The sequence below is a fragment of the Microbacterium sp. MYb66 genome (assembly GCF_002979435.1).
Lineage (GTDB): Bacteria > Actinomycetota > Actinomycetes > Actinomycetales > Microbacteriaceae > Microbacterium.
This window is the reverse complement of the sequence record NZ_PCOV01000009.1, coordinates 1-55,509: the sequence shown is the minus strand read 5'-3', so window position 1 is coordinate 55,509 and position 55,509 is coordinate 1. Positions and strand designations below refer to the sequence as shown.

Genomic DNA, 55,509 nt, shown 5'->3' with positions numbered 1-55,509 from the left:
GCGAAGTCGACGCATTGCGGCTCGAGGGCATCGACGGCGTCACCGCGGGCGAGCCGGACATCGATGCGACCCTCCTCTACGGGCTGCCCGATGCCACGGGGATGCTCGTGACGCGACCCGTCATGCGTCTGACGGGCCGTGTCCTCTCCACGAAGCGGCTCCGGACGGGCGACGCCGTCTCCTACGGATACACCTATCGCGCCGCCGTCGACACCACGGTAGCGCTGGTCACCGGCGGGTATGCCCAGGGGGTCGTCAGGTCGCTCGGTAACCGTGCCCGTGTCGAGATCGACGGTGTCGACCGACCCATCGTCGGGCGGGTCGCGATGGACGTCTGCGTGGTCGACCTCGAAGGGGGAGACGTCCGCACCGGGGCGGAGGTCACCTACTTCGGCGGTGGAGGTTCCGTGACCGCGGGGCTCGCGCGCTGGGCGGAGATCACAGGGATGCGCCCGGCGGAGCTGGTCACGGTCGCCGGCGCCCACGCCGTGCGGGGGTGGGAGGCATGATGCGTCCGGAGCTGCGTCTGAGCAGCAGCGCGTTCCGCGCGAACGTCGAGGCCGTGCGCTCGCGCGTGGCACCGTCTGCCCTGATGCTGGTGCTCAAGGACGACGCCTACGGGCACGGGCTCTCCTGGGCCGTGGAGACAGCCGTCGAAGCGGGGATCGGGTGGTTCGGAAGCTATGACATCCGCAGCGGGATCGCGACACGACGGGTCGCGGGCGGCGATGTCCGGATCTTCGCCTGGGCGACGTCGTCCGACGAGGAGATCGATGACGCGCTGCTGCAGGACATCGATCTCGGCGTCGGCACGATCGACTATCTGCGCCGGATCGTCTCACGCGCAGAAGCGCTGGGCGCGCGTGCACGGGTGCATCTCAAGATCGACACGGGCCTGCACCGCAACGGTGTGCTCCCCGAGGACTGGGAGTCCGCGGTCGCCGAAGCGCGGCGGGCCGAGCGCTCAGGGTTGCTGGTACTCGACGGCGTATGGAGCCACATCGCCGAGGCGAGCGACGCGGATGACGACATCGCGCAGGCTGCCTTCCTGGATGCTGTCCGCATCGTGGGGGAGTCGGGTCCGATGCCCGATGCCCTGCATCTGACCGCATCCGCGGCGTCGTGGTGGCGGCCGGAGCTGCGGGGGAACGTGTCGCGTATCGGAGCGTTCTGCTACGGCATCCGCTCCGCGGATGGGCCGGAAATCGAGGGCGTCCGTCCGGTGGCGACCCTCGTCGCCGAGGTCACCGAGATCGCCGATGGCGATGCGACGATCGACATGGGGAGTTTCGACGGGCTGCCTTCCACATTGTCCGGCGCGCACGTCGGCACGCCGGATGGAGCACGGGTGCTCCGCTCCATCGGTCCCACGACGTCGGTCGTTCACGGATGGCCGGGCGCGCGGATCGGCGACGAGGTCGCCCTGTTCGGTCCGGGAGACCGCGGCGAGACGTCGGCGACGACCCTCGCGGAGCGGATCGACACCGTAGGCGAGGAAATCCTCACGCGGCTCACACCGCGGGTGCGGAGGGTCGTCGTCGACTGATCGGAGTCAGCTGACCGGGTTCAGGACTCGATCAGACCGTCTCGACGAGACGAGCGGTCTCGTCGTGCCAGCTGGTGGCGATGCTGCGGAGCTTCTCTTCGTACTTGCGGCCGTGGTGGGCGCAGAACAGGAGCTCGGAGCCGTTGACCTCGGCGGCGATGTACGCCTGAGCACCACAGGAATCACAGCGATCGGCGGCGGTCAGACGGAACTCGATGGTGGAGGTGTCACGTTCGGTCGTTGCGTTCATCTCGGTGCCTCCTCGGGTGTCGGCTTCGCTGGGGGATTTGGTCAATACAACCACGCCCTGCCTGTGCGCATGCCCGGTTTGCGGCGTGTTTCGCTCAGCGCGTACGGGAGCGTCCTCGGCTGGCGGCTCGTGGGGAGTGTCGGCCGGGTCGAACAGGCATTCGAGATTAGACTCGGAGATTGTGAATGCCGAGTACTCCGCCCATCATCTCCAGGTGCTAGAAGGCCTCGAGGCCGTCCGCAAGCGCCCCGGGATGTACATCGGCTCGAACGGATCTCCCGGGCTCATGCACTGCCTCTGGGAGATCATCGACAACTCCGTCGACGAGGCCGTCGCCGGGAACGGCACGAAGATCGACATCATCCTGCATGCCGACGGCAGCGTCGAGGTGCATGACCGCGGTCGCGGCATCCCCGTCGACGTCGAGCCGCGCACCGGTCTCACCGGTGTCGAAGTCGTCTACACCAAATTGCACGCCGGCGGAAAATTCGGCGGTGGCTCCTACGCGGCCTCCGGCGGTCTGCACGGCGTCGGCGCCTCGGTCGTCAACGCGCTTTCCGAGCGTCTCGATGTCGAGGTGGATCGCGGGGGCAAGACGTACGCGATGTCGTTCCACCGCGGCGAGCCCGGCATCTTCAAGGACTCCGGGGAGAAGCGACCGGACGCCCCCTTCACTCCGTTCGAGGACAACAGCGAACTCCGCGTCATCGGCAAGGCTCCGCGCGGGGTCACCGGAACCCGTGTGCGCTATTGGGCCGACCGGCAGATCTTCACCAAGGACGCTGCGTTCCAGCTCGGCGAGCTCGAGACCAGAGCCCGTCAGACGGCGTTCCTCGTCCCCGGGCTGGAGATCCTCGTCAAGGACGAGCGCGCCGCAGGGCAGGTCGTCCCCGTCCCGGATGCCGATGGCGAGACGACCACGGTCGGTCCCACCGTGACGTCCTACCTCTACGAAGGTGGCATCTCGGAGTTCGTCGACTACCTCGCCACTGACCCTCCGGTCACCGACAACTGGCGAATCCAGGGCGAAGGTACCTTCAAGGAGACCGTCCCGGTCCTGCAGGCAGACGGGCACATGATCGCCACCGAGGTCGAGCGTGTGTGCGCGGTGGACATCGCGCTGCGCTGGGGCACCGGTTACGACACCAGGGTCCGCTCCTTCGTCAACATCATCTCCACGCCCAAGGGCGGTACCCATCAGCAGGGATTCGAGCAGGAGCTCCTCAAGGTGCTCCGCACGCAGGTCGAGCAGAACGCCCGCCGTCTCAAGGTCGGCAACGACAAGCTCGAGAAGGACGATGTGCTCGCCGGGCTCACCGCCGTGCTGACGGTCAATCTGCCCGAGCCGCAGTTCGAAGGCCAGACGAAAGAGGTGCTCGGAACTCCGGCCGTTCGGCAGATCGTCGCCCAGGTGATCCGGAAAGACCTGGCGCAGCGCTTCAGCTCGACCAAGCGCGACGACAAGAACCAGGCCTCGCAGCTGCTCGACAAGGTCGTCTCCGAGATGAAGGCCCGCGTCTCGGCGCGCGCTCATAAGGAGACCCAACGCCGGAAGAATGCGCTGGAGTCGTCCACGCTGCCGACGAAGCTCGTCGACTGCCGCACGAACGAGGTGGAGCGCAGCGAGCTCTTCATCGTCGAGGGAGACTCGGCTCTGGGCACTGCCAAGAACGCGCGCAACAGTGAGTTCCAGGCCCTGCTGCCGATCCGCGGCAAGATCCTCAACGTGCAGAAGGCCTCGGTCGGCGACATGCTTTCGAACGCCGAGTGCGCATCGATCATCCAGGTGATCGGCGCCGGCTCCGGTCGGACCTTCGACATCGATGCGGCGCGCTACGGCAAGGTGATCCTGATGAGCGACGCCGACGTCGACGGCGCGCACATCCGCACCCTGCTGCTCACGCTCTTCTTCCGCTACATGCGTCCCCTGATCGAGCACGGACGCGTGTTCGCGGCCGTGCCGCCGTTGCACCGCGTGATCGTCATGAACCCCGGGTCGAAGCCGAACGAGACCATCTACACGTACAGCGAGCAGGAGATGCACGCGCTCCTCGCGAAGCTCCGCAAGGCGGGCAAGCGCTGGCACGAGCCGATCCAGCGCTACAAGGGCCTCGGAGAGATGGATGCCGAGCAGCTCGCCAACACGACCATGGACCGCTCCGGTCGTCTGCTGCGTCGTGTGCGCATGGAGGATGCGGAGGCCGCGGGTCGCGTGTTCGAGCTGCTCATGGGCAACGAGGTGGCACCTCGCCGCGAGTTCATCATCGACTCCTCCGACCGGCTTTCGCGAGAGTCGATCGACGCCTGAGCCGGACCGGAGGCTCGCGGTGATCCGCGGCCTCCGGCGAACTCAGACGAGAGTGCGGCCGATGCTGCCGATCACGCCGTCGATCGGCTGACCGGAGGCATCCCGCCGTGCTCCCGCCTCAGGGAGCTTGCGAACCGCCCCGGTCGGGTCGACGGCCTGCGGGGGGTTCTGCCCGACCCAGGCGACCGTGAGACGATCCTCGCCTTTCAGGAACGCGTGGGCGCGCACGCCGCCTGTGGCGCGGCCCTTGGCGGGGTACTCCGTGAACGAGGACACCTTGGCGCGACCCGGATCGGTTCCCGGCAGGATGCTCTCGCCCCCGGAGACCGTCGCGACGACCGTCTCGGCCGTGGGATCGACCGCGCCGAAGAAGAGCACGGAGGCGCCGGCGCCGAGCTTCACACCCGCCATGCCGCCCGCGGGTGCGCCCTGGGGGCGTACGGCAGACGCGGCGAAGTGCAGCAGTTGCGCGTCGGTCGTGACGAACACGAGCTCGGCGTCGTCCGGTGCCTCGGCGGCACCGACGACCGTGTCGCCGGGCTTCATGCCGATGACCTCGAGGTCGGGTCGGACCGGGAGCGACGACGGGACGATGCGCTTGACCGTGCCCTGCGCCGTGCCCAGTGCGATCGGGATCTCGCTGTCGAAGCGGACGAATCCGACCACGCGCTCGCTCTTGGCGGTGATGCCGAGGTAGTCGCGCAACGGTGTGCCCGCGGCGAGCTGGACCGATGTGGCCGGTACGGACGGGAGATCGACGGGGGAGAAGCGCACGACCCGGCCGAGGCTGGTGAGCGCTCCCAGGTCGGCGCGGACCGTGGTCTCGACCGTCGTCAGGATCGCATCGTGCTTGCTACGGCGTGCGGGGAGGGCGAGTTCCTGGCCTTCGCCGAGATCGACGCGGACCGTCCGACCCGTGGTCGAGAGCACGAGCACCGTCGGGGCGTCGGCGATCTGCAGGTCGACCGCGCCCTTCGTGGCGCGCGGCTTGGGCGGCGCGGCGTTCATCAGCAGAGTGCGTCGCGGGGTTCCGTACGCGTCGGCGGCGGCGTCGAGTTCCTTGGCCACCACGGTACGGAGCAGCACGGGGCTGCCCAGGAGTTCTCGGAGTGCGGCGATCTCCGCCAGCAGGGCGTCGCGCTCGGTCTCCAGCTCGATGCGGGAGAACTTGGTGAGGCGACGCAGCCGCAGTTCGAGGATGTACTCGGCCTGCAGCTCGCTCAGATCGAAAACCGAGCGCAGACGCGTGCGTGCCTGCTCGGAGTCGTCGGACGACCGGATGACCTGGATGACCTCGTCGATGTCGAGGATCGCGATGAGCAGACCCTCGACGAGGTGCAGTCGCGCTTCACGCCGTGCGAGACGGTACCTGCTTCGACGAGTGATCACCTCGAGACGGTGCCCCACGTAGACGCTCAGCATCTCCTTGAGGCCGAGTGTGCGCGGCTGACCGTCGACGAGGGCGACGTTGTTGATGCTGAAGGAGTCTTCCAGCGGTGTCAGGCGGTACAACTGCTCGAGCACCGCGTTGGGGTCGAAGCCGGTCTTGACACCGATCGCGACGCGCAGCCCGTGGTTGCGGTCCGTGAGGTCGGTGACGTCGCTGATCCCCTGCAGCTTCTTCGCCTGGACCGCGTCGCGGATCTTCTCGATCAGGCGCTCGGGGCCGACCATATACGGCAGCTCCGAGACGATGATCCCGGTGCGGCGCGGACCGAGCGGTTCGATCGAGGTCTTTCCGCGGACTTTGAGCGCTCCGCGCCCGTTCGTGTACGCATCCTTGACCCCGTCCAGACCCATCAGGATTCCCCCGGAGGGGAAGTCGGGGCCGGGGACGAACTCCATCAGATCCTCGGTCGTGGCGTCCGGATTCTCGAGCAGATGCGTCGCGGCGGCGACCACCTCGATCAGGTTGTGGGGCGCCATGTTGGTCGCCATGCCCACCGCGATGCCGCTCGCGCCGTTGACCAGGAGGTTCGGGAACGCCGCAGGCAGCACCGCCGGCTGCTGGAACTGCCCGTCGTAGTTCGGGATGAAGTCGACGACGTCCTCGTCGAGGTTCTCGGTCAGCGCGAGGGCGGCTGCCGCGAGACGCGCCTCGGTGTATCGGGCGGCAGCAGGGCCGTCGTCGAGCGAGCCGAAGTTGCCGTGTCCGTCGACCAGGGGCACGCGCAGTGCCCACTCCTGGGCGAGGCGTACGAGTGCGTCGTAGATCGCCGAGTCGCCGTGGGGATGGAGCTTTCCCATCACCTCGCCGACGACGCGGGCGCTCTTCACGTGGCCGCGGTCGGGGCGCAGGCCCATCTCGGCCATCTGGTAGAGGATGCGGCGCTGTACGGGCTTGAGCCCGTCTCGCGCGTCGGGGAGGGCGCGCGAGTAGATCACCGAATACGCGTACTCGAGGAACGAGCCCTGCATCTCGGTGGAGAGATCGATGTCCTGGATGCGCTCCTCGACGGGCTCGGGCGGCGGAGTTTTCGGCATGGACTTCCTGAAGGCGTACGGGAGCCTGTGTCAGACTGGCTCGGATGTCCCTCATGCTACCGTCCGTGCCGCCGAGCGCCCGGAGCGTCGTCGGGGTGGCGGACGACCTGTTCGCCGCGCTGCGCGGCGAATCCGAGGTGCTTCCGCGCGCGGAGTCGGTCGTCCTCGTCGTCGTCGACGGGCTCGGCGCGATCAGTCTCCGCGGGCACAGCGGGCATGCTCGTGCTCTGACCGCGGGGATGACCAGGAAGGATGTCGCCCAGTCCGTCTTCCCCTCCACGACGGCGGCGGCTCTCACGAGCATCGTCACCGGGGTGTGGCCTGGTGAGCACGGGCTCGTCGGGTATCGCGTCGTGGATGCGAGCCGGGATGTCCTGGTCAACCAGCTGAGCGGCTGGGAGAGCGATGGGCTGGACCCGCTGACCTGGCAGCCCGCACCGACGGTCTTCGAGCGGGCAGCGCAGGACGCGCGAGCGAGCTTCGCCGTCGGCCTCGCCGCCTACGCGCACAGCGGCTTCACGAAGGCGACGCTCCGCGGCGCGGATTTCGTCGCAGCGGCGACGCCGGCTGAGCGCGTCCAGGTCGCCTACGAACTCGCGCGAACCCATCAGGGTTCCCTGGTCTATTGCTACCTGCCGGAGGTCGACAAGGCGGGGCACAAGCACGGGGTCGCGTCGGGGGAGTGGGTAGCAGCGCTGGAGGAGATCGATGCGGCGCTCTCGGTGCGCGTGCCCCCGGGCGTCGGAGTTCTCGTGACGTCCGACCACGGGATGGTCGATGTGCCCGCGAATCGGCAGGTCGTCCTCGAGGAGGAGCATCTCGTCGGCACTCGCCATGTCGGTGGTGAGCCACGGATGCTCCACGCCTACCTCGACCCCGAAGCCGACGCTGCCGCGGTGATCGCCCGCTGGCGCGCCGATCTCGAGGCCGTGGCCGATGTCGTCACGCGGGAGGAGGCGATCCGAGGCGGACTGTTCGGTCCTACCGTGACGGATGCCGCAGCGTCACGGATCGGCGACGTCCTGGCCATCTCACGAGGTGCCTGGGCCATCTATGACGGCACGGCTGCAGACCAGCGTGGGCGCGGGATGATCGGCCAGCACGGAGCCGTCACCCCGGAGGAACGACAGGTGCCGCTCATCCGGTTCGGCGCTTTCGCCCGCTGACGGTGCCGCGAACCACACCCCGAACCCGGGATCACTCGTCGGTGCGCGCTCCGAAGACGATCTCATCCCACGAGGGCATGGCATTCCGCCGACGTCGCCGGCCGCTGCCGTCGCCGGATTCCGGCGTCGTCGATTCGGGTGCAGGCTTGGGGGGCTCCGGCTCATCCGCCTGCTCGAAAGCGTCGAAGAGCGAGATCGGGCTCGGCTCGGAGTGCGAGCTGTCGTCGGTCTCATCGAGCAGTGGAGCCGTTTCGCGCTGACCCCGGCGGCGACGGAGTGCCTCGAGGAGATCGGCCGTCTCGGGGCTCGTGGTCTGAGTGTCCGGCGCTCGCTTGATCGCCGCATCCTGCGCGGCGACGTCGGAGCGCTCGGGCAGAGAAGGGTCTTCGAACTCGGCCTCGGGCGTCGGCAGCAGCCGCGGGCCGAACGCACCGGAGTCGAAACGGCTCTCGTCCTTGTAGGGCGAGGTGATCCGGTCGGCCTCGACGGCACGGAGGCGCGGAATGAGACCTTCGGGCAGGGAACCCTGGCGCGAGAGCTGGGTCGCGTCCGCGTTCAGGGGCGAGAGAGCGCTGCGGCGGGGGTCGAAGCTCCACCGGGCGTCGTGCTCGACGTCGTTGGAGGTGAACTCCAGCTTGATGGTCCAGCCGGAGTCCTCTTTCCAGCTCGCCCAGCGCTCGGACGTCGCCTCGAGGTCGGCGAGCTTGGCCCGGACGGCGGCGCCGAACGTCGGCTGCGCGTCGGGTTCGACCTCGCTTCCGATGAGTACCGGCACGGCGAGCGCCTGACCGATGACGTGTTCGCGCTCGGCGAGCACCGGACCTTCGAACCGCGCGACGTCGTCGACGCTGATCCCGAGCAGTTCGGCGACCTCGACCGCGGTGAGCCCGGCGCGGATCTGCGCCTGGATGTCACGCGGGCTCGCGGCGAGTTTCTGCGCGGTCGGCTCGGCTTGGCGAGTGGCGCGGCGGATCTCCCGCTGCAGCATGTCGTCGATGGGCAGCGCGAACCGCTCGCCCGACTCGGTCGCGAGTACGAGGACTCCTGCTTCTGTGCCGACGATGGTGACGTTTTCCATGCGAATGCCCCTCTGATGGGTGTTCGTTCATGGTGTCACGCAGGGGGCTCCCGAGCCGGGAATACCCTGGGCGTGCCGTGAGTTTGCTCTGTCGCACGGACGAGCATTTGCGTTATCTCCTCGGGTCGTGCAAACTATGGCCGCCGAATACCCGACGGCGCACCACCCACTCGCACCATGAAAGTGGAGATCTACCGCATGGCAACCGATTACGACGCCCCCCGAAAGAGCGAAGACGACTCCGAGTCGATCGAAGCCCTCAAGGAGCGTGTGCCGGACAAATCTTCCGGCTCTAGCGGGGACGAAGACTCCGACAACCCGTCGAACTTCGACCTTCCGGGTGCCGACCTTTCCGATCTCGAGCTCGATGTCGTCGTGCTGCCCGCGCAGCAGGACGAGTTCACATGCATGAGCTGCTTCCTCGTGAAGCACCGCTCGCAGCTCGACCACGAGGGCGCATCCGGGCCCATCTGCAAGGAGTGCGCTGCCTGAGCAGACACTTCGAGCGACGTCTCACGCGCCCCCGACCTCCGCGGTCAGGGGCGCGCTGTCGTCTACGGGGTGCGGTTGTCAGCCCTGGGCGGCGCGGATGGCCGCGGCCAGACGGTCAGGCGTGCGCGTGGAGATCGTCCACGCGTCGACGGGGTCGTCCTGGTCGAGATTCGGGACCACGACGATCCCGTCGATCCCGCCGCGGATGAGGTGCCACCCCCGGGCCGGAAGACCGGGGCCCCGCGCCTGCCTGGCCTCTTCGCCGCTCAGTGCCACGGGCTCGCCGAGGAACTTCGCGTCGATGTGCGCGCGGCCCGCGCGCAGGGTCGTGCCCTCGACGGAGACGATCGGCGTCGCCGCGATGAAGGCGAACACCAGCAGCGCCGACACGGCCGCACCGAGTATCAGTGCGACGGTCGAACCGACCGGCACGAAGACGAGTGACACCATCGGCCCCGCGACCGCGACGGTCACGAGCAGCCAGAGGCTGGGGGCGAGTCGTTCGCGGTAGTGGGGGCGTGCGTCTGTGGCGGGGTTCTGCATTAGCCTCATGGGGTGACCGATTCCGTTGATGTCCCCATTATCGCCGCAGTGGTCCCCGGGTACGCACATCCGGGAGATGCGGGAGCCGATCTGGTCGCGGCCGAGGCCGTGCATCTGGAGCCGGGGGAACGGGCGCTCGTGGCCACCGGAGTGCGCATCGCGCTCCCCGACGGCTTTGCGGCATTCGTCGTGCCGCGCAGCGGACTCGCGGCCAAGCACGGGATCTCGATCGTCAACTCTCCTGGAACCGTCGACGCCGGCTACCGCGGGGAGATCAAGGTGAGCCTGATCAACACCGATATCAGGAGCGCGTACGATGTGGCGGTCGGCGATCGTATCGCGCAGCTGATCATCATGCCGGTCACGCGCGCCACGTTCATCCCGGTCGACGAGCTGCCGGACAGTGTTCGCGGTGCCGGTGGATTCGGTTCCACCGGATATCAGGCAGCGACCCACCAGAACGAAGCAGGACAGGCCCATGACTGACAACAACGAGACCCCTTCGAAGTCGGCACCTCTGAATCGTGCCACCGACGGTCCCTTCGACGACTCCGAGGCGAACCCGGTCCGCCCGTACATCGACCTGGGCGGCATCAAGATCCTCCCGCGCGAAGGCCTGAACCTTCGGCTCGAGGTCGAGGAGCAGTCGAAGCGCATCGTCGCGGTCGGGCTCGACTACGCCGACTCCTCCCTCCAGGTGCAGCCGTTCGCGGCCCCGCGCACCGGTGGGCTGTGGGACGAGACCCGCGTGCAGCTCCGCGATCAGGTGAAGGCGCAGGGCGGTCGAGTCGAAGAGCGGGAGGGCCCGTTGGGCAAGGAACTCCTTGCCGAGGTCCCCGCCACGGCCGCAGAAGGATCCGGCCTGCGTCTCGCGCGCTTCATCGGCATCGACGGTCCGCGCTGGTTCCTCCGCGGCGTGATCGGTGGAGCAGGCGCCTCCGACCCGGATGCGGCGGAGAAGGTGGAAGATCTCTTCCGCTCGATCGTGGTCGTCCGCGGCGGCGCTCCGATGCCCCCGCGCGATCTCATCCCGCTGAAGATGCCGGCGACCCCGGGCTCCGCGTGACCACTCCGGAACCGGACGCCGATCGCGAGAAGAGCACGTCCGAGCTCCTCGGAGCGGCGCTCGGAGGAGCCGCACGTCGTGCCGGGCTCGATCCCGCAGAGAGCGCCAGCACGCACAAGGTCGTCTGGTCCGCGATGGGCGGGTGGCGAGGCATCCTCGAGTCGGTTGTCCCCAGCCTCGCGTTCGTCATCCTCTTCACCATCCGCCCCGAGCCGCTGATCCTGTCCCTCGGGATCTCAGTGGGCCTTGCCGCGCTCTTCACGATCGTGCGCCTCGTGCAGAAGTCCCCGCCGTCCGCCGCGCTCGGTGGACTCATCGCCGCGGTCGCCGCGGCCGCACTCGCTCTGTGGACGGGGCGCGGAGCGGACAACTTTGTCCCCGGACTCATCACGAACGCCGTCTACGGCTCGGTCATCCTGGTGTCCGCGCTGATCGGCTGGTCGCTGATCGGTCTCGCCGCAGGCTTCCTGATGGGGGAGGGCACGACCTGGCGGAACGATCGGCGCAAGCGGCGTGCCTACTTCTGGCTCGGGATCGCCTGGGCCGCGCTGTTCTTCGCACGTCTGGCGGTGCAGCTTCCGCTCTACCTCGCCGGCGACGTCACCGCGCTGGGCACGCTCAAGCTCATCATGGGGCTGCCGCTGTTCGCACCGCTCATCGCCGTCACCTGGCTGGTGGTCCGCGCGCTCCACCCGCGCGAGCCCGCGCGCGAAGGCGCCCCCGAGGCGTGATAGATTTATCTTGACATCAAGATAAATCGCAGGCTTTCGCCGGTGAGCTGTGCGGGGCAGACTGGTTAGGTCCGCCTTGCTAGCCGCAGGGGCTCGCTGGCGAGCAAGATGGAGGCGCCTGTCGCTCCCATCCGAATAGAAGGAGACGGATTCGTGTCCACGGTGAACAGCTTCGGTGCCAAGAGCACCCTGACAGTCGGCAGCACCGACTACGAGATCTTCCGCATCGACACGGTGCCCGGTTTCGAGAAGCTCCCCTTCAGTCTCAAGGTCCTCCTGGAGAACCTGCTTCGCACCGAGGACGGTGCGAACGTGACGAAGGCGCAGATCGAGGCTCTCGGTTCGTGGGATGCCGCGGCAGAGCCGAGCACCGAGATCCAGTTCACGCCGGCCCGTGTGGTCATGCAGGACTTCACCGGCGTTCCCTGCATCGTCGACCTCGCCACGATGCGCGAGGCCGTGACCGCCCTCGGCGGAGACGCGAACAAGATCAACCCGCTCTCGCCCGCCGAGATGGTCATCGACCACTCCGTCATCGCCGACCTGTTCGGTTCGGAGAACGCTCTCGAGCGCAACGTCGAGATCGAGTACGAGCGCAACGGTGAGCGCTACCAGTTCCTGCGCTGGGGCCAGACGGCGTTCAGCGACTTCAAGGTCGTCCCGCCCGGAACCGGCATCGTGCACCAGGTGAACATCGAGCACCTGGCCAAGGTCATCTACGACCGCGATGTGAACGGCGTGCTCCGCGCATACCCCGACACCTGTGTCGGCACCGACTCGCACACCACGATGGTCAACGGCCTGGGTGTGCTGGGCTGGGGCGTCGGCGGCATCGAGGCCGAAGCGGCCATGCTCGGCCAGCCCGTGTCGATGCTCATCCCGCGCGTCGTCGGCTTCAAGCTCTCGGGAGAGATCCCCGCCGGTGTCACCGCGACCGACGTCGTGCTCACCATCACCGATCTGCTGCGCAAGCACGGTGTCGTCGGCAAGTTCGTCGAGTTCTACGGTGAGGGCGTCGCCTCGGTGCCGCTCGCCAACCGTGCCACCATCGGCAACATGTCGCCGGAGTTCGGCTCGACCGCCGCGATCTTCCCGATCGACGACGTCACCCTCGAGTACCTGCGCCTCACCGGGCGCAGCGAAGAGGCCGTCGCGCTCGTCGAGGCTTACGCCAAGGAGCAGAAGCTCTGGCACGACGCGAGTGTCGAGCCGACCTTCAGCGAGTATCTCGAGCTCGACCTCGGCACCGTCGTCCCCTCGATCGCCGGTCCGAAGCGTCCGCAGGACCGCATCCTGCTCTCCGAGGCCAAGGCGCAGTTCGAGCAGGACATCCTCGGGTACACGTCCGCGTCCACCTCCGACGACATCGTCGACCTGGAGTCGAAGCATTCCTTCCCGGCCTCCGACCCCGGCTCGGTGCCCGGCGAGGAAGAGCCGACCACGCGCCCCGTGCACATCAACAGCGGTGCTCCCGCGAACGCCTCGAAGCCGGTTCCGGTCACGACGCCGTCGGGGGAGAAGTACATCCTCGACAACGGCGCCGTCACGCTCGCCGCCATCACCTCGTGCACCAACACGTCGAACCCGTCGGTGATGATCGCGGCAGGCCTCGTGGCCCGCAAGGCGCTCCAGAAGGGCCTGAAGCAGAAGCCGTGGGTCAAGACCACGCTCGGACCCGGCTCGAAGGTCGTCACCGACTACTACGAGAAGTCCGGCCTCGACAAGGATCTCGAGGGCCTCGGCTTCTACACCGTGGGCTACGGCTGCACGATCTGCATCGGCAACTCGGGTCCGCTGATCGAAGAGGTCTCGGAGGCGATCAACTCGCACGACCTCGCCGTCACGGCCGTCCTCTCGGGAAACCGCAACTTCGAGGGGCGCATCAGCCCCGACGTGAAGATGAACTACCTCGCCAGCCCGCCGTTGGTCATCGCCTACGCGCTGGCCGGGTCGATGCACTTCGACTTCGAGAACGACGCGCTCGGCAAGGGCACCGACGGCGAAGACGTCTTCCTGAAGGACATCTGGCCCACCCCGGCCGAGGTGCAGGAGCTCGTCGATTCCTCGATCTCGCGTGAGCAGTTCATCAAGCAGTACGCGACCGTCTTCGACGGAGATGAGCGCTGGCGCAGCCTGCCCACTCCGGATGACGCGATCTTCCAGTGGGACGAGCACTCCACCTACGTCCGCAAGGCGCCGTACTTCGACGGCATGACGATGGAGCTCACGCCGGTGAAGGACATCGAGGGTGCGCGCGTCATGGCGACGCTCGGCGACTCGGTGACCACCGACCACATCTCGCCCGCCGGAAACATCAAGGCCGGCACGCCTGCGGCCCAGTACCTCACGGAGCACGGCGTCGACCGCAAGGACTTCAACTCCTTCGGCTCGCGCCGCGGCAACCACGAGGTCATGATCCGCGGTACCTTCGCGAACATCCGTCTGAAGAACGCGATGGTCGCGGCCGTCAACGACGGACAGGTCGTCGAGGGTGGATTCACGCGTGACTTCACCCAGCCCGGTGGCCCGCAGTCGTACATCTACGACGCGAGCATGAACTACCAGGAGCAGGGCACGCCCCTCGTCATCTTCGGTGGCAAGGAGTACGGTTCCGGTTCTTCGCGTGACTGGGCGGCCAAGGGCACGAGCCTTCTGGGCGTCAAGGCGGTCATCACCGAGAGCTTCGAGCGCATCCACCGGTCGAACCTGATCGGCATGGGCGTCGTCCCGCTGCAGTTCCCCGCAGGCGAGAGCTGGGAGTCGCTGGGCCTCGACGGCACCGAGATCGTGTCGATCTCGGGCCTGGAAGAGCTCAACAACGGTGTCACGCCGAAGACGGTCAAGGTCACGGCCACTCCGAGCGAGAACTCGCCCGAGGGCAAGCAGCCGATCGAGTTCGACGCGGTCGTCCGCATCGACACACCCGGCGAGGCCGACTACTACCGCAACGGCGGCATCCTGCAGTACGTGCTGCGTTCGCTGGTCTGATCGCGCAGACGGAGGGGCTCGGGTCTTCGGATCCGAGCCCCTCCGTCGTGTCAAGGGGGCACCGGTTCACCGTGCTCCGAGACAGGGGCGGGGTAGGATCGAGGGGCGCCCGCACCGCCGTCGGGCGCTTCTGACGGAGCCTGTGAGGAGGTGCAGATGCCCATTCTTCCGAGCATCTCAGGACCCCGTGATCTGGACGCGCTGTCCACAGACCAGCTCGCCGAGCTCGCCGCGGAGATCCGCGCGTTCCTCGTCGAGAACGTCTCGCGAACCGGCGGGCACCTCGGCCCGAACCTCGGTGTGGTCGAGCTGACGATCGCCCTGCATCGGGTCTTCTCCTCGCCTGATGATCCGTTCATCTTCGACACCGGCCACCAGTCCTACGTGCACAAGCTGCTCACCGGCCGACAGGACTTCTCGGCCCTGCGCGTCCGCGGCGGCCTCGCCGGGTACCCTCAGCGCGGCGAGAGCGCCCATGACGTGGTGGAGTCCTCTCATGCGTCCAGTTCGCTGAGCTGGGCCGACGGCATCTCCCGGGCCCTCACCGCGACAGGGCGAGCCGACCGTCACGTGGTCGCCGTGGTCGGCGACGGCGCGCTCACCGGTGGCATGACGTGGGAGGCGTTGAACAACATCTCCGACGACAACGACCGCAACCTCGTGATCGTCGTCAACGACAACGGGCGGTCCTACGCGCCGACGATCGGCGGGATGTCGCGGTACCTGAACAGGGTGCGCACCGCCGCCGCGTACAAGGACCTCCACCAGCGTTCCGACCGCCTCTTCCGCGCGTTCGGTCCCGTCGGGCGTGCTGTGTTCCGCGGCGTCCGTGGCGGCACGCACGGCTTCCTGTCGCGGTTCACCAACAACGAGGCGCTGTACTCCAATCTCGACATCAAGTACCTCGGTCCGGTGGACGGGCACGATCTTCCTGCGCTCCTCGAGACGCTGGAACTCGCGAAGTCGTTCGGCGCACCGGTCATCGTGCACGCGATCACCGAGAAAGGCCGGGGATACCAGCCGGCGCGCGACGACGACGCCGACCAGTTCCATGCCGTCGGCCGCATCGATCCGACGACCGGCGAGACGCTGTCGTCCGGGGGGCGCGGCTGGACGGACGTCTTCTCCGATGCTCTCGTCTCGGTGGGTGAGCGCAGGGACGACGTCATCGCGATGACGGCCGCCATGCTGCGCCCGACAGGTCTGGCGCCGTTCGCCGAGCGGTTCCCCGACCGGGTGTATGACGTGGGGATCGCCGAGCAGCATGCGGTGGCGTCTGCCGCCGGACTGGCCTACGGGGGTCTGCACCCCGTCGTGGCGCTGTACGCCACCTTCATGGGGCGAGCTTTCGACCAGGTGCTGATGGACGTGGCCCTGCACCGCGCAGGGGTCACCTTCGTGCTCGACCGAGCGGGAGTGACCGGCCCCGACGGCCCCAGCCACCACGGGATGTGGGACCTCGCCATGCTGCAGATCGTGCCGCACATCCGCATCGCCGCGCCTCGTGATGGGGCGCGGCTCACCGAAGCCCTCGACGAGGCGGTCGCCGTGACCGATGCGCCGACCGTCATCCGCTTCCCGAAGGGCGAGGTGGCCGCGGATCTGCCCGCGATCGAACGCCTGAGCGATGGCGTCGACGTGCTCGCCCGCGGCGAATCCGAAGACGTGCTCATCGTCGCCATCGGCCCCTTCGCTGCTCTCGCGATCGACGTCGCCGACCGCCTCCGGGCTCAGGGGATCGGTGCCACCGTCATCGATCCGCGCTGGGCGATTCCGGTGCAGCCGTCGATCGTCGAACTCGCGGCTCATCATCGCCTCGTGATCACGCTCGAGGACGGCATCCGTGTCGGCGGCATCGGCACGCGCGTCCGTCAGGTCCTTCGTGAGGCCGGCATCGATACGGCGGTCGACGAGCTGGGCCTCCCCGACGAGTTCATCGATCACGCCTCCCGCGACCAGATCCTGGCCGATGCCGGGCTCACGGCACCGAAGATCGCACAGGACATCGTGTCGCAGGTGCTGGGGACGCGTATCCCGAAGGCTCGTCACGCGGGGGAGACCGGGACCATCGACCTTCCGCTGCACGAAAGGCGCTGACAAGTAGGAGCCGAGCTCGCGCCCGGCGTCAGTTCAGCGCGTGCAGTGCGGCGACGGCCTGCGCACCACGGTCGACCTCGCGGAGCGCGGTGGACAGCAGGTAACCGTCCGTGAGGGCATCGCCGGTCACCATGACGCGCACGAGCTCCACGCCGCAGGCCCGACGAACCTCTTCCGCGCTGGCCGCGAGGACCCGGGTGTTGACCTCGTCGTTGTGCGGCAGCTCGGCGCCGTCGAGCCCGCGGATCACATCTCTCAGAGCCGCGCCGACGATGTTCGACGCGCGCTCCTTGACGTTCACGACATCGAGCTCGAAGACGCGCAGATCTCGTCCGGTCGGTATGGGGCGCCACTCGAATGACGCATGTACCCGGTGCTGATGGCCGCTGGCCCCGCTCATCTCACGTGCAGGAAGATCGGTCGCTCGGCACCGCACGTCGATGAGCCGGTACCAGTAGAACAGTGGGAACGCACCGTGGGAACCCGGGTCCAGCACCACGACCTCGCCGACCGCGCCGCCCCTGGTGGTCGGGCGCCGCTGCGGACGATTGCGGATGATCGGCTTGCCGTTGCGCGTCCGGATCGCTGCCCAGCCCTCATCCACCGTCACGACGAAGAGCTTGAGGAGCGCAGGAAGGACCAGGAGCGTGGTGAGGATGGCCGTGCCGGTCTTCAGCAGCCCCGACATCCCCTTGCCGCCCAGCATCGTGAAGAGCATGTCCATGACACCACTGTGCAGTGTTCAGGCGGGATGCGACGCCGGCGGGGCGCTTCATCCGGGGGATTTCATCCGCTGTTCGCCGAGCGTTCCTCCGGGGGCCGCGCCATGGATACGGGGCAGGCCGGGACGCGGTCGGTCAGGAGGAGATGTCGGCGAGAGCGCGGGCGACGCTGCCGGCGACCATCGCACGACACCGCTCGCGATCGGCGTCCACGAGTCCGACGCGCGTGCGCCGGTCCAGGACGTCGTCGACGGTCATCGCGCCTTCGACGCGAACGGCGAACTCGATCTCCGCATCGGTCAGTCCGGTGCTCTCGTCGAGAAGGTCGCGGGATGCGGGAACAGCGCGATCCACGAGCCGCAACGAGCTCGTACGGCTCGGCGCTGCATCCAAACGGCGTGTCCGCAGCGCGATATCGACGGCGTCCTCAGCCATCCGGCGATACGTCGTCAGCTTTCCGCCGAGCACCGTGACGAAGCCCGCCTCGGATACCGTCACGAGATGTCTTCGCGACACATCGGCGGTGGCATCAGACCCGTTGTCGACGAGGGGACGCAGACCCGCGAAGGCTCCGCGGACCTGATGGCGCCTGATCGGCGCGGCAAGGACCCGGTTGAGTGTGGCGAGAAGGAAATCGATCTCGGGCTCGGTCGGCTGCGCGACGCTCGGCACCGGGCCGGGAGCGTCCTCGTCGGTGAGGCCCACGATCACACGGCCGTGCTGCTGCGGCAGTGCGAACACGTAGCGGCTGATCGATCCCGGGTGCGGGATCGTGAGCGCCGCGGTCGGCACCCCGAGATCAGCTGCGTCGAGCACGATGTGCGTACCGCGGCTGGGTCGGACGGTGATCGCCTCGTCGAGCGAGCCCGCCCAGACACCCGTCGCGTTGATCACGGTGCGGGCCTTGATCTCGAGACGCTCTCCCGTGACGGAATCCTCGGCGGTCGCACCGTCTGCCCGCAGCTCGACGGCACGGACGCGGGTCAGGATCCGCGCACCGAGACTCGCCGCGGTGCGGGCGACGGTGGCGACGAGACGCGCATCGTCTTCCAGCTGTCCGTCGAAGGACAGCATGCCGCCGTCCAGCCGCCGTCGGTCGAGGGCCGGTGCGAGAGCCAGGGCGGCACGAGCGGTCACGAACCGCGGCGCGGGCAGCGCCGAACGGGGAGTGCGCGCCCGGATCCGCAGCAGGTCACCCATGCCCATGCCGACGGCCCCCGCCGCGCGCTGACGCAGGGTCACCCCGGGGCTGAACGGGAGGAGTTGGCCGAGGGAGCGGATCAGGTGCGGTGCGATGGTCGTCATGAGCAGGTGTCGCTCCAGCGCGCTCTCCTTGGCGGTGGCGAAATCACCGGTCGCGAGATAGCGGAGGCCGCCGTGGACGAGTTTCGAGCTGAATCTGCTCGTCCCGAAGGCGAGGTCCTCTGCTTCGATCAGGGTGACGCTGAGGCCGCGTGACGCGGCGTCGAGAGCAGCGCCGACGCCCGTGATCCCACCGCCGATGACGAGCACGTCGACCGTGTCCTCGGCGGAGCGGGCCAGTTCGATCCTCCGTCGCGCGACGTTGAGCGCGGATGACTCGCGGGTCATGGCCGGAGCAGTCCGTCGAGTGCCGCGCGCAGTTCACGTTCCCATGCTGCCTCCGAGATGAGCTCGGCCACGGTGCCGTGAGAGAGCACGGCCGACTGCGCGATGAGCAGCAGCATCACGGCGATCTCGTCGGCTGGGCCTGGTCGGACGGAACCGTCCGTCTGCGCGGCGGCGATGGCGGTCGCGAGCCAGAGCAGGATCATCCGCTGGCTCGATCCCACGCGCTGCAGCGTGTAGCGGGTGAAGGCCTCCGGCTCGTCGGCGAGCAGGCGCGCGTAGAGCGGGTCGTTCCGGAACAACGACGTGAAGCGCAGCACATCGTCGACGAGAGCGGCGCGCGTGCGCGCGTGGGCGGGGAAGGTGCTCAGGATGCCGTCCACGCGGCGCAGGAGTGCTGCCCGGACGACGTCGTCCGCGTCGCTCCAGTTCCGATAGATGGTCGGACGGCTCAGGTCGGCGCGGCGGGCGAGCTCGGCGATGGTCACACCGTGGACGCCGCGACGCTCGATCAGAGCATCGGCGGCGTCGAGGATCCGTGCCTGCGTCGCGTCCCACCGAGGTTGACGTTCTTCCATGATGTGTCACACTGTAACGCATGGGCCAAGACAATGGCAGGGTCGATGAAGACCCGTCGATGAGATGGAACGGCTGGGGTGACCCGGCAAAAGCGAAGGATCTTCCGCTTGCGGTTCGCAGTCTGCTGCCGCTGCTCCTCGGACGCATCCGCAAGCCCGAGCCCTCCGTCGAGCTCTCCGCGGTGCGGGTGGCGGCGTCGGCACTGACCGACGCGGATCTCACGGCGTTCCGCGCCGCGGTGGGCCTGCAGAACGTCGATGACTCCGATCAGGCGCGGATCCGCCACGCCGGTGGACGGTCGACTCCGGATCTTCTCCGCCGACGACAGGCTGAGCAGGACGCGCCGGATGCGGTGATCCGTCCAGCCGATCATGATGAGGTCCGTGCCTGCCTCGAGGTGGCGGTGGCCCGTGGCGTGGCCGTCATTCCCTTCGGCGGCGGCACGAGCGTCGTGGGGGCACTGGACCCCGAGCGGGGCCGGCACCACGCGGTCGTGAGCCTCGATCTGCGGCGCCTCAGCGGTCTGATCCGCTTCGACGAGATCAGCGGAGAAGCGGTGCTCGCCGCCGGAACGACGGGGCCGGAGGCCGAGGCTCTGCTCGCGGCACACGGCTTCGAGCTCGGTCACTACCCGCAGAGCTTCCGCTACGCCACGGTCGGCGGTTTCGCTGCGGCCCGATCGTCAGGTCAGAACTCGGCGGGGAACGGGCGCTTCGACACCATGGTCACGGGCATCCGGGTGGCGACGCCGACCGGCGACATCGAGCTCGGACGATCGCCCGGTTCCGCTGCCGGCCCTGATCTGGTCAGAGTGTTCCTCGGCTCGGAGGGGATCTTCGGCGTGATCACCGAGGTGCGCGTTCGTGTGCACCCGATCCCGCGCGATCGTGTGTTCGAGTCCTGGTCCTTCCCCGACTTCGCCAGCGGAGCCGAGGCGCTGCGCCGTGTGGCCCAGCAAGGCGACGGTCCGACGGTCATCCGCCTATCCGATGAAGCGGAGACCGCGGTGAGCCTCGCCCAGGTCGGACGGATCGGCAAGGCGCTCGCGAAGGGCGCGAGCGTCGTCACCGTCTACGAGGGCGACGGAATCGTCGAGCGGCGGGCCCGAGCCAGCGCTCATCTCGTCGCCGCGGGCGGCATCTCCGCGGGTGAGGGTGCCGCGGAGGAGTGGTTGAAGGGTCGTTTCGACGGTCCTTACCTGCGGGACTCGCTGCTCGATGCCGGAGTCTTCTGCGAGACGCTGGAGACGGCGACGACCTGGTCGAACCTGCAGCCGCTGCGCGCAGCCGTGGAGCGCGCGCTCAAGGACGGGTTCGGCGACGCGGGCGCGAAGTCGTATGTCATGTGTCACGTGTCCCACATCTATCCGACCGGGGCCTCGCTGTACTTCACCGTGCTCGCCGGTGTCCGTGCCGATCCCCTCGGAGTCTGGGCGCCCGTCAAAGCGCGCGTGAACAACGCGATCATCGCCGCAGGCGGCACGATCAGCCATCACCACGCGGTCGGACGGGATCACGCGGCCTGGCTGGGAGAGGAGATCGGAGAGACCGGCATCCGCATCCTCGCCGCCATCAAGCGTGAGCTGGACCCCTCAGGCATCCTCAATCCCGGCGCTGTGATCCCCCTCGAGCGGACGCGCTGACATGGCCGAGCACATCGCCGTGCTCGCGAACCCCTTCTCCGGCAAGGGCCGCGGGGGGAGAGCAGCCGAAGAGGCCGTCCTGCACCTCCGCGCACGCGGGACAGACGTGCGTACCTACGCGGGCGGCTCCGCGGCGGACACCGCGCGACTCGCGGTCGCCGCCCTCGCGGACGAGCCGCGCGCGCTGGTCGTGGTCGGTGGCGACGGAACGCTGTCCGGGGTGCTCGACACGGTGTGTGCGGCATCCGTGCCCGTGGTCCTGGTCGCTGCGGGCACCGGGAACGACCTCGCCCGTGCCCTCGGCCTGCCCCGCGGGGATGCGGCAGCCGCCGCGGAACTCGCGCTCACCGGCGTGCCGCACGCGATCGATGTCGGTCAGGTCCGCACTGCGGATGGCATCCGGAAGTTCCTCACGATCGCGGCGCTCGGGTTCGATGCGAAGGTGAGTGACCGCACCAACCGCCTCCGCTGGCCCCACGGAGCGCCGCGGTACTACCTCGCGCTGCTCATCGAACTCGTACGCCTGCGTCCCATGACCTTCAGGCTCGCCGTCGACGACGGGGCCGCCGTGAGCGCTCCGGGCACGCTGATCGCCGTGGGCAGCACGTCGAGCTACGGTGGCGGCATGCCGATCTGCGCAGGAGCACTCCCCGATGACGGGCTGCTCGATGTCGTGCACGTCGCCCCGCTCGGCCGCTTGCGACTGCTGCGGCTGTTCCCGCTCCTGCTGCGCGGAACCCATCTGACGCGCCCGGAGGTCGGTCATCGGCGCGCGCGCACGGTGACGGTCTCCGCTCCGGGGCTCGTCGTGTACGCGGACGGCGAGCGGATCGGGGAAGACGAGTGCACGGTCTCCGTGCTTCCCTCCGCGCTCACGATGATGGTGCCGGGGGAGAGTGATGAGTGAGTTCGACGAGGATGTCGTGATCGTCGGTTCCGGCTTCGGCGGCTCCGTCGCTGCGCTGCGGCTGGCCGAGAAGGGCTATCGGGTGCGTGTCTACGAGGCCGGCCGCCGCTTCGAAGACGAGGACTTCGCCAAGACCAGCTGGAACGTCCGACGCTATCTGTGGGCGCCTGCGCTCGGATGCCACGGCGTGCAGCGCATCCACCGGCTGCCCCACGTGATGATCCTCGCCGGAGCCGGCGTCGGAGGTGGCTCGCTCAACTACGCGAACACGCTCTACCGGCCCGGGATCACGTTCTTCCAGGACCCGCAGTGGCGGGACATCGCCGAGTGGGAGTCCGAGCTGTCACCGCACTACGCCACCGCGAAGCGGATGCTCGGCGTCGTGGAGCACTATCCGCACACCGGACCGGTCGAGCGGATCATGGCGGGCGCGGCGGAGGATCTCGGGGTCGGCGCCACCTTCCGCCACGCCCCGGTCGGAGTGTGGTTCGGCAAGCCGGGGGAGCGCACACCCGATCCGTACTTCGGCGGCGAAGGCCCTAACCGCACGGGGTGCACGCTGTGCGGCAACTGCATGGTCGGATGCCGCGTCGGCGCGAAGAACACCCTCATGAAGAACTATCTCGCCCTGGCGGAGCGACGCGGCGTGGCCATCGAGCCGTTGCGCACGGTGAGCGAGGTGCGGGAACTCCCCGGCGGCGGTTTCGCGGTGACGACGCACCGCAGCGGCTCCTGGTTCCGGCACACGCGCCGGACCGTCACCGCCGGCCAGGTCGTGCTCGCCGCCGGCACCTGGGGAACCCAGCAGCTCTTGCACCGGATGAAGGCATCCGGGTCGCTGCCGCGAGTCTCGGATGCCGTCGGCCGCCTCACACGCACCAATTCCGAGGCGCTCGACGGGGCCGTCGCCACGAAGGTCCCGGAAGCCCTGGAGCTCGCGCGAGGCGTCGCGATCACCACCTCGTTCCATGTCGACGAGCGGACCCATGTCGAGAACGTCCGCTACGGCCCGGGATCGAATCTGATGGGGGCCCTCGCGACCGTGCTGGTTCCCGGTGATCGTCGCCTGGGCGCACGACTGGGCAGCGTCGTCGCGCAGGTGCTCCGTTCGCCGGTGCGGCAGTTCCGGCTCGGCACTCTCCGTCGGTGGAGCGAGAGAGGCATCATCGCTCTGGTGATGCAGACAGCGGACAACTCGCTCACGCTGTCGCTGCGTCGACGATTCGGCCGCCTCGTGATGACCAGCGCTCAGGGACACGGCGAGCCGAATCCGAGCCATCTGCCGCAGGCCCACACGGCTGCCGCAGCGATCGCGGCCCGGACTCAGCGGGAGGGCGGAGTGCCGACGGAGGCGCGCGGATCCTGGCCGGAGGTCTTCGGCATCCCACTCACGGCGCACTTCCTCGGCGGTGCGGTGATCTCCGCAACGCGCGAGAAGGGCGTCGTCGATCCCTATCACCGGGTCTGGGGCCATCCCGGGCTGCACGTCGTCGACGGGTCGGCGGTGCCCGCCAATCCGGGGGTGAATCCCTCGCTCACGATCACCGCGCTGGCGGAACGGGCTCTCTCGTACTGGCCGAAGTCCGGAGAGCCGGACGCGAGACCGCCTCAGGCATAGACGAAGGGGCCGCATCGGTCGATGCGGCCCCTCGTGTTCTCGCCTTCGATCAGCGGTTTTCGACGCCGCGGATCTGCGGGGTGTGGAACGAGCCGCCGAACGCCCGCTCCGACGCACCCTCGCGGTCGAGGTACGGTGATGCTCCGCCGTCGATGAACGGCCAGCCCGCGCCCAGGATCAGGCACAGGTCGATGTCCTCGACCTCCGGGACGACGCCCTCGTCGAGCATCAGCTTGATCTCGGTGGCCAGGCCGTCCTGCACGCGCTGGAGGATCGTCGCCGCCGACGCGGGGGTCTTACCGACCGCGCCCTTGAGGACTTTCTCCGCCTGCTTGCTCCACCCGACGACACGACCGCCCTTGTCCTTCTCGACGACCGCGTCGAGTTCGGCGAGTGCGTGGAAGTTCTCGTTGGCGTAGAACCGATCGGGGAAGGCGTGCACCATGGTGTCCTGCACGTGCGCGGCGACCTTCCAGCCGACCAGGTCGATCAGCTGGAACGGGCCCATCGGCAGGCCGAGAGGACCGAAGGCCTTCTCGACGTCGGCGATCGGAGTTCCCTCGTAGACGGCGCGGGCGGCCTCTCCCATCACCTTGGCGAGCAGCCGGTTCACGACGAATCCGGGCGCGTCGGCGGTGAGCACCGCGTTCTTGCCCAGGTTCTTCGCGACGACGAATGCGGTCGACAGCGCGGCGTCCGCGGTCGTCGGCGTCTTCACGATCTCGATCAGCGGCATCACCGCGACGGGGTTGAAGAAGTGGAATCCGACGAGGCGTTCGGGGTGTGCGAGCTTCGCGCCGATCTCCTCGACCGACAGCGACGAGGTGTTCGTCGCGAGGATCGCGTCCTCGGCGATGATCTTCTCGATCTCACCGAAGACCTGCTGCTTGACGCCGACCTCTTCGAACACGGCCTCGATCACGAAGTCGCAGTCCGCGTACAGGCTCTTGTCGGTCGTGCCGGTGACGAGCGCGCGCAGCTTGTTCGCCGAGTCGGAGTCGAGACGACCCTTGGCCTCGAGCTTGCCGATCTCCTCGTGGATGTAGGCGACGCCCTTGTCGACGCGCGCCTGGTCGAGGTCGGTGATGAGCACGGGCACCTGGAGCTTGCGCACGAAGAGCAGCGCGAACTGGCTCGCCATGAGGCCTGCGCCGATGATGCCGACCTTGGTCACCTTCTTCGCCAGCTCCTTGTCGGGGGCGCCGACGGGACGCTTCGCGCGTTTCTGCACCAGGTCGAACGCGTACATCGACGCGGCGAACTGGTCGCCCGTGACGAGCTCGGCCAATGCCTCGTCCTCGCGGGCGAAGCCCTCGGCCTTCGTACCGCTCTTCGCCTTGTCGAGAAGCTCGAGCGCGGCGTACGGCGACTTGGGCACGGTACCGATCTTCGACTCGAGCATGGCGCGCGCCATCTTGATGGCGATCGGCCACTTGGTGAGGCGCTCGATCTTGCCCGGCTCGTTCTTGCGCTCGACCTTCTTGCCGCCGAGGACCGCGTCTGCCCATGCCAGCGAGTTCTCGAGATAGTTCGCCGCCGGGAAGATGGCGTCGACGACGCCGAGGTCGAAGGCCTGCTGCGGCTTCAGCATCCGGTTCTGCTTGAGCGGGTTCGAGATGACGACCTCCAGGGCGTTCTCGATGCCGATCAGGTTCGGCAGCAGATAGGCGCCACCCCAGCCCGGAATGATGCCCAGGAAGACCTCGGGCAGGGCGATGGCCGCCGCCGACGCGTCGACCGTGCGGTACGTCGAGTTCAGTGCGATCTCGAGACCGCCGCCCAGCGCGAGGCCGTTCACGAACGCGAACGACGGAACGCCGAGCTCACTGAACTTCCCGAGGACCTTGTGGCCGAGCTGCGCGATCAGACGCGCGTTGTCACGAGATCCGACCTTGCTGATGTCGGAGAGGTCGGCGCCGGCGGCGAGGATGTACTGCTTTCCCGTGATGCCGACCGCCTGGATCTCGCCGGCTGCGGCTCGTGCCCTGAGTCCGTCGAGCGTCTCGCCCAGCTCCGTGAGGGTCGCGGGTCCGAGCGTGTTCGGACGCGTGTGGTCACGACCGTTGTCCAGGGTGATCAGGGCGAGTACCTTGCCGGACGCGAGACGGATGTCGCGCACGGGGGAGTGCGTGATGACCTCGCCCTCCGTGAGCGCCTGAATCGGGGAGAAGTCGATGTCGTCGTAGTTCGTCACAGGGGCGCTCACTTCTTCTTCTTGCCGTCGTAGTGCGGGTTCTCCCAGATGACCGAGCCGCCCTGGCCGAGGCCGACGCACATGGCTGTCAGACCGTAGCGGACATCGGGGCGCTCGGCGAACTGTGCCGCGAGCTGGATCATCAGACGCACGCCGGATGCCGCGAGCGGGTGTCCGAGTGCGATCGCTCCACCCCACTGGTTGACGCGGGGGTCGTCGTCAGCGATGCCGAAGTGGTCGAGCAGCGAGATCACCTGGATCGCGAACGCCTCATTGAGCTCGAACAGCCCGATGTCGGCGATCGTGAGGCCGGCCTTCTGGAGGGCCTTCTCGGTCGAGGGAATCGGACCGATGCCCATGATTTCCGGCTGCACGCCCGCGAACGCGAACGAAACCATGCGCATCTTCGGGGCGAGGCCGAACTCCTTCACGGCACCGCCGCCGGCGAGGAGCGACATGGTCGCTCCGTCGGTCAGCGGGGAGGAGGTGCCGGCCGTGACGCGTCCGTGCGGGCGGAACGGCGTCTTCAGCGCGGCGAGGTCCTCCATCGTGGTCTGCGGGCGGCGACCCTCGTCCTCGGTGGCGAGACCCCACGCGCCGTCAGCGCTCTTGGTCGCCACCGGCACCAGATCGGGCTGGATCTTGCCGGCATCGTAGGCGGCCTGCACCTTGTGCTGGCTCAGCATGCCGAAGCGGTCGGAGCGCTCCTTGGTGAGGTGCGGGAAGCGGTCGAAGATGCGCTCGGCCGTGACGCCCATGTTGAGCGCCCCGGGATCGACCATCTTCTCGGCCACGAAGCGGGGATTCGGGTCGGCGTTGCCGCCGATCGGGTGGTGTCCCATGTGCTCGACGCCGCCGGCGATCGCGAAGTCGTACATGCCGACACCGATCGATGCGCCCATGGTCGTGACGCTGGTCATCGCACCGGCGCACATGCGCTCGACAGCGAGTCCGGGGACCGTCTGAGGGAGCCCGGCGAGAATCGCCACGGAGCGGCCGAGGGTGAGGCCCTGGTCTCCGGTCTGGCTTGTCGCTGCGATCGCGACATCGTCGATGCGGTCGGCCGGCACGGCCGCGTTCCGCTCCATGAGGCCGATGGTCGCCTTCACGGCGAGGTCATCTGCGCGGGTGTTCCAGTACATGCCCTTTTCGCCGGCGCGCCCGAAGGGGGTGCGCACTCCATCGACGAAGAAGACGTCCGAGATCTCGGCCACTCTGCCTCCAAGTTTGTGCGTAGGCCTCAGTCTATGAAGCCTCCGAAACGGGGAGGAATCGGTTGGATCGAACCTACGAAGCGGGTGCGGGCGTGGTGTCGGGCGATTGCGCGGCTTCTACAAAGGCGGCGGCGATCTTCTGTGCAGTCTGTGCAATCTGCCAGGGCCGCGCGCCCAGCTCTGCGAGCGCGGCGGCGATGTCCTCGGCTGTCTCGCCCGGCACGTCCCAGGCGACCCTGCGCAGGTACTCCGGGGTGAGGAGGTTCTCGGTCGGCATCCCCAGCTCTTCCGCCACTGCTTCGACGACGGGGCGAGCGGCCTTGAGGCGCGCATCCGCCTCGGGGTTGCGGTCGGCCCACGCCCGGGGCGGAGGCAGGGTGTCGCTGGGAACTCGCTCGCGGGGCAGCTCCTCGGAGGCGCGGCCGTCGACGATAGCCTGCCACCAGCGGTCGAGCTGCGTGCGGCTGGCGCGGCCCTGGAACTCCTTGATGCCGGCCAGTGCCTGCTTCGACGACGGATTCGCCATCACCGCGGCCACCAGTGAACGGTCGGGGACGAGCCGACCGGGAGAGGTGTCCTGGTCCTGTGCGTATGCCTCGCGGGCCTGCCAGAGGGAACGTGCGACGGCGAGGTTTCGTGCTCCGCGCACCTGGTGGAGTCCGCTGAGTCGACGCCAGGGGTCTTCGCGCGGCGGCTTCGGCGCGCGGGCGAGAGTGGCGGCGAACTCCTCGGCGGCGAACTCCGTCTTGCCCTGCTCCTCCAGCTCGAGGACGAGGGCGTCTCGCACATCGACCAGGTGCAGAACGTCGAGGGCGGCGTAGTCGAGCCAGGAATCGGGAAGCGGCCGCGTCGACCAGTCGGCCGCGGAATGCTCCTTCTTGAGCGTGATGCCCAGCGTGTCCTCGACGACCGCCCCGAGTCCGACGCGCTCATGTCCGAGGAGACGGGATGCGAGCTCGGTGTCGAAGATCACGGGGGGTTCGAGGCCCAGCTCGCGCAACGACGGCAGGTCCTGGCTCGCGGCATGGAGCACCCACTCGACGTCGCCGATGGCGGCCTGCAACGGCGCGAAGTCTCCGACAGCCGGAGGATCGAAGAGGAAGACGCCCGCGCCGCGCCGGAAGACCTGCACCAGATAGGCGCGCTGCGAGTAGCGGAAGCCGGACGCGCGCTCCACGTCCACGGCGACCGGCCCGGTGCCGGCGGTGAGCGCGGTGCATGCCGCGCGGAACTCCTCGACGTCGGAGATCACGGAGTATTCAGTCACGTACAGCCTTTCGCGCGCCGATCACGGCGATGCCCTCGGAGCCGGGCGGAAGTCCCGCCAGCATTCCGACCAGCTCGGCCCATGCTTCGACGTGCGGTCGGAACGGGCCCTCCGGAGTCCAGGACGCCCGCAATTCTATCTGTGCTCCGTCTCCTTCGACGGCGAGACCGCCGAATCCCTTCGACAGTGTCTTCGTCGAAGTGCCCGAGGCCGCGTGATAGACGGCGTCTCGGGAGTCCAGGGCATCGACGAGCCACGACCACGTCACATCGGCCAGGAGGGGGTCGGTGCCGATCTCGGTCTCGAGAGGTGCCTGGGCGAAGATCACGATGCGCCAGGATCCACCCCACGCGCCCGGCTCATCGGGGTCATGCAGCAGGACGAACCGACCGGTGCCGTACACCGACTCGCCGTCGCCCTCCGGACGCACGTCGGCGGCGAGGGCGATCGCGAAGGGGGCGAGCCCTTGCGGCGTGGTGATCTCGCGCACCGCGATGTCATCGCGGAACGCGGTCTCGCGCAGTTCGGCCACGGCGCTCTCGAAAGGGGTCCCGACCTCGGGGTGTGCGGTCACGGCAACAGGCTAGAGTCAGGAAGCGATGAAGAGACTCAGGCACGCCGTTACGCTCCTTGTCCCTGCCCTCTTCGCGTTCGGGGCAGCGCTTGCTCTCGTCGTGTTCGCCGTCGCCCGTCGGGTGGTGACGCCCATGCGCCGCACGACGGACACCGAGATCCTCGCCGTGGACACCGGCGCCCAGACCATCGAGCTGAAGCGCTCACTCGACACGGAGCTGCCGGGTCGTTACGGCCTGTTCACGACCGGGACCTACGGGTACGTCAAGCTCGGCGCGGTCCTCAGCGCGGACGCGACGAGCGTGCGCCGCAAGCTCCTCACCCAGATCGAGCCCGGTGCCCGGGTGGATCGGGCTGCCGCGTTCAGCGGCTACTACTACTCCTCGCCGAGCGAGCTGCATCTGCGCTGGGAGAACGTGCTGATCGGCTCTCCCGCCGGACCGTGCCCCGCCTGGTATTTCCCGGCATCGTCCTCGACCTGGGTGATCCAGGTGCACGGCCGCGGCGCGACACGCGCCGAATGCCTGCGGGCCGTTCCCGTGCTGCACGCCGCCGGCCTGCCCACTCTGGTCGTCTCGTACCGCAACGACGGAGAAGCTCCGCGCACCAGGGCAGGCGCCTACGCGCTCGGAGCCTCGGAATGGCGCGACGTCGATGCGGCGATCGCCTACGCGCTCCGCCACGGTGCGGACCGCGTGATCCTGATGGGGTGGTCGATGGGTGGCGCGGTGTCGCTGCAGGCTGCGGTCACCTCCGGGCATCGCGACCGCATCGCGGGGATCATCCTCGAGTCCCCGGTCGTCGACTGGCGGACGGTGCTGCGCTTCCAGGCGAAGCTGGCCGGGGTCCGCCCGCCGCTCCCCGGTCTCGCCATGGGTGCTCTCCAGATGCCCCTCACCGCGCGGCTCAGCGGTGCGGACGAGCCGATCCCGTTCGATCGTCTGGACATGGTCGCCCGCGCCGACGAGCTGACTGCGCCGATCCTCATCCTGCACAGCGACGACGACGGCTTCGTGCCGGCGGACTCCTCGCACGCGCTGGAGGAGGCGCGGCCTGATCTCGTGACCATGCCGCGGTTCACGGTGGCACGGCACACGAAGCTGTGGAACTACGACCAGACCGGCTGGACCACGGCGATCACCGATTGGCTGGATGCGCAGGGCTTCAGCGCTTCTGCCTGACCTGGTTCTTCGCCCGCATCAGCATCCCCGTCATGCCTCCGATGCGCAACGGCGACACGGCCTTGGTGAGGCCGATCGTCTGCGGGTAGTCGTTCGGGATCGCGAGCACCTCGTCGGCGCTGAGCCCGCTGATGCCCTGCACCAGGATGCTCGCGAAGCCGCGAGTCGTCGGAGCCTCCGGCGGGGCGCTGGCGTGCATCGTCACCACGTCGTCGTTCACCTCGACGTGGATGTAGACGGGGGACTGGCACTCGGCGACGCGCTCGTACATCTCGGGGTGCGCGGCGACCTCGTCGGAGACATCCGGCAGTTCGTCCGAGTACTCGAGCAGGAGCAGCAGGCGATCGGCCTCCGGGGTCTCCAGGAAGCCGTCGCGGATCTCGGCCAGTGCGTCAGGAACTTCGCTCGTGCTCATCCCTGTCATTGTCACATGTTCAGAGCGAACCAGGCTCGGCCCCGGTCACGATCGGCACGCGTACGGCGCTTCCCCATTCGGTCCACGAACCGTCGTAGTTGCGGACGTTCTCGAAGCCGAGCAGGTGCTTGAGCACGAACCACGTGTGGCTGGAGCGCTCACCGATGCGGCAGTAAGCGACGACGTCGTCACCGTCCTTCAGTCCGGCCCCGTCGCGGTAGATCGCGTCGAGCTCGGCGCGGCTGCGGAAGCCGCCGTCCTCGGCGACCGCCTTCGCCCACGGCACACTCTGCGCCGTCGGGATGTGCCCGGCGCGCAGCGCCCCCTCCTCGGGGTAGGCCGGCGCCGTGGTGCGCTCACCGCTGTACTCCTCGGGCGAGCGGACATCGATCAGCGGGCTGCCGATGTGGGCGAGCACATCCTCCTTGTAGGCGCGGATCTGGGAGTCGTCGCGCTCGACGATCGGGTACTCCGTCGCCGGGCGGTTCGCCGGCTCGCGGGTGAGTTCGCGGCCCTCGGCGATCCAGCGATCGCGTCCGCCGTCGAGCAGGCGGACGTCTTCGTGACCGAAGAGCGAGAACACCCAGAGGGCATAGGCGGCCCACCAGTTGTTCTTGTCGCCGTAGATGACCACGGTGTCCGAGCGTTCGATGCCCTTGCGGCCGAGCAGTTCGGCGAAGCCCTCGCCGTCGACGTAGTCACGCACCACCGGGTCGTTGAGCTCGGTGTGCCAGTCGACCTTCACGGCTCCGGGGATGTGTCCGGTCTCGTAGAGGAGGACGTCCTCGTCCGATTCGACGACCACGAGCCCGGGCGCACCCAGTCGTTCCGCGAGCCACTCCGTCGTCACCAGGCGACCGGGCTCGGCGTACTCGGCGAACTTGGGGGAGGAGGAGTCGAACTCGATGGCCATGGGATCTCCGAAGCGTTGAGCGGGCGAGGGGCGGGTGCGGACGGCGTAGTGTTGATCCGTCCCTTCGACGATAGATCCCCGCCGAGCACCCTGCGCCCGATTCGTAAGACTTCGACACAGGCCAGCACCTGATTCAGGACCGTGATGACCGACACGACCAGCCGCACGGGAATCGTGCACCTCACCGAGCGTCAGCCGACCGTCAGCGGACCCGAGATGCTGGCGAGCCTGGTGCCGCCGCCGCAGTTCGACACGGCCACCTTCGACAGCTATCGCGCCGATCCCGCGTATCCCTCCCAGGAAGAGGCGAAGGAGACACTCCTTCGCTTCGCCGGACGGGGAGCCCCCGTCAAGCGCGGCGGCTTCTTCAGCCGGGCGAAGAAGGAGCCGGAGCTCAAGCCGGGCGTGTACCTGGACGGCGGCTTCGGTGTGGGCAAGACGCACCTGCTCGCATCGATCTATCACGCGATGCCCGCTCGCAGGAAGTACTTCGGCTCGTTCATCGAGTACACCGCGCTCGTCGGCGCGCTCGGCTACAAGAACACGGTCGACCTGCTCAAAGGTGCGGACCTGCTCTGCATCGACGAGTTCGAGCTCGACGATCCGGGCGACACCATGGTGATGACCCGACTCCTGGGCGAGCTCGTGCCGACCGGAACCCGACTCGCCGCCACGTCCAACACGCCGCCGAACGCGCTCGGCGAGGGGCGCTTCGCCGCACAGGACTTCCTGCGGGAGATCCACGCGATGTCGGACAGCTTCCAGACACTGCGCATCGACGGGGTCGACTTCCGCCAGCGTGCGATCGACGGGCACGCGGTGGTCCTCGACGACGACGCCTACGCCGCGGCATCCGAATCCGCGGGATCGGAGGGAGCATTCTCCGATGACCGGTTCGACGATCTGATCCGGCACCTCGCTCAGGTCCACCCCTCGCGCTACATCCGCCTCATCGACGGCGTGGACGGCGTGGGCCTGCGCGACGTGCGTCAGCTCACCGATCAGTCGGAGGCGCTGCGCTTCGTCGCCTTCGTCGACCGGGTGTACGACGCGCAGATCCCGATCCTCGCGACCGGCCTCGGTCTCGACTCCGTCTTCTCCGATGAGATGCTCGCCGGCGGGTACCGCAAGAAGTACCTGCGCGCCATCTCCCGACTCAACGCGCTGACACATTCTGCGTAAGCCCGCAGATCGGCGTAACGCGATGTTCACAGGCGGAGCCGCGCTGTAACCGCGAGGAAACAAACCTCACGCATTGACGAAACCGCAGGTCGTCACACTGAAGCTCTCAATTACTTCGGATGTGAGGTTTTCCTATGGATGCTCCCGGCAACATCTCGTGGGCGATCACCGCGACAGCGCTGGTTCTGCTCATGACGCCCGGCGTCGCCTTCTTCTATGGCGGGCTCGTCAAGGCGAAGAGCGTCGTCAGCATGATGATGATGAGCTTCGGCTCGATCGGCCTTGTCGCCGTGCTGTGGATTCTCTTCGGCTTCTCGATGAGCGCCGTCGACAGCCCGACCGCCTTCGCCGGCAACCCCTTCGCCGACTTCGGGCTCTCGAGCCTGGCCTCGGGTGAAGGATCGAACGTGGCGCTCCTCGGTGTCGCCTATGGTGCGACCTTCGCGATCATCACGGTCGCGCTGATCTCCGGAGCCATCGCCGACCGCGCGAAGTTCGGCAGCTGGCTGATCTTCGCCGGCATCTTCGCCACGGTCGGCTACTTCCCGGTCGCCGCCTGGGTCTGGGGAGGCGGCTGGATCATGAACCTCGGTACCACGCTCTTCGGCGAGGACAGCGGCATCGGCGTGATCGACTACGCCGGTGGAACCGCGGTGCACATCAACGCCGGCGCGGCCGCTCTGGCGCTGGCTCTGGTCCTCGGCAAGCGCATCGGCTTCCAGAAGGGCATCCTGAAGCCGCACAACGTGCCGCTGACGCTGCTCGGCGCCGCGCTGCTGTGGTTCGGCTGGTTCGGCTTCAACGCCGGCGCGGAGTGGCTCGCGGAGGACATGGGTGGAGTCGGCCTGATCGGTCTGAACACCCTCGGTGCGACGGCTGCGGCCATCCTCGGCTGGATCCTGGTCGAGAAGATCAAGGACGGCAAGCCCACCTCGGTCGGCGCGGCATCCGGTGCGGTCGCGGGTCTCGTCGCGATCACCCCTGCATGCGCCAACCTGACGCCGGGCTGGGCGCTGCTGCTCGGTGCCCTCGCCGGTGTCGTCTGCGCTCTCGCGATCGAGCTGAAGTTCCGTCTCGGGTTCGACGACTCACTCGACGTGGTCGGCATCCACCTCGTCGGTGGACTCATCGGAACGCTGTACCTCGGCTTCTTCGCGACCGAGACCGGCCTGTTCGTCGGTGGCGACGCCCGTCAGCTCGCCGTCCAGGTGATCGCCGCCCTCGGCGTCCTGATCTACTCCTTCGTGGTCGCGTTCATCATCGGCTTCGCGATCGAGAAGACGATCGGCTTCCGCGTGACGAACGAGGATGAGATCGCCGGTGTCGACCAGGTCGTGCACGGCGAGGAGGGGTACGCACTCGCGGACGCGTGATCTGCGGTTAGGGTGACCGTGTGAGCAAGACCAACGGCATCCTGGCAACACTCGCGGAGATCCTGCTCAAGGTGGTGGGATCCGGCCGGGCGTCTCGGAGTTCAGCTCCGAGGCGCCCGGATGCGCGTCTGCGGCCTTCGCCGGACGCGTCGGGATCCGCGGCTTCGGAGGAGGCACGAGGGCGTCAGCACGGCACCGCGACGGTCCGGATCGACCCCGACGGCATCCGAGACCTGCGGGTCGGGTACGCCCCGGACCGCGACGGCGCTCCGGATGCCGGGGAGGTCGTGTGGACCTGGGTCCCGTACGAGGAGAACGACGGACGCGGCAAAGACCGCCCGGTCCTCGTCATCGGCCGCGAGTCCCCAGATCGCGTGTTCGCGGTGCGGATGACCAGCAAGGCTCATGACGGCGATCGCGACTACCTCTCCATCGGCAGTGGCGACTGGGATTCGCAGGGGCGTGAGTCCTGGGTCGACGTCGAACAGCTCTACAGTGTCCACGAGCGAGGGCTGCGGCGTGAGGCGGCCGCGCTCGATCGCGGTCGCTACGACCGCGTCGCGCTCGCCCTCAGGCGGCGCTACGGGTGGTCGTCCGAGGGGTGAGGGCGGGGAAGGCCTGGAGGACCATGTCGACCAGCTCGGCCAGCGGCCGAGTCAGCGGATCGGTCGCCGGCAACCCGGTCTCGAGCTCGATGTCGTCGATCGAGGTGGCGAGCTGATCGTTCGAGAGGTTCTCGTGGTTGACGGTGACCCCGATCACGCGGGTGTCGGCGAACGCCTCGATCAGAGCGATCTCGCTGGCGACGGTCGGCATCGCGACCATCGGGAAGTCGCCGAGGACCTTGCGTCCGGGGGCGTGCTGGACGATGACGCCGGCGGGCTGGCTGCCGCGGAGGATGTGAGCGGACGTGATGTAAGCCGGATGGCTGAGCGCGCCCTGGCCCTCGACGATGATCACGTCCGGGTCTTCGCCCTCGAATGCGGCGACGACCTGGTTCTCGACCTCTCCGGAGCAGAACTGCGGGACGAGGGCGTCGAGCGCGACGCCGTAGCGACCGCCCTGGATGATCGTGGTCTGGCCTGTGCCGACCATCACCGCGTGGACTCCGCGCTCGTTCAGCGCGCGCACCAGGATCGTGGCCGTGGTGCGCTTGCCGATCGCGCCGTCGGTGCCGAGGATCGTGATGCGGGGGCAGGTCACGTCGAAGATGCGCCCCGAGAACAGGTGCAGGTCCTTCTTGTCGCGGGGGCGACGGATGTCGGTGATGGTGACCTGGGCGAGCAGCGCGGCGGCCACGAACTCGGCATCGTCCGTGAGGAACTCGTGCAGGCCGTTGATGATGTGCATCCCGCGCGCGATGCCGTCGAGCAGCACGGTGCGCTGATCCGCGGAGAGCAGTCCGTCGGCGGGAGCCACACCACAGATCAGGTAGTCCGGTACGTGCCCGGCGTGAGCGATCGCCGTGTGGAGACCGTCGAGGATCGGGATGCCGTTCGGGAGCCCGTCCAGCAGCATCCCGGCATCCGCGCCCGCATGGGTGGAGTCGATGACGCTGAGGATCTCGTATTTCTCGGAATGGCGCACGAGTCCGTTCGCGGTCTTCCCGTCCTGCTCGCCGAACTGGCCTTCGCAGTAGACGATCGCCGTCGTACCGGTCGGCAGCGCGATGGGGGCCGCCCACGCGTGTGCAGGGTCGGTGAAAGAGGGAACTGACGGGGTGGGCATGACGCTCCTCGGGCTCACACAGAGGAGGCGACGGAGAACGAAATGACCGATGAGGCCCGTTGGTCGACGAGAAGTCTTCCCTGATGTCGGCAAGCTGCCGACCTGCCCACCGTAGCAGTGCTGGCTGGGACCGGGCCGCGAGTCCTCCCGCGGCCCGGTCCGGAGCAGGTCAGGTGCTCTGGAACGTGAGCACTCGGTCGATGTCGACGTCCGGCTTCTTCTCACCGGCCAGGACCTCGAAGTCCAGATGGTTCTGGCTCGGGGGGAGCGGGCAGGTGACGAAGTTCGTGAAGGCGCAGGGGAGCGCGGTCAGGTAGTTGAAGTCGATGTGGTCGATCCGTTCGCCGGATTCATCGGCGAACTGCAGTTCCACCACGCGTCCGGCGCCGTAGGTCGTCTTCCCACTGGTCAGGTCGCGGATGTGCGCGACGGGTTGCACGCCGGAGGCCGCGTCCTTCCCGATCAGCGCGAGTTCATAGCTGCGGCCGTCGTATTCGAAGGAGAGCGTTCCGATGCGGGCCGTGGTCTCGCGGACCCCGGTCTCGACGGTGATCTGCTCGACGTCTTCGCGAAGGGCGGGGGTGAAGTGGGCGGGGACCCGCCAGGACGGGTCGTATTCGTACGCGGCGAGGCCGGAGAAGTCCTTGCGGGCAGACTCGCGCGGATCCCGGACCCGCACGGCGAAGATGCGGTCGCCGTCGTCGGTGGTGCGCGGGATGGTCTCGACCTCGCTCACCCCGAAATAGACGGGCACGCTGCGTCCGTGCCCGTACGTCTGATTGCGTCCCGGGACGATCTCGACAGGGCCGGTGGGGTGCTCCCCGTCGACGACGAGGTTCGGACCCTCGGCCGGCGGCGTGAAGACGACTTTCCCGTCAGCGACGCCCCACGTGCCGGGCAGCCCCTCCAGCACGAGGCCGTCGTCACCGTCGCGAAGCCAGTGCTGGGCGACGAGCGCCGTCCATCCGTAGGGACGCGTGAGCTCCGCCACGCGGGCGTGACGCCATTCCCGCCATTGACCTTCCAGGTGTTCCTTCGCGGGCATGGCTACCGTCCTTCTTCGTGGGAGTGGGGCGCGTCGCCGGCGGTCGGGTCGGCGGTGCGGTGGATGAATGCGCACACCTGCTCGAACGAGTGTGCGCTCGCGACGGCGTTGCCGCGGGGAGTGCCGCCGTTCGAGTAGTGCACGCCCGAGACCGGGTGCACGCGTTCGATGTCGGTGCTGGGGAGGTGCGGGAGTGCGATGCCGTGGCCGGCTTCCTCGTAGTCGAGGTGCAGGCGCTCCGCGGCGTGACGGTGCCGTTCGAGGGTGTCGAGCACGATACGTGAGGCCATGCTGGAGGGCCAGGCGCGGTCATCGAGTCCCGAGATGCACGCGACAGGTCCGCGGAAGCGCTCGATCGGGATGCGGGATGCGCGGGCGAGCCCACGATCGTGCAGGCCGTCGACGTACACGTCCCGGTGCCGGGTGGGCGGCGGCTCGTCGTTCCACGGCTGCCAGGTGACACCGGCATTGTCGTGCCAGAGGTGCTCGAGCGGCTCTCCGTGGAGCGTCCAGGTGGGGCCGCTCCAGCCCTCGGCAGGGTCGGCGGCGCCCTGTGCACCGAAGGCGAAGGCACCGGGGACGAAGGGGGCGATGCCGAGGATGAGGTCCGGGTACGTGGCGGCGAGCAGCACGGACAGCTCTCCGCCGCGCGACTGCCCGCTCACGATCGCCCTGCCACCCTTCGGATCGAGGTTCGAGGACACGTACCGGAGCGCGCTCTCGAAGTACTCGAGCGGGGTGCGGGAGATGTGATCGGACAGCCCGGGAGCACGGAAGTAGCCCAGCGCGAGAGCTTGAATGCCCCGCGAGGCATATTGGGCGGCACGCGCTTCGTTGATGCCGCCGCCGGAGCCGTTCAACACGATCACAGTGGGGAAGGGGCCGTCGCCGGCGGGGCGGAAGAGCGTGCCGACGAGACCATGGGTGCGGATCTCGGTGCGTTCGACATCCGCCCCGCGCAGCCACTGCGTCACCTCGCGGACATCCTGCGCCGCCGGGGCGCCTTCGCCCGGCACATCCAGGTGACCTGTTCCCGGCTCGGTCCACGCCGTGAGCACAGTGGACACCGGACGCTCGACGTCGGACGGTTCGGCGGATCCGGTCGTCCCCGCCTCACGGCGCTGCGACCAGAACAGTCCCATCGAATCGGCGACGCGGTAGTCGCCGGAGACCGGAGCCTGCGTTCCCAGGTCGACGATGCCGGCGCGGTCTGCGAGGTAGGTCGCCTGGGCCGCCCAGTCGCCGCCGTCGCGGGCGGTGACGGCCCGCACGGTCACCAGAGAACCGGGGAGTGCTCCCGCGACGGTGATCGACCGGCGCTCCCAGAGGGGACCGGTCTCGGGCGTCACCGAAAGCGTGAGGGATTCGACGGACCGACTCATGCGCCGCGGTGCCCTTCGGCGCGGCTCCGGAGCCAGTGGACGGAGTCGTCGTCGACGTCCATCGACGCGGGCAGCTGCGCCGGGTCGGTGGCCAGGACGTCGAAGCGTGCGGGGAGATGTCCTCCTGCGGCGCGCCAGTCCCGATCCAGAGCGGATGCGGCGGCTGCGGCGTCGGTTCCACCGGCACGCGCGGGGTCGAAGGCGATGATGACCGCGCCGCGACCGGTCGGCGTCTCCGAGTCGGTGACCCGCCCGCCGACCGCGACCCCCGCGAGGAGCTCGATCACCAAGCCGGTGAGGGATCCGACGAGCCCGGTGGGCAGGAGAGCGGCGACGGAGGCGGGATCGGTGGTGATCTGCCCCGCGGCGTCCACGGCGGTGCCGTCCGGGAGGCTCCGCCCGGACTCGCGTGCTTCGCGGACGGCTGCGAGCGTGAGCGCCGAGGTCGCGTAGTCCACGACGAGGGGAGGAGCGTCCGTCCGTGGTGCTCCCACGGCGAGCGGATTCGTTCCGATCGCCGCGGTCCGCGCGCCCCAGGGCGCGACGGATGCCGGAGACTGAGCGGCGATGAGCGCGACGGACCCCTGTGCTGCGAGGGATCGGGCGGCGAGGCCGAGGATGCCGAGTGCGCCGACGCCCCGGATCCCGATGAGCGCCAGACCGTGCGCCTCGACTCCGCGGGAAGCGCGGTGCACGGCCGAGGCGAGTGCGACCACTCCCGGGACACCGGTGGCATCGATGGAGCTGATCGTGACCGCCTCATCCGTCGTCGAACTCGCATCAGGACCGTGGGTGAGCCGCTCGAGGTCGCGTCTCAGCATCCGGATGCCGAACTCCGGCAGCCCGAGCACCTCTGCCTGGAGCAACCAGAACGCGGCGAGGGCGATGTCGTCCCGTTCGCCCTCCGGCGCGGCTGCCTGCAGTGCATGGCGGAGAGCGGCGAGAGTCTCCTGTGCTTCGACCTTCATCGTGCCCGCTCCGCTCAGTACTTCACCCACGGCACGACGCGACGCTCGAGGAGCGCCCACAACGCGGTCGCGCCATAGCCGAGCACCGAGATCGTGACGATGCCGACGTACATCTTCGACACGGCGAAAGTGCCCCAGGAGCTCCAGATCATGTACCCGAGTCCGCTGTTCGCGCCGACGAACTCCGACGCCGCGATGATGACGAAGGCACCACCGGTGGCGAGCTTGATGCCGGTGAAGATCGAGGGCAGCGCGTAGGGGAAGGAGACCGTCATCCAGCGCTGCAGGCGCGTCGCCCCGTTCGCGTTGGCCACGTCGTTCAGCAGCGGCGGCGTCTGCATGACGCCACCGAGCGTGTTGAAGAGCAGGTAGAAGAACACGCCGATCGCGACGATGACGTACTTGCTGGTCTCGCCGAGGCCGAAGATCAGCAACAGCAGCGGGAAGATCGCGACCTTCGGCACCGGTAGCAGGGCGGAGAAGATCGGGTCCAGCAGCAGGCGGAGCGTGCGCACGGATCCGAGCAGGATGCCGAGCACGATCCCGGGGATCGCGCCGAGCACGAAGCCGATGGCGATGCGCGACAGCGTGATCCCGATGTTCTCCAGCAGGACGCCGGAGACGAGCAGCTCGAAGAACGTCTCGATGATCGACGTCGGCGCAGGGAAGAATCGTGCGTCGAGGAGGCCGGTCCGGCTCGCGATCTCCCAGACGAGGAGGATCAGCAGCGGCGTGTAGGGCCCGAGTCGGCGCACCCACACGGATCCTCGTTCCGCCTTCACGGCCTCCTTCAGCTGGGCCTCGATCTTCGGGTCGGCGATCGTGGTCATGAGGCCAGTTCCTGTTCCTTCGAGTTCTCCAGCAGCGACCACAGCCGCGCGGTGATCTCGCCGTACCGAGGGTCGCGGCGGAGACCGGCGATGTCACGGGGCCGGCCGAAGGGCACCTCGATGTCGTCGATGATCCGCCCCGGCCGGTGCGACATCACGACCACGCGGTCGGCGAGCATCAGAGCCTCGTCGACGCTGTGGGTGATGAACATCACCGCCTTCGAGGTCCGCTCCCAGATCTCGAGCAGCTCCTGCTGAAGAGTCACCCTCGTCTGCTCGTCGAGAGCGCCGAACGGCTCGTCCATCAGCAGCAGATCGCCGTCGTCGGCCAGAGCGCGGGCCACCGAAGTGCGCTGGCGCATCCCGCCGGAGATCTGGGCGGGGTAGTACCCGCCGAACTCGGAGAGCCCGACGAGGTCGAGCAGTTGGTCCACTCGCTCCGTCCGTTGTGCGCGGCTCAGCCCGCGCAGCTTGAGCGGGTATCCGATGTTCTGGGCGACCGTCAGCCACGGGAACACACCATGTTCCTGGAACACGACGGAGGGGCGGCTGGAGGTCTCTATCGTGCCCAGGCTCGGCTTCTCGAGCCCCGCGGCCAGGCGCAGCAGCGTGCTTTTACCGCATCCGGACGGTCCGAGCACGCAGACGAACTCGTTGTCGGCGATCTCGAGATCGATGTCCTGGAGAGCGACGAGAAGCTCGTCCTTGCGGTCGGCGTTCGGATAGGCCTTCCAGAGGCCCTTTACGGCGAGGCCGGTCATTTCTTGGAAGAGGCCAGGTCGCCGCTCTCCTGCAGCGCGATCGCGTCCTTCAGGATGTCTTCACGGTAGATGTCCTTGATGCCGGAGTCGCCGTCGAACTCGAGTGCGTCGCGGTCACGGAAGAACTGTTCCTGGCGGGCGACGTCCTCCCAGTCGATCGCTCCGCTCGGGTCCTGCGTCGTCAGGGCGATCGAGGTCAGGGTCTCGACGGGAAGATCCGTGTATTCGGCGATGATCTCCTGCGTGGCGGGGTCGTCCCAGCCGCCGTCCTCGAGCTCCTTGACGGCCTTGAGGTAGGCGGCCGTGAACGCCGTGACCGCGGCGGGATGCTTCTCGACGTACTCGGTGTTGAAGACCATCGCACCCAGCTCGACGCCGGCCTGGTAGTCGATGGGCAGCAGCTCGTGTGCGATGCCCTTGGCGATGACGGCGGAGGAGATCGGCTCGATCGACCAGCTCGCGTCCACGGAACCGTTCGCGAGGGCGGCCGGGATGTCGCCGGGGCTCAGGTTGACGAGCTCGACGTCGTCGACGCTCAGGCCGACGGACTCGAGTGCGAGGTCGACCGAGTAGATGCCGAATCCGCCGTCGCCGGGGATGCCGATCTTCTTGCCCTTCAGATCGGCGGCGTCCGTCACATCGGACGCCTCCGAGGCGATCAGCGGCGACGGGTTCGCGCCCGATTCCGGGATGCGGGAGACGCTGGCGATCACGGAGATCGATGCACCCGCCTTGGTGGCGTTGAACAGGCCGGCACCCCAGGTCGCGCCGCCGGCGGTGATGTTGCCGGTACTGACCTGCTGGTAGGTCTCGCCCGAGCTGCCACCCTTGGCGACGAGTTCGACATCGAGCCCGGCGTCGTCGAAGTAGCCCTTCTCCTCGGCCAGGAAGAACGGGGCGTAGTCGGCGTAGGGCGAGTAGAGGAAGGTGATCTTGGGAGCATCCTCGGCGGTCTCGGTCGCCGCGTCACCCGATCCGGACGAGCTGCAGGCGGTCACCAGCAGTGCGCTAGTGAGGACGAGAGCGGCGCCCGCGAGGGCACGGCGACGAGAGGTCATGATGTTGCTCCAGAGGGTTCGGGTGATGTGCACGGGAAGCACATGCCCTTGAATCTATCGAGTCCATGGCGCACCGATATTTCAGCGTCGTCACATTCCGTCACCGACGGCGATGACCGGCAATCCGATCCGAGGAGGGCTTCGAACCAGTGGTGAGTCGCGTTCAGCGGCGCCACACAAGGAGGAATCATGCGTTTCATCCCGACCAAGGTCCACGGAGTCCTCGACTACATCGTCGGCATCGCGTTGATCGCAGCGCCCTGGCTGTTCGGCTTCGCCGGAGTGGGCGGAGCAGCCGTCATCATCCCGATCGTCCTCGGCGTCGGGCTCATCGTGTACAGCCTGTTCACGAAGTACGAGTGGGGCCCCTTCGGCTTCATCCCGATGCCTGTCCACCTCGTGTTCGACATCGTCGCCAGCCTGTTCCTCGCGCTCTCGCCGTGGATCTTCGGCTTCGCCGGTGAGGCGCTCAACGTCTGGCTTCCGCACGTCGTCGTGGGTGCAGCGGTGATCGTCGTGGTGATCTTCTCCCAGCCGCAGCCGGCGAGCACTCGGGGCCGCGTCGCCACCGCCTGATCGACTCCCGGACGCGATGCCGGGCGACTGGACTTCCCGAAGCAGTCGCCCGGCATCGTCATGCGTGTCTAAGGGAGCTCGTCGGCTCCCTGCAGCGCGCGGCTCAGCCAGCGCGCATAGAGCGTCCACGGGTCGCCTTCGCGGCGGAGCAGTGCGACATGCGCCCGCAGCTCCGGGGTGAAGGTGAACCACTCGCCGCCCTCGCGTATCGCGGCGAAATCACGGTGGCGCTGCTGTTCGACGGATCGGTCTCCGCGTTCGAATGCGAGCAGTTCCTGATGCCGGATGCTTGCGAGGCGCTGTCGTGGACGCCTGCTGGTGCCGATCTTCACCCGGTCGTCGTACCGGATGTAGTAGACGACGTCGACGCGGGGGAGAGGCAGGTCGGGGTCGGGAGCATCGCCGTAGCGCCATCCGCAATCGGCGCAACACCAGGCGCCGTCGATCCGCACCCCCTGCGTGTTGCCGCAGAGCGCACAAGGGCTCGGAAGGGCGCGTGTCGTCGGCACTGATGCAGACTACGCGCGCCCTCCGACAACCGGGACGGGATTCAGCCCGCGTGCACGAGGATCTTCGCCCCGGCACCGCCGCGCAGGGCGTGGATCGCGTCGACCACGTTCTCGAGCGGTGTCTCCTGCACCCATCCGGTCGTGTCGTACACGCCGCGGGACATGGCCTCGATCACCGCGTCGAAGTCCTCCGGAAGGTAGGCGAGCGCACCGGCGATCTCCGTCTCGGCCATCACGAGCTGCGTCGGAAGGAAGTCCATCGTTCGCTCGTGGATCGCGACGACGACCACTCGACCGCCGGGGACGAGGCTCGCGAGCGAGGAGCTGATCGCCGGTCCGACCCCCGCGGCGTCGAAGGCGACATCGACGCCCTCGCCGGCGGTGAGAGCGGACACCGCGGCGGCGAGGTCTTCGTTCACCGGGTCCACGACCGTGGCACCGAGAGCGGCGATGATGGCACGGCGCTCCGCGCTCGGCTCGGAGACGAGTACGCGCTCGACGCCCCGCGCACGCAGGGCGAACCAGACGCCGATGCCGATCGGACCGGCCCCCGCGATGAGCGCTGTGCCACCGGACTCGACTCCGCTGCGGGAGACGGCGTGCCAGGCGACGGACATCGGCTCGACGAGCGCCCCCATCCGCAGGTCGACGTTCTCCGGCAGCACATGGAGCTTCGATGCGTCGACCGTGGTGAACTCGGCCATCCCGCCGCCGTCGGAGCTGAGACCGTGGAATCCGATCTTCTGGCAGGCGTTGAACATGCCGCGCGTGCAGGCAGGGCACTCGCCGCAGTAGTAGATGGGCCAGACGGCCACGCGGTCACCCACGGCGACACCGCTCACGCCCTCACCGAGTTCGACGACGGTGCCGGAGAACTCGTGTCCGAGGATCTGCGGAAGCGTGGAGCCCGTGACCGGATGCGGATGCTCGAGGTCGAGTCCTGCGGCTTCGGGGGAGTAGTAGACGTGCAGGTCCGACCCGCAGATCCCGGCATAGGCGTTGCGCAGCTTGACCTGACCCGGGCCCGGAGTGGGCTCCGGGACCTCCTCGATTCGGAGGTCTTCCTTGGCATGGAACAGTGCGGCCTTCATGTGTTCTCTCCTCTTCCGGTGGCCGTCATCGCAGCCACCATTCCGGTGACGCCGCGAGGATCAGCCTCACGGCACGTTCGATATCGTCGTCGTCGCTCCGCAGCCACTCCTCGATCGCGCCGACGGTGCCCGCGGCTGCGTACGCCACGGCGATGCGCATGGCGGAGGGATCCTCGAAGGCAGCGGGGACGATCTGGGGATGCAGATCGGCCCAGAGCACCAGGCCGGAGCGGATCGATTCCTCAAGGTTGCTGCGGATGGGGGCGGCGAGAAGGGGATGCATGGCTCCGCGGTAGATCGATGCCCGGCGCTGGACGTGCTCCAGCAGGGCCCGCTCGCCGTCACCGATGGCGTCGGTCTGAGGCAGGATCTCCATCGCCTCATCGATCTCGGCGGAGAGCGCGTCGGCGAGGAGCTGAACGGGCCCTTCGGCATGTCGGTAGAAGGTGTCGCGCGTGACGCCGGCTGCTGAGCAGATCGCGGAGACGCTGATGTCGACCACCGGTGTCCGGCCGGCCAGGTTCAGCACCGCGTCGCGGAGTCTCTCGCGCGAACGTCGCGCCCTCGCATCCATGGGGTCAGTTTATCTGACAACCGTCAGATAGGCACCTCTTCTCTGGAGCGGATCGCGCGCTTAGTGTCGAAGAGGGCAGAGGAGCGGACATGGCGACGAAGGTGTGGCACGGTTTCCAGGCAGTCGTCGGCGCCTCCGCAGTCGTCATCCTGCTGGCGGCGTGTGTCCCGACGACGCCCTCGACTCCGAAGCTTCCGGCGGGCTCCGGTGCTGTGGCTCCGGGGGAGGAGGCCACTCTCGTGCAGGAGCTGGCGGCGCCCTGGTCCATCGCATTTCTCGAGGAGACCGCGCTGATCAGCGAGCGTGACACCGCGCGGATCCTCGAGGTCGCCGAGGACGGTGACGTGCGTGAGGTCGGGGTGATCGACGGTGTCGAGCCGCGCGGGGAGGGCGGGCTGCTGGGCATCGCCGTCCACGACGGTCAGTTGTACGCCTACTCCACCGCTGCGGACGAGAACCGCGTGCAGCGGTTCGCGCTGGAAGGAGCACCCGGATCGCTCGAGCTCGGCGAGGCGGATACGATCCTCTCCGGGATCTCCGCGGCGACCAATCACAACGGCGGCCGCATCGCCTTCGGCCCGGACGGGATGCTCTACGTGACGGTGGGGGATGCCGGCGAGCGCGACAGTGCGCAGGATCCGGGCTCGCTCTCGGGCAAGATCCTCCGAGTCGCACCGGACGGAGACGTGCCCGCAGACAACCCTTTCGAGGGCTCGCCGGTCTACAGCCTCGGGCACCGCAATCCGCAGGGGCTCGCGTGGGACGACGACGGCACGCTGTACGCGAGTGAGTTCGGACAGGACACCTGGGACGAACTGAACGTGATCGAACCGGGCGGGAACTACGGTTGGCCGGAGGTGGAGGGCATCGCGCAGCGTGACGGGTTCATCGATCCCGTGCAGCAGTGGTCTCCGGTTGCCGCCAGTCCGAGTGGCATCGCGATCGCATCGGGGTCGATCTTCATCGCGAATCTCCGTGGCGAGCGGCTCAGACAGGTGCCGCTGGATGACCTCGGGGCATCCGCCGAGTACTTCGCAGGCGAATACGGCCGACTTCGCGACGTCGTGGTCGACCCGGACGGCGCGCTGTGGATTCTCACGAACAACACGGATGGTCGAGGGGATGCCCGCGACGGCGACGACCGCGTGATGCGCGTTCCGCTCGGGTGACGACGGATCGAGCGGAGTCGCGACGTCGATCCGGTCGCGGAAGTCGTCGAGCCGGCCTGAGAAACAGAAGAACCCCCGAGAGCGTCGGAGGTTCAGAGTGGGCGATACCGGACTCGAACCGATGACCTCTTCCGTGTGAAGGAAGCGCGCTACCAACTGCGCCAATCGCCCATACCTGTGGGGTACGTCAACCGATACTACCCGACGCTCAGACGCCGTACGGACCACTCGGTGAGACACGCGCGAGATTCGGTGCGGGTTTGGCGGAGGGCCGATCTTCGGCTAATGTTTCATGAGTGCCCGGGACGACCGGGAACGAAATGCGGATGTAGCGCAGTTGGTAGCGCACAACCTTGCCAAGGTTGGGGTCGCGAGTTCGAGTCTCGTCATCCGCTCGAGTGCAGTGGGTTTTCTTCGGAAGATCCGTCGCACGTGGGGTCAATCCACACGGTGGCGTGGCCGAGCGGCTAGGCACCGGCCTGCAAAGCCGTTTACACGGGTTCGAATCCCGTCGCCACCTCGCGGGAAAAACTGAATAGCCCCAACGGGCGCGATTGGCGCAGCGGTAGCGCGCTTCCCTGACACGGAAGAGGTCACTGGTTCGATCCCAGTATCGCGCACAGACAAACCCCCGGATCTCCGGGGGTTTTTTCGTGTCCGGGGGAGCCTGGGCAATATCTGGGCAATACGATCCGGCAATAGTGCGGTCTGGAAACTTCTTGGTTACAACTTGATCTCACCAGGGGGATCGTCCTGATCCCCGCTCGATCAGGGGGCAACCATGAGTAAGCAGGCAGCGACCGTAGCCAAGGGTCCAGCGGGGGAGACCGCGGAGTACGTCTTCGTCACACCCGAGTTGGCAGTTGCATGGCTCGCGGTGAACATCGACCGCAACCGAAACATGCGCAAAAGCCGCATCAACGGCTACGTCCGTGACATCCAGGGTGACCGTTGGGTGGTCACGGGCGAGGCTATCAAGTTCGATACCGAAGGCCGTCTGGTCGACGGTCAGAATCGCTGCCAGGCGATCGTGGCGGCAGGCAAGGGGGCCTGGGTGCTCGTCGTCCGAGGGATCAGTGAAGATGCTCTGGTCGTGCTGGATTCGGGCTCGGCGCGCAACACGGGGGACATGCTCGTGATCACTGGACTCGCCGATCGGGCCGACGCCAAGGATGTGGGTGCGATCGCTCGCCTGTACACGGCATACAAGGCTGGGGACGTGAAGCACGCCGCGTCGCACATCGGTGGTCATTCAGGGCTCACGAAGAGTGAGATGGCGGATGCCGTAATGTCGATCCCTGACATTGAGTTCGCTGCCCGACACGCGCGGGGGATGTATCGCTACCTTCGCTTGCCGGTGAGTGCGCTCGGGGTAGCGTTCCTCGAGTTCTCGAAGCTCGACGTTGATGACACCGCAGAGTTCTTCAACCGTATCCGTGACGGCATCCAGAACGGACCCGGCGACCCTTTCCTCACGTTGTCTCGACGCGTCTCCAACGACTTGCAGGCGGGGTCTTCGCGGCGCATCCTCCCGGGACAGGCGCTCTTCTACCTGTTTCGCACCTGGAACGCTTTCCGAGAGGGCGAGGCGCTTGTGAAGCTGCAGGTTGGTTCACCCCAGGCTGGCTTCACGCCGATTCCGGTGCCAAAGTGATCCGGGAACGTTCGTGGCACCTCGCTTGCTCACTCAGCATCGACTACACAAGAGGGTGATTGTGAAGATCTATGAGGTGATTGCGGCCCTGAGCTTGATGGTGCGACCCAGGCGCTCAGTGAAGAGGAGATCCCGGTGATGGCGCGCGACTACATCGCCGTGACCCTTGATGTCCCGCTGGATACGTTCGACATCGTGCTTGAGGTTAGGGAACGGAACTAGAACGAGCAGCTCTGATCCCCCTTCCCGGTGTGCACGCACCCGTGGACCGCGGGGGATAAAAGAAGGCGACTGATCCTGGGATCAGCCGCCTTCACGATCCGGGCTATAGGCCAGAGGCCCACACCCGATGTTGTCATTCTACTACAGCCGTGGAGGAGCCGTCCACCGGCGACCATGAACCATGCTCGTAGATTTTGAGCGAGTGCGAGCCGTCATGAAGCCCGGAAAGAAGAGACTCGACGCCAAGCTCGTTACGCACGTGCTGCGCTAGTTGCCCCTTGGGGGAGGTTGGGCTTGCGAGTCCCTGCGATGCTCGGAACTCGAACGCGGCGGCAGACGTGAGCATGTCCACGACCTGCAAGCCATCTGCCGCCCGCGAGTCAAGGCGCACAACTGAAGTGAGGGCTAGGCGTCGCATCCGCCGGTTGACGCCATCCTTGAGATCTTCTTCGAACTTGACGTGATCAGGCGTCGAATAGTTGTCGGCTAGCACTGATCCCACCTCGTTGAACGCCAGAGCACCATAGACCAGCTGCTCCGCCATCTTGAGATACGCCTGCCATTGGTCGCCAAATCGCGCAACAGGGTCGGCTGAGTGTCGATCAGCCAGGAAGCACCTGAAAGAGATATCGCCGCATGCGAGAGCGGCACTAATCACGTCCTTATAGAGCGGCAAGGAGGACCGCGTGATGTCCGAAAACTTGAACTCACCATAGTAGTGCTGGCGATCGCGGAACTTCTGAACGGTCCTCAGAAGGATGGATGGAGACGAAGCCTTCACGAGTCCAACTGCGAAAAAACGATCGTTGGCGATGGCGCCTGTCTCGTCGATCAACAAGGTACAGGTCGGATGCTTCCGACTCAGTCGATCCCCATAGCTACTCGTCATGAGTTCGACAGTAGTGCCATCTGATCCCGCTAATTCTGACTACACATAGTCGTAGGTGCGGTGGACGTGCCAGCCGTCTTCGCCCTTGTAGACGTCGAACACGAGCGACTGGCCGTCGTCGTCGGTTCCTTGGAATCGCCACCCGTACAGGCCGTGGTGGGGTTCGTCGAGGGGACCCGTCCAGCTCTACTCGGTCAAGGCTGGGTCAACCGTTGCGATCTCTCTGTCCATCATGACGGAGAGGACGAGGTCTCCCGAATCGGGATCGGCGCCTACGATCTGGTATCCAGTCACTTGCCAGCCCTCACCCTGTTGCTCAATCCATTCTGGGCTGTGCATCCAGACGGGCCGCGAGAAGCTGAGGGACTGCTGCGTCGGCAGGGTTGGCGCAGGCGTGCGCCAGAATACGAACTGGGTCTCTTGCATGTCGGCAGTCTCTCACGACCCTGGAGGAGCGACGAACAGTGTGTTGCGTGCCGGCGTTAGCTCTCTGGCGAGTCAATGACTTCGTCGACGAGGTGGATTCCGCCACTCGAGCTGGCAGAGTGCATGAGGCCTTCGATCCATTTGACGTTGAGTTGTGGCGACTCAACGTCGTCGAATGTGAAGCGCAGCGGGATCGATGGGTGCAGCCAGATCGTCGACCGACCGGCCGTGTCTCCGTCGGGGTGTCTCCAGGAGAGCGTGAAGCTCTCGTTGCGGCGAAGTTTTGTGGCGATGACTACTTTGAGGTGCGCGAGCGCGCGGTCGTCGATGTGGATTTCATCGCCGCTGCCGTACTGGATCGATCCCATATTTGAACCATAGTGGGGTTCCCGAGTGCACCATGACGCCAGCGTCATCGGAGGTCCTCGGCCCCTGTATCGGTCGGCGATGAATCGTGGCAACGTAGACAGACCACATCCGCGATCGTCTCGGTCGCGTGGCGTGAGGAACGGGTTCCATGGTGGATGGAGGGCATCTGGTGGGCAGGTTCATCTATGAAGGCAATGTGAAGACTGAGGTCGAAGATCGGGCTCTTCTACACCTCCAGCTCGTCATGACCGCGAAGCTTCGACGTGGGGAACCGTTCGGATTCTCGTGGCGCGAGGATTACAGCATTGGTGGCGGCCGGACCACCGTGTGGGTCCACCCCGGCAGCAACCTCGTCTTCAAATACGACCAAGACCTCGGACATGCCCATGTCAACGCACACTGGACCGAGGCGCTGGCCGCGACCGCCAACGCTCCCTCTGGCTTATATCTGCTTCCCGAGCCGGCCCCGGGGCATCCGCCCCGCACCCAGGCCTAGTCGACGTGTGAGTGCTGCCTGGCCTGCTGACGTGCATGAAGTGTGCGCAGCGCCCGGACAGCCGCGGCGGCGTTGCGGAAACGAGAAGCGAGCGGAAGATCGCGGAACCATGTGACCTCGACTTCACCGCCCCTGCGCTCGTAGATTGCTGCGACCGCGGAGCGGTGTTCGCTCTTCCCGTAGTGAAGGTCTTTGACGATCCACGTCGTGGGCGTGACGCCGACGAGCGCAAAGCGAGGTGTGGTGTCCTTCGTCATACGAACTCCAATCGTTGGAATCGATGGAGTCTGTCGCGATGCCTCACGGAGCACACGGGGCTTGACAGCACGCGGCTACCGGGTTGGGGTCAATTGTTCGGGTCGACGATTTACAGCCAGGCCGACTGCTGCGACGGCGAGGATGATGGCCGCGAGAAGCAGTGCGATCCAGCTTCCGAGCTGGTGTGCGGCGGCACCGACGACGGCCCCTCCTGCGAGAGACCCCCACAGGAGTAGGGGGCGCTGCCATGCGGAGCGGGACCGGCCGGTGAGCAGTGCGGCGACGGCCAGACCGAGACTGACCAACGTGCCGGTTGCGTAGGTGATCGCGACTCGCGCTCGTCCGTCAGAGAGGTACAGGGTGTTCAGAGCCCCCATCGCGAACGCGAGCATCCAGAACCGCACGGGTCCGACCGGCGCGAGAATCGCTAGCCCAGAGCTCAGGGAAACGGCGGCCGCGGAACCGGCCACCGCCCATGCACGCCGCCGCCCGTGCGCGCCGATCAATGCGCCGGCCGTGACACCCACCACGAAAGCCACAACGAGCGTCAGGGGCAGGACTGCAGAGAGCACGCCAAGCTCGAGGACATCCACGCCCGCCTGCGTGGAATTGCCACTCATGAATGAAACGAACAGGCCGCCAGTATCGATGAAGCCGATCGCGTCTACATACCCTGCAACACCGCTGAGCAGCAACGACAAAGCCAATCCGCGCCGCGTCACATCTCTCATGCCATAAGCCTCATGGACGCGCCCTCCCGTGCCGGATACTGCGATCCTACGGTTTCGACGCGCCTCGGCCGGCTACGAGAAGGTCTGGTTTGCGGATATCTGCGGTGGGAACATTGCAGCTGTGGGACGGACGGACCCCCACCTTGCCGGGGAGGCACAGTGGGGGTCTGTTCTCTTCCGTCGCCCCGTTAGTCGCCATGTTCCGACCGTCCAAGCACATCGCGATAGCGTGGAAGGCGGACAGCCTCACCGTCCGAGGATTCAGTTCTTCCGGTGAAGGTGAGGCTGTTCTCCCACCCGAGAGTGCGGCCTGAGCCCAGGGGTATGATCCGGGTATGCCCTTCCCCTCCACCGAGGAACTCACCCTCCCTGCATCTACTTCCGATGCGCCGCACACGGGACTGTGGGTCGGTGTGGGCATCGCTGTTGGACTGCTCCTGGGAGCCGGGATTCTCGTCGCCGCCTTCGCGGTGAGCTAGCCGGGGCGGCGCGACTCGCTGACCACAGTTGACTATCGCGAGTCAAGCGCGGCGGAGGGCTCGCTGAGTGTAGTAGTTCACACCACCATTGGTGTCCTCGATGCCATAGACGATCTCGCCACCTTCGAGTGGGCGGATCTCAAGCACGGTGCCTCGGACGCCGCCGGTGGGGAATACGTCGTCGCCAATGCTGTACTCAGGAGTAGTCATGCTCCGACCATAGCGAAGAGCATGTTGGGGTACGAGTGCGGAAGCACACAGAAATGCCCGCCCCAGCCGAAGCCAGGACGGGCCACCGTTCGCGTTACATCGTGTTCGGATCGAACCCGGGTGCTGTACGTGGCAGGTCTATTGGGTGCACGTACGGGCCGATTTGGTGGACACGCCAGCATGCGATCGGTCCCCAGGCCGATATCTCTGGGCGCCAAATCAGCGTTGCCCATGCGGCAACGTTGTCGTCGGTGACGCCACGGTGAATCCACGCTCCTTCATCGGGGGCGAACTTCACATACGCGACGTCCGGTGCGTCCTCGTCGCGGCGGGGGACAAGACTGATTCGGAGGTCGCGGCGAGCGAACTCGCGCGCGCTAGCGAAGTCACCCCACGCACCCTCAGACTCTGGTGTGACGAGTGTGCGTAACGCCTCGTCGGATTCAGGGTCATCCGAGAGGAGCGCGCCAATGAAGGCCTGGGTGGCTCTCACTGGATGGCTGAACGGAAGGCTCTCCGCCTCGACAGCCGCAGTGTCCTTATCGGTCCATTCCTCGTCCATCTCTCGTCCTCTCATCGGGGCCATCGTGCGAAGCGTAGCGCGGGGCTCATACGCCCCTGGCGCCTCCTCGTGTTATCTGGGATCGTGACTCGTCGTACTTCCAGATTCGGCCATCTACGATGCTGGCCAGCCCGTCGCCGCCGATATCGAGCCTGCCCGTGATCGATAGCCCGTCGAGGGAGATCACTGGTGCTGCCTGATTCGCGGGCTGGCCGTAGAAGTTGGCAATCTGGGCACCGCTCACCCATTTGCCCTCTCCGCTCGGGTAGGAAAGTCCCCCAAGCGATGCAAATGGAGTCGGATTCGTTGAGGCACCCGACCCAGACATCATCGCTCGCCATTCGTCGATCTTCGAATGCCCACCAGCCCGATTGACATCATCAGCAGTGAGAACATACTCGCCATCCGAGAGCCTCGCTTCGATCGAGTCGGATGTACTCGTGCCAGGACCGCGAACGGGACCGCCCCTCGAAAACGCCGAGACGGTCTTACTGCCGACCCGGAACGACTCGTTGCCCTCCACATCTACGTGCACCTTCACGCGACGACCGTTGTTCAAGTTGATGAAGTTGTCGATCTGCGACTGTGCCTGCGCCGTCTGTACAAGCGCCTGAAACTCCTTCTCGGTTGGCATCTGGAAGATCCGGTCAGCGAGCGCTTTCACCTGGTCGGCGTTGTAGCCGGCGCTCACAGCCGAGTCGATGAAAGCTTGCTTCTGCGCGGCTAGGGTCTCCGCGTACTTCTTCGCCGACTCATCGGCGCCCATCGTGGTGACATCCTGCTGAAACTGGGCCTCGGCAGCCGCTCGGGCTTTCTCCGCGAGCTCACCCATAGCCGCCGCATTCGCCGACCCCGAAACAGTCGACTCGTCCAGGGACGTACCGACCTTCTCTGCCTGGGCAGACAGACCATCCAACGCCGAAAGGTAGTTCGCGTTCGCAGTGATCGCGTCGACCGCTACACCGTTAGCCGCATTGATCCTGTCAATCAAGCCTTGAGCTGTGAATTGAGATCCTGCACCGCGTCGGCCTGCTCCATGTATGCGTCGGCGGCACTCTCAGACTGCTTCGTCGCGGTCGAGTTCGCCTTCTCCTCCTGACCCTTCAGCCTGATCCCGTCGTCGATCGCGGCATTCTGCTCCTGGATTCCACCGATCATCGCCTCGAGCGCAAGACGCGTCTCATACGCGTTCATGCCGGTATCGGCCTGGATCTTGTTGAACGCCTCCTGGTCGCCGCTCAGCGCCGCGTAGTACGTGCTGAGCTGTTCGATCGCGTCGGCATTCTTCAACGCCGCATCGGTCACGACATCAGCACCAACACCGAGCTTCTCGGCCGCATCATAGGCAGACTGCCAGTTGAACGTCAGAAGCTCCCCACCCTTCTGCAACTCGTCGATCGCCGTCGAACGAGCAGCCTCAGTCAGCTTGTTCGTGCCGTCCTCGATCGCGTCTGCATACTGCTGCGCGCGCTGCTGGGCCTGCTGGTGCTTCGCCGCCAGCTCGCCCACAATCATGAACAGGCCACCCAACGCCAAAGCAGCGCCGCCTGCCGCAAACCCGATCCCCTTCATAGTCCAAGTGGAAGCCTCCACCGTGGCCTTGAACTCGAGCCACCTCGGAACAGCTAGAAACGCGGCACCACCCGTCAGAGCAACGGCCGCCGCAGCGCCACCAAGGGCCATCACCGAAGCCTGAACCGGCGCGGGCAGGTCGTTATACATGCTGATGAGCCCCGTGAGCGCCTGCACCATCGTGCGGAGCGTGTCATTCGCCGTCGACCCTGTATCGATCAGCGCAGTCTCGAAAGCTCCGCCGAGCGCCTCCACATCCCCTTTCAGGTTGTCGAGCCGCATAGCCGCCGTGGAAGCCGCGTAACCCTGGTCATCGACGGCCGCCGTCCACTCGTCGATGCCCTCCGAACCCTGCTGATACAGAACCGTCGCCGCGCGCACAGCATCGGCGCCGAAGATCGTCTTGAGAGTCGCGTTCTGCTGCTCCGTACTGAGACCGGACAAACCATCCTTCAGCTTCCCGGCATAGGTCGCGAGGCCCACAAAGTTCCCCTGAGCGTCATACGCCTGAAGGTTGTACTTCTCCATCAGCTCCGCGGCCTGCGCAGATGTCGGATTCAGCGACTGCAACATGCTCTTGAAGCTCGTGCCCGCGTCCGAACCCAAAAGGCCCTGTTCCGCGAACGCCGCCAGCCCTGCCGTCGTCTCCTCGATCGAAAGCCCCGTCTGCTTCGCCACCAGAGCGGACTGATTCAGGGCCTGAGCTAGATCCGTGACATCACCCATCGCCTTGCCAGCGCCCGCAGCCAGCAGGTCGGCAACATGCGACATGTCCGAACCCTCAAGATTGAACTGCTTCAGAGCGGTAGCCGCGATCCCGGCCGCGGAGGCAACATCCAGGCCACCAGCAGCCGCAAGATCCAGCGCACCCGTCAGACCTCCACCAAGGATGTCAGCCGTCGAAACACCCGCCTTGGCCATCTCCTCGATCGCCTGAGCAGCCTCCGTAGCCGAGTAGACCGTAGCCTCGCCCGCGTCTAGAGCCGCTTGACGCAGCAGACCCATGTTGGCTGCGCCTTCATGGGTTGCTGCTTGCACCGAACTCATCTGCGCGTCGAAATCCATCGACGCCTTCGCGGCCAGACCAAGACCGACCGACAGAAGCGTCCCCATCGCGAGACCCGTTGTCCCAAGCTGCTGGAAGGCCTGCTTCTGCTGCGCCAGCTTCTCGGCTTCAGTGCCAACATCATGCGTGGCATTTGCGGCCGCCCGCATGCCTTTCTCATAGTCCGACACGACCGCCGAAAGGCGTACCTTCACGACACGTTCAGGCATTGCCAGCCTCCTTCTTCAGCGATTCGTACTTCGCGGCCTTGCGCTGCTGCGGCTCCCACACGTTCAGCGCCCATACGGCCATGCGGAAGTTCTGCCGATCCTCAGGCGGCATCCGGTCGTAGAGTTCCGGCCAGATGTAAACGGCTTCCCTGTCCCGCACCCGGTACATGTCGTCCGTCTCGCCATCGACGACGAGAGTGACGTTCGGGTAGTGGCGGGCAACCGCGTCGATGTTGAACCACAGGGGCATGTCAACAGCAACGCCAGGACGCGGCGCAAACCGGTCGGCGAGATCGTTGAACTCGCCGGGGTGCATGAACGGGATCTGGAACGTCGCCGCTGACTCCCCAAACACGGTCTCTACCTCCACCGGACCAACAGCGGCGTAGTGCGCCTCCGCTTCAGCAACCAGCTCACTTACGAGATCCTTCTCGCGCTGGATCAACGTCTTGATGTCTGTCATGTCAAATGTCCTTGTCTTGTTTGGCGTCTGTGACCCCGTGTGGAAAAAAATGTCGGGGAGGGATGACGGCAAGCCCCGGAGACCCGCAGCAGATGG

The 55,509-nt window shown here is 67.2% G+C and carries 54 protein-coding genes and 4 tRNA genes (1 of these 58 only partly in view); 24 read left to right on the top strand and 34 right to left on the bottom strand.

Annotated elements, in window-relative coordinates:
- Together CQ045_RS15820 and CQ045_RS15815 are read left to right on the top strand one after the other, a co-directional pair.
- A protein-coding gene (locus CQ045_RS15820; RefSeq protein WP_258131102.1) for an alanine racemase crosses the window boundary here: on the top strand, positions 1-509 show its 3' portion. 196 nt of this gene lie to the left of the window's left edge; the window shows 509 of its 705 coding nt (coding positions 197-705); its start codon lies off the left edge, out of view; it ends in the stop codon at positions 507-509.
- Entirely contained in the window at positions 506-1,546 is a 1,041-nt protein-coding gene (locus CQ045_RS15815) for an alanine racemase (protein ID WP_105725429.1), read from the top strand. The genes CQ045_RS15820 and CQ045_RS15815 overlap by 4 nt, the downstream gene beginning before the upstream one ends.
- A 31-nt stretch (positions 1,547-1,577) precedes the next feature.
- Here CQ045_RS15815 and CQ045_RS15810 read toward each other — a convergent pair whose 3' ends face one another.
- On the bottom strand, positions 1,578-1,796 hold the full coding sequence (locus tag CQ045_RS15810) for a hypothetical protein (RefSeq protein ID WP_105725427.1): 219 nt from the start codon (positions 1,794-1,796) through the stop codon (positions 1,578-1,580).
- 181 nt (positions 1,797-1,977) lie between these two features.
- On the opposite strand from CQ045_RS15810, the gene CQ045_RS15805 reads away from it, so the two are divergent.
- Positions 1,978-4,104: a type IIA DNA topoisomerase subunit B gene (locus CQ045_RS15805; RefSeq protein WP_105725425.1), complete on the top strand. Its 2,127-nt coding sequence runs from the start codon at positions 1,978-1,980 to the stop codon at positions 4,102-4,104.
- 42 nt (positions 4,105-4,146) lie between these two features.
- Here CQ045_RS15805 and CQ045_RS15800 read toward each other — a convergent pair whose 3' ends face one another.
- On the bottom strand, positions 4,147-6,588 hold the full coding sequence (locus tag CQ045_RS15800; RefSeq protein WP_105725423.1) for a DNA topoisomerase (ATP-hydrolyzing) subunit A: 2,442 nt from the start codon (positions 6,586-6,588) through the stop codon (positions 4,147-4,149).
- Between the two features lie 44 nt (positions 6,589-6,632).
- On the opposite strand from CQ045_RS15800, the gene CQ045_RS15795 reads away from it, so the two are divergent.
- Positions 6,633-7,754, top strand: a complete 1,122-nt coding sequence (locus tag CQ045_RS15795; protein WP_258131101.1) for an alkaline phosphatase family protein — start codon at positions 6,633-6,635, stop codon at positions 7,752-7,754.
- A 31-nt stretch (positions 7,755-7,785) separates the two neighbouring features.
- Here CQ045_RS15795 and sepH read toward each other — a convergent pair whose 3' ends face one another.
- Positions 7,786-8,832 carry a septation protein SepH gene (gene sepH / locus CQ045_RS15790; protein WP_105725421.1) on the bottom strand — a complete coding sequence of 349 codons (1,047 nt, stop codon included), beginning with the start codon at positions 8,830-8,832 and terminating at the stop codon, positions 7,786-7,788.
- A gap of 198 nt (positions 8,833-9,030) precedes the next feature.
- Here sepH and CQ045_RS15785 point away from each other — a divergent pair, with 198 nt between their 5' ends.
- The gene (locus tag CQ045_RS15785; protein ID WP_105725536.1) at positions 9,031-9,324 is read left to right on the top strand and encodes a DUF4193 domain-containing protein; all 294 of its coding nucleotides are present in this window, start codon (positions 9,031-9,033) and stop codon (positions 9,322-9,324) included.
- 78 nt (positions 9,325-9,402) lie between these two features.
- Here CQ045_RS15785 and CQ045_RS15780 read toward each other — a convergent pair whose 3' ends face one another.
- Positions 9,403-9,867, bottom strand: coding sequence for a DUF3093 domain-containing protein (locus tag CQ045_RS15780; protein ID WP_105725419.1), 465 nt, complete (start codon positions 9,865-9,867; stop codon positions 9,403-9,405).
- A gap of 12 nt (positions 9,868-9,879) precedes the next feature.
- Here CQ045_RS15780 and dut point away from each other — a divergent pair, with 12 nt between their 5' ends.
- From dut to dxs, 5 genes are all read left to right on the top strand, one after another.
- Entirely contained in the window at positions 9,880-10,353 is a 474-nt protein-coding gene (gene dut / locus CQ045_RS15775; protein ID WP_181156606.1) for a dUTP diphosphatase, read from the top strand.
- Complete coding sequence (locus tag CQ045_RS15770; RefSeq protein WP_105725415.1) at positions 10,346-10,933, top strand: DUF3710 domain-containing protein; 588 nt, start codon at positions 10,346-10,348, stop codon at positions 10,931-10,933. The genes dut and CQ045_RS15770 overlap by 8 nt, the downstream gene beginning before the upstream one ends.
- Positions 10,930-11,664: a DUF3159 domain-containing protein gene (locus CQ045_RS15765; protein WP_105725413.1), complete on the top strand. Its 735-nt coding sequence runs from the start codon at positions 10,930-10,932 to the stop codon at positions 11,662-11,664. Before CQ045_RS15770 ends, CQ045_RS15765 begins: the two co-directional genes overlap by 4 nt.
- Positions 11,665-11,817: 153 nt before the next feature.
- On the top strand, positions 11,818-14,652 hold the full coding sequence (locus CQ045_RS15760) for an aconitate hydratase (RefSeq protein ID WP_105725412.1): 2,835 nt from the start codon (positions 11,818-11,820) through the stop codon (positions 14,650-14,652).
- 156 nt (positions 14,653-14,808) lie between these two features.
- Positions 14,809-16,749 (top strand): 1-deoxy-D-xylulose-5-phosphate synthase, encoded by a 1,941-nt coding sequence (gene dxs, locus CQ045_RS15755; protein ID WP_105725410.1) that lies wholly within the window; start codon positions 14,809-14,811, stop codon positions 16,747-16,749.
- Between the two features lie 28 nt (positions 16,750-16,777).
- On the opposite strand, the gene CQ045_RS15750 is transcribed toward dxs, so the two are convergent.
- The 3 genes from CQ045_RS15750 to CQ045_RS15740 form a co-directional block, all read right to left on the bottom strand.
- Positions 16,778-17,473 carry an SPFH domain-containing protein gene (locus tag CQ045_RS15750; protein WP_258131099.1) on the bottom strand — a complete coding sequence of 232 codons (696 nt, stop codon included), beginning with the start codon at positions 17,471-17,473 and terminating at the stop codon, positions 16,778-16,780.
- A gap of 133 nt (positions 17,474-17,606) precedes the next feature.
- Positions 17,607-19,061: a glycerol-3-phosphate dehydrogenase/oxidase gene (locus CQ045_RS15745; protein ID WP_105725405.1), complete on the bottom strand. Its 1,455-nt coding sequence runs from the start codon at positions 19,059-19,061 to the stop codon at positions 17,607-17,609.
- Positions 19,058-19,636, bottom strand: a complete 579-nt coding sequence (locus tag CQ045_RS15740; protein WP_105725403.1) for a TetR/AcrR family transcriptional regulator — start codon at positions 19,634-19,636, stop codon at positions 19,058-19,060. Before CQ045_RS15740 ends, CQ045_RS15745 begins: the two co-directional genes overlap by 4 nt.
- A gap of 20 nt (positions 19,637-19,656) precedes the next feature.
- Here CQ045_RS15740 and CQ045_RS15735 point away from each other — a divergent pair, with 20 nt between their 5' ends.
- Genes CQ045_RS15735 through CQ045_RS15725 form a run of 3 tightly spaced genes read left to right on the top strand, consistent with a single transcriptional unit; the run spans position 19,657 to position 23,804 of the window.
- On the top strand, positions 19,657-21,279 hold the full coding sequence (locus tag CQ045_RS15735; RefSeq protein ID WP_258131098.1) for an FAD-binding oxidoreductase: 1,623 nt from the start codon (positions 19,657-19,659) through the stop codon (positions 21,277-21,279).
- Between the two features lies 1 nt (position 21,280).
- Positions 21,281-22,186: a YegS/Rv2252/BmrU family lipid kinase gene (locus CQ045_RS15730; RefSeq protein ID WP_105725399.1), complete on the top strand. Its 906-nt coding sequence runs from the start codon at positions 21,281-21,283 to the stop codon at positions 22,184-22,186.
- Positions 22,179-23,804, top strand: coding sequence for a GMC oxidoreductase (locus CQ045_RS15725; RefSeq protein ID WP_105725397.1), 1,626 nt, complete (start codon positions 22,179-22,181; stop codon positions 23,802-23,804). The genes CQ045_RS15730 and CQ045_RS15725 overlap by 8 nt, the downstream gene beginning before the upstream one ends.
- 49 nt (positions 23,805-23,853) lie before the next feature.
- Here CQ045_RS15725 and CQ045_RS15720 read toward each other — a convergent pair whose 3' ends face one another.
- The 4 genes from CQ045_RS15720 to CQ045_RS15705 all read right to left on the bottom strand — a co-directional run bounded on the left by CQ045_RS15720 (position 23,854) and on the right by CQ045_RS15705 (position 29,053).
- Complete coding sequence (locus CQ045_RS15720) at positions 23,854-25,998, bottom strand: 3-hydroxyacyl-CoA dehydrogenase NAD-binding domain-containing protein (protein ID WP_105725395.1); 2,145 nt, start codon at positions 25,996-25,998, stop codon at positions 23,854-23,856.
- Between the two features lie 8 nt (positions 25,999-26,006).
- Positions 26,007-27,212, bottom strand: coding sequence for a thiolase family protein (locus tag CQ045_RS15715; RefSeq protein ID WP_105725394.1), 1,206 nt, complete (start codon positions 27,210-27,212; stop codon positions 26,007-26,009).
- A gap of 73 nt (positions 27,213-27,285) precedes the next feature.
- The gene (locus CQ045_RS15710) at positions 27,286-28,479 is read right to left on the bottom strand and encodes an HRDC domain-containing protein (protein WP_105725391.1); all 1,194 of its coding nucleotides are present in this window, start codon (positions 28,477-28,479) and stop codon (positions 27,286-27,288) included.
- Positions 28,472-29,053, bottom strand: coding sequence for a DUF3000 domain-containing protein (locus CQ045_RS15705; protein WP_105725389.1), 582 nt, complete (start codon positions 29,051-29,053; stop codon positions 28,472-28,474). Before CQ045_RS15705 ends, CQ045_RS15710 begins: the two co-directional genes overlap by 8 nt.
- Positions 29,054-29,078: 25 nt before the next feature.
- On the opposite strand from CQ045_RS15705, the gene CQ045_RS15700 reads away from it, so the two are divergent.
- Entirely contained in the window at positions 29,079-30,233 is a 1,155-nt protein-coding gene (locus CQ045_RS15700; protein WP_105725387.1) for a S9 family peptidase, read from the top strand.
- Here the strand turns inward: CQ045_RS15700 and CQ045_RS15695 are convergent.
- Together CQ045_RS15695 and CQ045_RS15690 are read right to left on the bottom strand one after the other, a co-directional pair.
- Positions 30,217-30,648 (bottom strand): SufE family protein, encoded by a 432-nt coding sequence (locus tag CQ045_RS15695; RefSeq protein ID WP_181156604.1) that lies wholly within the window; start codon positions 30,646-30,648, stop codon positions 30,217-30,219. The genes CQ045_RS15700 and CQ045_RS15695 overlap by 17 nt on opposite strands.
- 19 nt (positions 30,649-30,667) lie before the next feature.
- Positions 30,668-31,561 (bottom strand): sulfurtransferase, encoded by an 894-nt coding sequence (locus tag CQ045_RS15690; protein WP_105725383.1) that lies wholly within the window; start codon positions 31,559-31,561, stop codon positions 30,668-30,670.
- A gap of 144 nt (positions 31,562-31,705) precedes the next feature.
- Between CQ045_RS15690 and zapE the strand changes: the two genes are divergently transcribed.
- The 3 genes from zapE to CQ045_RS15675 all read left to right on the top strand — a co-directional run bounded on the left by zapE (position 31,706) and on the right by CQ045_RS15675 (position 34,721).
- Positions 31,706-32,743, top strand: a complete 1,038-nt coding sequence (zapE, locus tag CQ045_RS15685) for a cell division protein ZapE (RefSeq protein WP_105725381.1) — start codon at positions 31,706-31,708, stop codon at positions 32,741-32,743.
- Between the two features lie 134 nt (positions 32,744-32,877).
- Complete coding sequence (locus CQ045_RS15680; protein ID WP_105725379.1) at positions 32,878-34,116, top strand: ammonium transporter; 1,239 nt, start codon at positions 32,878-32,880, stop codon at positions 34,114-34,116.
- Between the two features lie 20 nt (positions 34,117-34,136).
- Positions 34,137-34,721, top strand: a complete 585-nt coding sequence (locus CQ045_RS15675) for a type II toxin-antitoxin system PemK/MazF family toxin (RefSeq protein ID WP_181156603.1) — start codon at positions 34,137-34,139, stop codon at positions 34,719-34,721.
- Here the strand turns inward: CQ045_RS15675 and CQ045_RS15670 are convergent.
- The 7 genes from CQ045_RS15670 to CQ045_RS15640 form a co-directional block, all read right to left on the bottom strand.
- Positions 34,687-35,844, bottom strand: a complete 1,158-nt coding sequence (locus CQ045_RS15670; RefSeq protein WP_181156602.1) for a DUF1611 domain-containing protein — start codon at positions 35,842-35,844, stop codon at positions 34,687-34,689. The two genes, CQ045_RS15675 and CQ045_RS15670, sit on opposite strands and share 35 nt — an antisense overlap.
- Before the next feature lie 169 nt (positions 35,845-36,013).
- Positions 36,014-36,889, bottom strand: a complete 876-nt coding sequence (locus CQ045_RS15665) for a DUF1684 domain-containing protein (RefSeq protein WP_105725377.1) — start codon at positions 36,887-36,889, stop codon at positions 36,014-36,016.
- Positions 36,890-36,891: 2 nt separating this feature from the next.
- Complete coding sequence (locus CQ045_RS15660; RefSeq protein ID WP_105725376.1) at positions 36,892-38,271, bottom strand: acyl-CoA thioester hydrolase/BAAT C-terminal domain-containing protein; 1,380 nt, start codon at positions 38,269-38,271, stop codon at positions 36,892-36,894.
- A complete protein-coding gene (locus CQ045_RS15655) occupies positions 38,268-39,269 on the bottom strand; it encodes an Ldh family oxidoreductase (protein WP_146115261.1) in 1,002 nt (333 codons plus the stop codon). Before CQ045_RS15655 ends, CQ045_RS15660 begins: the two co-directional genes overlap by 4 nt.
- Entirely contained in the window at positions 39,254-40,069 is an 816-nt protein-coding gene (locus CQ045_RS15650) for an ABC transporter permease (protein WP_105725374.1), read from the bottom strand. Before CQ045_RS15650 ends, CQ045_RS15655 begins: the two co-directional genes overlap by 16 nt.
- Entirely contained in the window at positions 40,066-40,830 is a 765-nt protein-coding gene (locus tag CQ045_RS15645; RefSeq protein WP_105725373.1) for an ABC transporter ATP-binding protein, read from the bottom strand. Before CQ045_RS15645 ends, CQ045_RS15650 begins: the two co-directional genes overlap by 4 nt.
- Positions 40,827-41,888: an ABC transporter substrate-binding protein gene (locus tag CQ045_RS15640; protein WP_146115260.1), complete on the bottom strand. Its 1,062-nt coding sequence runs from the start codon at positions 41,886-41,888 to the stop codon at positions 40,827-40,829. The genes CQ045_RS15645 and CQ045_RS15640 overlap by 4 nt, the downstream gene beginning before the upstream one ends.
- A 189-nt stretch (positions 41,889-42,077) precedes the next feature.
- Between CQ045_RS15640 and CQ045_RS15635 the strand changes: the two genes are divergently transcribed.
- Complete coding sequence (locus CQ045_RS15635; RefSeq protein ID WP_105725370.1) at positions 42,078-42,464, top strand: SPW repeat protein; 387 nt, start codon at positions 42,078-42,080, stop codon at positions 42,462-42,464.
- A 68-nt stretch (positions 42,465-42,532) separates the two neighbouring features.
- Here CQ045_RS15635 and CQ045_RS15630 read toward each other — a convergent pair whose 3' ends face one another.
- The 3 genes from CQ045_RS15630 to CQ045_RS15620 are packed head-to-tail and all read right to left on the bottom strand — an operon-like array spanning position 42,533 to position 44,638.
- Entirely contained in the window at positions 42,533-42,973 is a 441-nt protein-coding gene (locus tag CQ045_RS15630; RefSeq protein WP_105725368.1) for a GIY-YIG nuclease family protein, read from the bottom strand.
- 41 nt (positions 42,974-43,014) lie between these two features.
- Positions 43,015-44,064 (bottom strand): 2,3-butanediol dehydrogenase, encoded by a 1,050-nt coding sequence (locus CQ045_RS15625; RefSeq protein WP_105725366.1) that lies wholly within the window; start codon positions 44,062-44,064, stop codon positions 43,015-43,017.
- Positions 44,065-44,089: 25 nt separating this feature from the next.
- Positions 44,090-44,638, bottom strand: coding sequence for a TetR/AcrR family transcriptional regulator (locus CQ045_RS15620; RefSeq protein ID WP_105725364.1), 549 nt, complete (start codon positions 44,636-44,638; stop codon positions 44,090-44,092).
- A gap of 89 nt (positions 44,639-44,727) precedes the next feature.
- Here CQ045_RS15620 and CQ045_RS15615 point away from each other — a divergent pair, with 89 nt between their 5' ends.
- Positions 44,728-45,807, top strand: a complete 1,080-nt coding sequence (locus CQ045_RS15615) for a sorbosone dehydrogenase family protein (RefSeq protein WP_105725362.1) — start codon at positions 44,728-44,730, stop codon at positions 45,805-45,807.
- Between the two features lie 98 nt (positions 45,808-45,905).
- On the opposite strand, the gene CQ045_RS15610 is transcribed toward CQ045_RS15615, so the two are convergent.
- Positions 45,906-45,978, bottom strand: a tRNA-Val gene (locus CQ045_RS15610).
- 151 nt (positions 45,979-46,129) lie between these two features.
- Here CQ045_RS15610 and CQ045_RS15605 point away from each other — a divergent pair.
- From CQ045_RS15605 to CQ045_RS15590, 4 genes are all read left to right on the top strand, one after another.
- Positions 46,130-46,202, top strand: a tRNA-Gly gene (locus CQ045_RS15605).
- 54 nt (positions 46,203-46,256) lie between these two features.
- Positions 46,257-46,327, top strand: a tRNA-Cys gene (locus CQ045_RS15600).
- Between the two features lie 28 nt (positions 46,328-46,355).
- Positions 46,356-46,427 (top strand) — tRNA-Val (locus CQ045_RS15595).
- 161 nt (positions 46,428-46,588) lie between these two features.
- Positions 46,589-47,461, top strand: coding sequence for a hypothetical protein (locus tag CQ045_RS15590; protein WP_105725360.1), 873 nt, complete (start codon positions 46,589-46,591; stop codon positions 47,459-47,461).
- Between the two features lie 355 nt (positions 47,462-47,816).
- Here CQ045_RS15590 and CQ045_RS15585 read toward each other — a convergent pair whose 3' ends face one another.
- From CQ045_RS15585 to CQ045_RS15575, 3 genes are all read right to left on the bottom strand, one after another.
- Positions 47,817-48,572, bottom strand: a complete 756-nt coding sequence (locus CQ045_RS15585; RefSeq protein ID WP_105725358.1) for a DUF3800 domain-containing protein — start codon at positions 48,570-48,572, stop codon at positions 47,817-47,819.
- 186 nt (positions 48,573-48,758) lie between these two features.
- Positions 48,759-48,998, bottom strand: a complete 240-nt coding sequence (locus tag CQ045_RS15580) for a hypothetical protein (RefSeq protein ID WP_105725356.1) — start codon at positions 48,996-48,998, stop codon at positions 48,759-48,761.
- Positions 48,999-49,054: 56 nt separating this feature from the next.
- Positions 49,055-49,366, bottom strand: coding sequence for a hypothetical protein (locus CQ045_RS15575; protein ID WP_105725354.1), 312 nt, complete (start codon positions 49,364-49,366; stop codon positions 49,055-49,057).
- Between the two features lie 149 nt (positions 49,367-49,515).
- Between CQ045_RS15575 and CQ045_RS15570 the strand changes: the two genes are divergently transcribed.
- A complete protein-coding gene (locus CQ045_RS15570) occupies positions 49,516-49,863 on the top strand; it encodes an ATP-dependent DNA ligase (RefSeq protein ID WP_374955030.1) in 348 nt (115 codons plus the stop codon).
- On the opposite strand, the gene CQ045_RS15565 is transcribed toward CQ045_RS15570, so the two are convergent.
- The 7 genes from CQ045_RS15565 to CQ045_RS15540 form a co-directional block, all read right to left on the bottom strand.
- Positions 49,860-50,120, bottom strand: a complete 261-nt coding sequence (locus CQ045_RS15565; protein WP_105725352.1) for a hypothetical protein — start codon at positions 50,118-50,120, stop codon at positions 49,860-49,862. The two genes, CQ045_RS15570 and CQ045_RS15565, sit on opposite strands and share 4 nt — an antisense overlap.
- Positions 50,121-50,195: 75 nt before the next feature.
- A complete protein-coding gene (locus CQ045_RS15560) occupies positions 50,196-50,852 on the bottom strand; it encodes a YoaK family protein (RefSeq protein WP_181156601.1) in 657 nt (218 codons plus the stop codon).
- Between the two features lie 521 nt (positions 50,853-51,373).
- Entirely contained in the window at positions 51,374-51,541 is a 168-nt protein-coding gene (locus tag CQ045_RS18900) for a hypothetical protein (RefSeq protein ID WP_181156600.1), read from the bottom strand.
- Positions 51,542-51,635: 94 nt separating this feature from the next.
- Positions 51,636-52,103, bottom strand: a complete 468-nt coding sequence (locus tag CQ045_RS18895) for a hypothetical protein (protein ID WP_105725350.1) — start codon at positions 52,101-52,103, stop codon at positions 51,636-51,638.
- Positions 52,104-52,149: 46 nt separating this feature from the next.
- Entirely contained in the window at positions 52,150-53,094 is a 945-nt protein-coding gene (locus CQ045_RS18890; protein ID WP_181156599.1) for a hypothetical protein, read from the bottom strand.
- A complete protein-coding gene (locus CQ045_RS15545) occupies positions 53,091-54,950 on the bottom strand; it encodes a phage tail tape measure protein (RefSeq protein WP_105725348.1) in 1,860 nt (619 codons plus the stop codon). Before CQ045_RS15545 ends, CQ045_RS18890 begins: the two co-directional genes overlap by 4 nt.
- Positions 54,943-55,413, bottom strand: coding sequence for a hypothetical protein (locus CQ045_RS15540; protein ID WP_105725346.1), 471 nt, complete (start codon positions 55,411-55,413; stop codon positions 54,943-54,945). Before CQ045_RS15540 ends, CQ045_RS15545 begins: the two co-directional genes overlap by 8 nt.
- Positions 55,414-55,509 lie beyond the last annotated feature (96 nt).

Excerpts from the sequence above, each read along its gene's own strand:
- CQ045_RS15815 (WP_105725429.1), top strand. The coding sequence starts at position 506 with ATGATGCGTCCGGAGCTGCGTCTGAGCAGCAGCGCGTTCCGCGCGAAC.
- CQ045_RS15810 (WP_105725427.1), bottom strand. The coding sequence starts at position 1,796 with ATGAACGCAACGACCGAACGTGACACCTCCACCATCGAGTTCCGTCTG.
- CQ045_RS15800 (WP_105725423.1), bottom strand. The coding sequence starts at position 6,588 with ATGCCGAAAACTCCGCCGCCCGAGCCCGTCGAGGAGCGCATCCAGGAC.
- CQ045_RS15795 (WP_258131101.1), top strand. The coding sequence starts at position 6,633 with ATGTCCCTCATGCTACCGTCCGTGCCGCCGAGCGCCCGGAGCGTCGTC.
- sepH (WP_105725421.1), bottom strand. The coding sequence starts at position 8,832 with ATGGAAAACGTCACCATCGTCGGCACAGAAGCAGGAGTCCTCGTACTC.
- CQ045_RS15785 (WP_105725536.1), top strand. The coding sequence starts at position 9,031 with ATGGCAACCGATTACGACGCCCCCCGAAAGAGCGAAGACGACTCCGAG.
- CQ045_RS15780 (WP_105725419.1), bottom strand. The coding sequence starts at position 9,867 with ATGCAGAACCCCGCCACAGACGCACGCCCCCACTACCGCGAACGACTC.
- CQ045_RS15770 (WP_105725415.1), top strand. The coding sequence starts at position 10,346 with ATGACTGACAACAACGAGACCCCTTCGAAGTCGGCACCTCTGAATCGT.
- dxs (WP_105725410.1), top strand. The coding sequence starts at position 14,809 with ATGCCCATTCTTCCGAGCATCTCAGGACCCCGTGATCTGGACGCGCTG.
- CQ045_RS15750 (WP_258131099.1), bottom strand. The coding sequence starts at position 17,473 with ATGGACATGCTCTTCACGATGCTGGGCGGCAAGGGGATGTCGGGGCTG.
- CQ045_RS15745 (WP_105725405.1), bottom strand. The coding sequence starts at position 19,061 with ATGACCCGCGAGTCATCCGCGCTCAACGTCGCGCGACGGAGGATCGAA.
- CQ045_RS15740 (WP_105725403.1), bottom strand. The coding sequence starts at position 19,636 with ATGGAAGAACGTCAACCTCGGTGGGACGCGACGCAGGCACGGATCCTC.
- CQ045_RS15735 (WP_258131098.1), top strand. The coding sequence starts at position 19,657 with ATGGGCCAAGACAATGGCAGGGTCGATGAAGACCCGTCGATGAGATGG.
- CQ045_RS15730 (WP_105725399.1), top strand. The coding sequence starts at position 21,281 with ATGGCCGAGCACATCGCCGTGCTCGCGAACCCCTTCTCCGGCAAGGGC.
- CQ045_RS15725 (WP_105725397.1), top strand. The coding sequence starts at position 22,179 with ATGAGTGAGTTCGACGAGGATGTCGTGATCGTCGGTTCCGGCTTCGGC.
- CQ045_RS15700 (WP_105725387.1), top strand. The coding sequence starts at position 29,079 with ATGAAGAGACTCAGGCACGCCGTTACGCTCCTTGTCCCTGCCCTCTTC.
- CQ045_RS15695 (WP_181156604.1), bottom strand. The coding sequence starts at position 30,648 with ATGAGCACGAGCGAAGTTCCTGACGCACTGGCCGAGATCCGCGACGGC.
- CQ045_RS15690 (WP_105725383.1), bottom strand. The coding sequence starts at position 31,561 with ATGGCCATCGAGTTCGACTCCTCCTCCCCCAAGTTCGCCGAGTACGCC.
- zapE (WP_105725381.1), top strand. The coding sequence starts at position 31,706 with ATGACCGACACGACCAGCCGCACGGGAATCGTGCACCTCACCGAGCGT.
- CQ045_RS15680 (WP_105725379.1), top strand. The coding sequence starts at position 32,878 with ATGGATGCTCCCGGCAACATCTCGTGGGCGATCACCGCGACAGCGCTG.
- CQ045_RS15670 (WP_181156602.1), bottom strand. The coding sequence starts at position 35,844 with ATGCCCACCCCGTCAGTTCCCTCTTTCACCGACCCTGCACACGCGTGG.
- CQ045_RS15665 (WP_105725377.1), bottom strand. The coding sequence starts at position 36,889 with ATGCCCGCGAAGGAACACCTGGAAGGTCAATGGCGGGAATGGCGTCAC.
- CQ045_RS15660 (WP_105725376.1), bottom strand. The coding sequence starts at position 38,271 with ATGAGTCGGTCCGTCGAATCCCTCACGCTTTCGGTGACGCCCGAGACC.
- CQ045_RS15650 (WP_105725374.1), bottom strand. The coding sequence starts at position 40,069 with ATGACCACGATCGCCGACCCGAAGATCGAGGCCCAGCTGAAGGAGGCC.
- CQ045_RS15645 (WP_105725373.1), bottom strand. The coding sequence starts at position 40,830 with ATGACCGGCCTCGCCGTAAAGGGCCTCTGGAAGGCCTATCCGAACGCC.
- CQ045_RS15640 (WP_146115260.1), bottom strand. The coding sequence starts at position 41,888 with ATGACCTCTCGTCGCCGTGCCCTCGCGGGCGCCGCTCTCGTCCTCACT.
- CQ045_RS15635 (WP_105725370.1), top strand. The coding sequence starts at position 42,078 with ATGCGTTTCATCCCGACCAAGGTCCACGGAGTCCTCGACTACATCGTC.
- CQ045_RS15625 (WP_105725366.1), bottom strand. The coding sequence starts at position 44,064 with ATGAAGGCCGCACTGTTCCATGCCAAGGAAGACCTCCGAATCGAGGAG.
- CQ045_RS15620 (WP_105725364.1), bottom strand. The coding sequence starts at position 44,638 with ATGGATGCGAGGGCGCGACGTTCGCGCGAGAGACTCCGCGACGCGGTG.
- CQ045_RS15615 (WP_105725362.1), top strand. The coding sequence starts at position 44,728 with ATGGCGACGAAGGTGTGGCACGGTTTCCAGGCAGTCGTCGGCGCCTCC.
- CQ045_RS15590 (WP_105725360.1), top strand. The coding sequence starts at position 46,589 with ATGAGTAAGCAGGCAGCGACCGTAGCCAAGGGTCCAGCGGGGGAGACC.
- CQ045_RS15585 (WP_105725358.1), bottom strand. The coding sequence starts at position 48,572 with ATGACGAGTAGCTATGGGGATCGACTGAGTCGGAAGCATCCGACCTGT.
- CQ045_RS15580 (WP_105725356.1), bottom strand. The coding sequence starts at position 48,998 with ATGCAAGAGACCCAGTTCGTATTCTGGCGCACGCCTGCGCCAACCCTG.
- CQ045_RS15575 (WP_105725354.1), bottom strand. The coding sequence starts at position 49,366 with ATGGGATCGATCCAGTACGGCAGCGGCGATGAAATCCACATCGACGAC.
- CQ045_RS15570 (WP_374955030.1), top strand. The coding sequence starts at position 49,516 with ATGGTGGATGGAGGGCATCTGGTGGGCAGGTTCATCTATGAAGGCAAT.
- CQ045_RS15565 (WP_105725352.1), bottom strand. The coding sequence starts at position 50,120 with ATGACGAAGGACACCACACCTCGCTTTGCGCTCGTCGGCGTCACGCCC.
- CQ045_RS15560 (WP_181156601.1), bottom strand. The coding sequence starts at position 50,852 with ATGAGAGATGTGACGCGGCGCGGATTGGCTTTGTCGTTGCTGCTCAGC.
- CQ045_RS18900 (WP_181156600.1), bottom strand. The coding sequence starts at position 51,541 with ATGACTACTCCTGAGTACAGCATTGGCGACGACGTATTCCCCACCGGC.
- CQ045_RS18895 (WP_105725350.1), bottom strand. The coding sequence starts at position 52,103 with ATGGACGAGGAATGGACCGATAAGGACACTGCGGCTGTCGAGGCGGAG.
- CQ045_RS15545 (WP_105725348.1), bottom strand. The coding sequence starts at position 54,950 with ATGCCTGAACGTGTCGTGAAGGTACGCCTTTCGGCGGTCGTGTCGGAC.
- CQ045_RS15540 (WP_105725346.1), bottom strand. The coding sequence starts at position 55,413 with ATGACAGACATCAAGACGTTGATCCAGCGCGAGAAGGATCTCGTAAGT.